Source organism: Streptomyces sp. NBC_00096 (genome assembly GCF_045041305.1).
In the GTDB taxonomy this organism is placed as follows: domain Bacteria; phylum Actinomycetota; class Actinomycetes; order Streptomycetales; family Streptomycetaceae; genus Streptomyces.
The window spans coordinates 2,009,496-2,064,975 of the sequence record NZ_CP108221.1 but is presented as its reverse complement, the minus strand read 5'-3'; the positions used below and the strand labels follow the sequence as shown (position 1 = coordinate 2,064,975).

Sequence of the window (55,480 nt, the reverse complement as noted above, 5' to 3'; positions counted from 1 at the left end):
AGCGGCGGCGGTCGGCGGCCGTCTCCAGGCGGTCCAGCTTCTCGACCTCGTTGATCCACTTGAAGCAGAACTGCGCCTTCTCGCGGATCGACGGGATCTCCTCGACCGCGTCGAACGCGGCCGCGCGGTCGTCCGGGTCGGGCAGGTAGGTGTCGAGCAGCGTCAGGTAGAACTGGACGTGCACGGCCTCCTCGAAGAGCTGGCGCGACAGGTACAGGCGCGCCTCCGGGGAGTTGATGTGCTTGTACAGGGTCAGGACGAGGTTGTTCGAGACGATCGAGTCACCCGTCGCGAAGAACGCGACCAGGCGGCCGATCATGTGCTGCTCGGACGGCGTCAGCTTCGCGAGGTCCGCGACGTCCGAGTGGAGGTCGACCTCCTCGACGGTCCAGGTGTTCTTGATCGCGTCCCGGTAGCGCTCGTAGAAGTCCGGGTAGCGCATGGGGCGCAGCGTCAGTTCGAAGCCCGGGTCCAGGAGGTTCTTCGTCTTGTCGGTGGAACTCATTACTGGCAGGCCTCGCAGGACTCGGGGTTTTCAAGGGAGCAGGCGAGCGCTTCCGCGGCGGCGGCTTCCGCGGCGGCTTCCGCGGCGGCGTCGGCGTCGACCAGGGGGAGCGCCGCCGCGGGGGCGGCCTGCGCGGCGCGGGCGATCTTCGTCGCGGGGCGCGAGCGCAGGTAGTACGTGGTCTTCAGGCCCTGCTTCCAGGCGTACGCGTACATCGAGGACAGCTTCCCGATGGTCGGCGTCTCCAGGAACAGGTTCAGCGACTGCGACTGGTCGAGGAACGGCGTACGGGCGGCCGCCATGTCGATCAGGCCGCGCTGCGGGATCTCCCACGCGGTGCGGTAGAGCTCGCGGACCTCGGCGGGGATCCAGCCGAAGCCCTGGACGGAGCCGCTGGACTCGCGCAGCGCCTCGCGGGTCTGGGCGTCCCAGACGCCGAGCCGCTTGAGCTCCTGCACCAGGTAGCCGTTGACCTGGAGGAACTCGCCGCTGAGGGTCTCGCGCTTGAAGAGGTTGGAGACCTGCGGCTCGATGCACTCGTACACGCCCGCGATGGAGGCGATGGTCGCCGTCGGCGCGATGGCGAGGAGCAGGGAGTTGCGCATGCCGGTCTTCGCGACGCGGGCGCGCAGCGCGTCCCAGCGCTCCGGCCAGTTCAGTTCCACGTCGTAGTGGTCGGGGTGCAGGACCCCGCGGGCGGTACGGGTCTGCTCCCAGGCGGGGAGCGGGCCGCTGCGCTCGGCCAGGTCGCACGAGGCCTCGTACGCCGCGAGCATGATGCGCTCGGAGAGCTTCGTGGACAGCGCCTTCGCCTCGGGGGAGTCGAAGGGGAGCTTCAGCTGGAAGAAGACGTCCTGCAGGCCCATCGCGCCCAGGCCCACCGGGCGCCAGCGCGCGTTGGAGCGGCCGGCCTGCTCGGTCGGGTAGAAGTTGATGTCCACGACGCGGTCGAGGAAGGTGACCGCGGTGCGGACGGTCTCGTCCAGGCGCTCCCAGTCGATCTCGCCGTCCACGACGAAGGCGCCGAGGTTGACCGAGCCGAGGTTGCAGACGGCCGTCTCGCCGTCGTTGGTGACCTCGATGATCTCGGTGCAGAGGTTCGAGGAGTGGACGACGCTGCCCGGCTCCGCGGTCTGGTTCGCCGTGCGGTTCGAGGCGTCCTTGAAGGTCATCCAGCCCTGGCCGGTCTGCGCGAGGGTGCGCATCATCCGGCCGTACAGGTCGCGGGCGGGCATGGTCTTGCGGGCCAGTCCGGCCGCCTCGGCCTTGCGGTACGCGGCGTCGAACTCGTCGCCCCACAGGTCCACCAGCTCGGGGACCTCGGCCGGGGAGAACAGCGACCAGTCGGCGTCGGCGTTCACGCGGCGCATGAACTCGTCCGGCACCCAGTGCGCCAGGTTCAGGTTGTGGGTGCGGCGCTGGTCCTCACCGGTGTTGTCGCGGAGCTCCAGGAACTCCTCGATGTCCGCGTGCCAGGTCTCCAGGTAGACGGCGGCGGCGCCCTTGCGGCGGCCGCCCTGGTTCACGGCGGCGACGGAGGCGTCGAGGGTCTTGAGGAACGGCACGATGCCGTTGGAGTGGCCGTTCGTGCCGCGGATCAGGGAGCCGCGGGCGCGGATGCGGGAGTACGAGAGGCCGATGCCGCCGGCGTGCTTGGACAGCCGCGCGACCTGGTGGTAGCGGTCGTAGATCGAGTCCAGCTCGTCCAGCGGGGAGTCCAGCAGGTAGCAGGAGGACATCTGCGGGTGCCGGGTGCCGGAGTTGAAGAGCGTGGGGGAGGAGGGCAGGTAGTCGAGGCGGCTCATCAGCCGGTACAGCGAGGCCACTTCCTCGACTGCCTGGACGCTCTCGTCGGCGGCGAGGCCGCAGGCCACGCGCAGCATGAAGTACTGGGGGGTCTCGATGACCTGGCGGGTGATCGGGTGGCGCAGCAGGTAGCGGCTGTGCAGGGTGCGCAGGCCGAAGAAGCCGAAGCGGTCGTCGGCGCCCTCGGTGAGTGCGTGTCCGACCAGCGCGTCGAGCCGGCTCGCGTGGATCCGTACGAACTCCGCGGTGCGGTCCGCGATCAGGCCCTCGTGGTGGCCGACGGCGACGGAGGCGGAGAAGGAGGTGGAGCCCTGGCCGGCGGCCTCCTCGCGGACGGCCAGCGTCAGCAGGCGGGCGGCGAGGCGGGAGTACGCCGGGTCCTCGGAGATCAGCCCGGCGGCGGCCTCGGTGGCGAGCGTGCGCAGCTCCGCCTCGTCCGCGGCGGCGCTGCGGCCGCGCAGGGCGGCGGCGGCGACCCGGCCGGGGTCGGTGTCGGGCAGGTCGGCGGTCAGCTCGGTGAGCGTGCGCAGGAGTGTGGCCCCCGGGCCCTCGGTGTTGTCGCCAGTAATGGACTCGGCGCGCGGTGCGGAAGGCGCGATGGTCACGGCGGGAGCTCTCCCTCGCTCGGCCCGGTCTTCGGCGGGCGGGCGCGGGGAGGCGCGTGCGGGCGTGGCAGGAACGCGTACACCGCACGGCGTCCACCGGCCCAACCTCGAGGCCCGGACGTATCGGCACCCGGTTCGGTCGACCCGGGTGCGCTGCCGGCAGGTCCTCGGACTTTTCATACCGTTGCGGGACAGTTCCGGATTCACACCGGATTTCCCTGCGGCGACAGCAGCCATGAGCATACATGTGGGGGCGACCTGATGCGGTAGCCCCCACATGTTGTGTCGTTCACTGAAGTCGGCGCACGGTTACAGCTCGATACGGTAGGTGAGCAGGGGCAGTCCGGGCACCGGGTACCAGTCCCGGTCCGGGGTCCGTACGAAGCCCAGCCGCTCGTAGATCCGGTGCGCCCCCAGCATCTTCTCGGTGGTCGAGAGCACCAGATGGGTCACGCCCTCCAGGGACCGGGCCCGGCTCAGGCAGGCCCGTACGAGGGCCTCGCCGGCGCCGCGTCCGCGGGCCTCGCGGGAGACGGCCAGCATCCGGAACTCCGCCTCGCCGGGGCCGGCGATGTCACAGAGCGGGCTGCCGGGAGGGGCGAAGGTCACACAGCCGAGCAGGGTGCCTTCGTGCTCCGCGACGAGCACCTCCCCGTCGGGGGCGCGGCCGGCGACGTCGCGCAGCCTGCTCAGGTAGGGGTCCTCCTCGGCGAAGTCGAGCAGTCCGTCCTCGAGGTAGGCCCGCGCGGTGATCTCGCCGAGCTCTTCGTGTTCGGCGGCCGCTGCCACCCTGATGACGATGTCCATGGACCGAGTGTGCGACAGGGCACGGGGAAGGGCCGCCACGTTTTCGCCGGTTCGGCATGGACGTGACGGCCCTTCGTGCCCGCGGGTTCAGCAGCAGCGGAAGCCTTCGCGCGGGTCGGCCTCGCGGGCGTCCGTGCGGGCCCGTTCGAAGGCCCGGCGGGTCTGGACCTCCGCGTCCGGGTCGTGCGTACGGGCGTGGGCGACGTAGCGCTCGTAGGCCGCCTCGCCCGAGAACTCCCGGACGAAGTACCGGGCCCGGCCCAGTACGTGGCGCAGGCCGCTCACGCGGGTTCCTGTACGGGTTCCTTCACGCGGCCCCCGCCCGAGTCGAGGCCGGCGGCGGCGAGCTCCGCCCGCTCCTCGGCGGTCGGGATCAGCCCGGCCGGGGCGACGAGCCTGGACTCGGTCCACGGGACCTCGGCCAGGGTGACGGACTCCGGCTTGCGGACGGCGTTGAAGCAGGTCCGGGCCGCGTCCAGCAGCACGATGATGATCAGAGCCGCGAAGAACACCGACAGGACGCCGTCGACCGTGGCGTTGGTGACCACGGTGTGCATCTCGTCCATGTTCTTGGCGGGCTTGAGGATCTTGCCCGCGTCGATGCCGTCCTGGTAGACGTCGCGCTGCGCGAAGAAGCCGATCTTCGGGTTGTCGGAGAAGATCTTCTGGTAGCTCGCGGTGAGCGTGACGGCCACGTCCCAGGCCAGCGGAACGCCCGTCACCCAGGCCCACTTGAGCCGGCCCGACTTGATCAGCAGGGTGGTGCAGACGGCCAGGGCGACCGCCGCGAGCAGCTGGTTCGCGATGCCGAACAGCGGGAAGAGCTGGTTGATGCCGCCCAGCGGGTCCTTGACGCCGACCCACAGGAAGTAGCCCCAGCCGCCGACGACGACCGCGCTCGCGAGCCAGACGCCCGGCTTCCAGCTGATGTCCTTGAAGGACTTGTGCACGTTGCCGAGGGTGTCCTGGAGCATGAAGCGGCCCACGCGGGTGCCCGCGTCGACCGTGGTCAGGATGAACAGGGCCTCGAACATGATCGCGAAGTGGTACCAGAACGCCTTCATGGCGGTGCCGCCGATGACGGAGGAGAAGATCTCCGACATTCCGAGTGCGAAGGTCGGCGCGCCGCCCGTACGGGACAGCAGGCTGGTCTCCTCCACGTCCTTCGCCGCCTGGGCGAGGGCGTCGGGGGAGATCGCGAAGCCGAAGTTCGTCACCGCCTCCGAGGCGGTCTGGACCGTCGCGCCGACGACTCCGGCGGGGGAGTTGACCGCGAAGTACAGGCCCGGGTCGATGATGCAGGCCGCGATGATCGCCATGACGGCGACGAAGGACTCGGTCAGCATGGCGCCGTAGCCGATGACCTTGACCTGGGTCTCCTTCTGGATCATCTTCGGGGTGGTGCCCGAGGAGACCAGCGAGTGGAAGCCCGAGAGCGCTCCGCAGGCGATGGTGATGAAGACGAACGGGAACATCGAGCCCGCGAAGACCGGGCCGTCACCGCGCGAGGCGAAGTCGGTGACCGAGGGCATCTTCAGCACCGGCATGGCCACGACCACGCCCACGGCCAGCAGCCCGATGGTGCCGACCTTCATGAATGTGGAGAGGTAGTCGCGCGGGGCGAGCAGCATCCACACCGGCAGCACGGACGCCACGAAGCCGTAGACGACCATCCAGATGACCAGCGTCTCCTTCTCCAGGGTGAAGGTGCCCGCCAGGGAGGAGTCCGCGACCCAGCCGCCCGCGACGATGGCGAGCAGCAGCAGGGCGACACCGACGACGGAGACCTCGGTGACCCGGCCGGGGCGCAGGACGCGCAGGTAGAAGCCCATGAAGAGGGCGATCGGGATGGTCATGCCGATGGAGAAGACGCCCCAGGGCGAGTGCGCCAGGGCGTTGACGATGACCAGGGCCAGCACCGCCAGCAGGATGATCATGATGGCGAACACGCCGACCAGTGCGGCGGCGCCGCCCACCGGGCCGATCTCGTCCCGGGCCATCTGGCCGAGCGAGCGGCCGTTGCGGCGGGTGGAGAAGAAGAGCGTGACCATGTCCTGGACCGCGCCCGCGAAGATCACGCCCGCGACGATCCAGATGGTGCCGGGCAGGTAGCCCATCTGCGAGGCGAGCACGGGACCCACGAGCGGTCCGGCACCGGCGATGGCGGCGAAGTGGTGGCCGAAAAGCACCCGTCGGTCGGTCGGGTGGAAGTCGACGCCGTTGTCGAGGCGTTCGGCGGGGGTGGCGCGGGTCTTGTCCACCTTCAGGACCCGGTTCGCGATGAAACGCGCGTAGAAGCGGTAGCCGATCGCGTACGAGCCCAGCGCGGCGGCGAGCAGCCAGGCGGCCGAGATCTCCTCACCGCGCGAGAGCGCCAGCACGCCCCAGCCGAGGGCCCCCACGAGCCCGACGAGCACCCACAGGGCCACGGCCTTGGGGGACATGCCCCCCAGCGTGCCGGGAACGCCCTCCGGGCCCCCTGATGGAGAAGGCGAGCCCGGCGTGGTGCCCGGACTCGCCGCGTTCCGTTCCGCTCGTGTCGCTTCCGGCTCTGGTTCCGTCATGATCCGTCGTCCCCTCGTTGATCATCTGCGTAAGCGCAGGGAATCTACGGGGGCCCGCCCGGTGGACGTAAGCCCCCGTCCGTATAGCGGAACGAGAGTCAACTACGAATCAGACGGCGGGGCGCTGGAGTCGGGCGACGAACTTGTAACGATCGCCTCGGTAGACGGAGCGCACCCACTCGACGGGCTCTCCGTCGGCGTCCAGCGAATGGCGCGAAAGCATCAGCATCGGCAGTCCGACGTCCGTGCCGAGCAGTCCGGCCTCCCGCGGGGTGGCCAGCGAGGTCTCGATGGTCTCCTCGGCCTCGGCGAGGCGTACGTCGTACACCTCGGCGAGGGCGGTGTAGAGGGAGGTGTACTTGGCCAGCGAACGGCGCAGCGCGGGGAAGCGCTTGGCGGAGAGGTGCGTGGTCTCGATGGCCATCGGCTCGCCGCTCGCCAGCCGGAGCCGTTCGATGCGCAGGACCCGGCCGCCGGTGGAGATCTTGAGCAGGCCGGCGAGGGTGTCGTCGGCCGTCACGTAGCCGATGTCCAGGAGCTGGGAGGTGGGTTCCAGTCCCTGGGCCCTCATGTCCTCGGTGTACGAGGAGAGTTGGAGCGGCTGGGAGACCTTCGGTTTGGCGACGAAGGTTCCCTTGCCCTGGATCCGTTCCAGCCGCCCCTCGACGACGAGCTCCTGGAGGGCCTGTCGCACGGTGGTGCGGGAGGTGTCGAATTCGGCCGCGAGCGTGCGCTCGGGCGGCACCGGTGTGCCGGGGGGCAGTGTTTCGGTCATGTCGAGCAAGTGCCGCTTGAGTCGGTAGTACTTGGGCACGCGTGCCGTGCGGGTGGCCGCCCCGCCATCCGGCTCCGTGGTCGCCCCTTCGGTGGCCATCGCCGCCCGCCTTCCCGACTCCAGTTTCGTTGCCGTCACCGGCTCCTCCGATATGTGCGGTCACATCGTGACACGGGAGGGAGGGCAGGCCTCCTCCCTCCCCCAGGTGTCGGTCCGATAACGGACCGAGCACCCGCTCATTAGACCCTTGACACCCCTAAAGGTCTAGGCCAAGCTCCAGCTACTGGTCTACACCAATATGGATCAGATCCCGGCCCCACGGGCAGTACTTGACGCTTTTGAGTCACCGCGGCGGGCGAGGGAAGTTGCAGGCAGCATCCCTGAGGAGGGTGGCGTGAAGCGCAAGCTCATCGCGGCGGTCAGTGTCGCGGGCATGATGGTCGGAGTCGCGGCGTGCGGCAACGGCGACGACAAGCCGAAGGCCGACGCGGGTGGCGCCAAGGAGATCACTGTCTGGGTGATGGACGGCTCCGCACCGAAGGCATGGATAGACGCGGTCAACGCGGAGTTCTCGGCCAAGCACCCCGGTGTCACGGTCAAGGTCGAGGAGCAGAAGTGGAAGGGCATCCAGGAGAAGGTCACCACGGCCCTCTCCGAGAACACCCCTCCGGACGTCCTGGAGCTCGGTAACACCCAGACGGCCGGTTACGCCGTCACCGGCGGCCTCGCCGACCTGACCAAGGACAAGGCCAAGCTCGGCGCGGACGCCTGGTCGAAGGGCATGACCGCCTCGTCCGAGATCGACGGCAAGCTCTACTCCGCTCCGTGGTACGCGGCCAACCGCGTCGTCGTCTACGACAAGAAGGCGTACGCCAAGGCCGGCGTGACCCCGCCGACCACCCGCGACGAGTGGATCGCCGGCCTGGAGAAGCTGAAGGCGGCCGACCCGGCCTCGCAGCCGATCTACCTGCCCGGCCAGAGCTGGTACGTCCTCGCGGGCTTCGTCTGGGACGAGGGCGGCGACCTCGCCGTCAAGGACGGCGCCAAGTGGAAGGGTGGCCTCGCCACCCCCCAGGCCGCCTCCGCGATCGACTTCTACAAGAAGCTCCAGTCCTTCTCCACCGCTCCGAAGGACAAGGACGAGGCCACCCCGCAGCAGTCCACCGACATCGTTCCCAAGGGCGGCGTCTCGTCCTGGATCGGTCTCGGCTGGGAGGCCGGCGGTGCCGAGAAGGCCCTGAAGGACGCGGGCAAGGAAGCCGACTTCGGTTACTTCCCGATCCCGGGCAAGACCGCGGACAAGCCGGGCACCGTCTTCCTCGGCGGCTCGAACCTCGCGATCTCCGAGCGCTCCAAGAACAAGGAGCTCGCCAAGGAGTGGCTGGCCCTCGCCGCAGGCAAGGACCAGATGACCAAGTACGCCGCCGAGACCAAGGGCGCGCTGCTCCCGAACCAGCCGGGCGCGAACTTCACCCCGCCGGCGGGCTCCTTCGCCGAGGCCATGGCCAAGGCCGGCGCCAACGGCAAGATCACCCCGGTGACCCCGGGCTGGGCGAACGTCGAGACCGAGCCCAACCCGATCAAGGAGTTCATGACCAAGGTCCTGAACGGCGGCGACGCGGCCAAGGCCGGTGCGGAAGCGGACGCGGAGATCGCGAAGCGCATCAACAAGTAACACCCGGCGCCACCCGAAGTACCCGCGCCACCCGAAGTACCCGCAGTACGCGCAGTACCCGCACCACCTGAAGTACCCGCAGTACCAGCAGTGATCGCACCGGGGGGTGCGGCGGTCGCCCAGGAGCGCCCGCCGTGCCCCCGGTCGCGCATTGACAGACGTAAGCGCCGCCCGTTCCTCCGCCGAGTCGAGCCGAGCCGGGGAAGCGGGTGCGAGTCGCCACAGTCAACCGCGAGGAAGCCAGACATGACCGTGCACTCCCAGGGAGCGGCGACCTCCGCTCCACAGGACGCACCACAGAAGTCCGCCGGGGTGGCCAAGACGCCGCCGCCCACCGGAGCCAAGGCAGCGCCCAAGTCTCCTCGCGGGGGCAGGAAGTCGCTCCCTTCAGGGTGGTGGCCCTACCTCCTGATCGGGCCGGCCGTGCTCAGCATGGCGACCCTGCTGCTGTATCCGCTGATCAAGAACATCATCCTGTCGTTCCAGAAGGTCGACAAGATCGAGTTCATCCAGCGGAAGTCGCCGTTCACCGGCGTGGACAACTACACCCAGCTGCTGGGTGACTCGCAGTTCTGGACCGTCGGCGTCCGCAGCTTCGTCTTCACCGCGGCCAACGTCGTACTGATCATGGTCCTCGGCAGCCTCATCGGCATCCTGCTGAACAGGCTCGGCAAGTGGATGCGCCTGGTCCTGTCCGTGGCACTGGTGATGGCCTGGGCCATGCCCATCGTCGCCTCCGTGACCGTCTTCCAGTGGCTGTTCGACGAGCAGTTCGGCGTGATGAACTGGCTGATGCGTACGCTCGGCTTCTCCGGGTACGACCAGCACAACTGGTTCGAGACGGGCTTCTCCACCCTCGTGATCGTCACGGTCCTGGTGGTCTGGGGCTCGATCCCCTTCGTCGCCCTCAACATGTACGCCGGTCTGACCACCGTCAGCGGCGAGCTGTACGAGGCGGCCCGGATGGACGGCGCCAACGGCTGGCAGACCTTCTGGAAGGTCGTCTTCCCGAACCTCAAGTCGTTCTTCCTCGTCACCACGTTCCTCGAGGTGATCTGGGTCTTCAAGGCCTTCACCCAGGTCTACGCGATGAAGGCGGGCGGGCCCGACCGGGCCTCCGAGATCCTGCCCGTCTTCGCCTACGTCGAGGGCCAGAGCCAGTTCCACTACGGTCTGGCCGCGGCGATCTCCGTCCTGACGATCGTGATGCTCGTGATCGTCATGTCCTTCTACTTCCGTCTGATCCTGAAGCAGGAGGAGGAGCAGTGAGCACCACCACCGCCCCGAAGCCCGCGCCGCCGGCCGGGCCCCAGCAGCTGCGCAACCGCAGGCCGGTGCGCCCCGCGGCCGTCGCCAAGAACGTCGGCGCCCTGCTCCTGGCAGTCCTCTTCGTCTTCCCCGTCTACTGGATGTTCTCCTCGGCGCTCAAGCCGTCCAGCGAGATCCTCTCCAAGGACCCCGTCTTCGTCTTCACCCCGACGCTGGACAACTTCACCAAGGCCACCGGCGTCGACATGTTCTGGACGTACGTCACGAACAGCCTGCTCGTCACCGTCGGGGCCGTCCTGCTGGCGCTGGTCGTGGCCCTCGCCGCGAGCTTCGCCATCGCCCGCATGAAGTTCAAGGGCCGCAAGGGCCTCGTGCTCGCCGTGATGCTCGCCCAGATGGCCCCCTGGGAGGTCATGGTCATCGCGATGTACATGATCGTCCGCGAGGCCGACCTGCTGAACAACCTCGCCGTGCTGACCGCGATCTACTTCGTGATGGTCCTCCCCTTCACCATCTGGACCCTGCGCGGCTTCATCGCCGCCGTCCCGGTGACACTGGAGGAGGCCGCCCAGATCGACGGCTGCACCCGTGGCCAGGCCTTCCGCAAGGTGATCTTCCCGCTGCTGGCCCCCGGCCTGATGTCCACCTCGCTCTTCGGCTTCATCACGGCCTGGAACGAGTTCGCGATGGTCCTGATCCTGAACAAGGACAAGTCCGCGCAGACCCTGCCGCTGTGGCTGACCCAGTTCCAGACGGCCTTCGGCAACGACTGGGGCGCCACCATGGCCGCGTCCTCGCTCTTCGCGGTCCCGGTGCTGCTCATCTTCGTCTTCCTCCAGCGCAAGGCCGTCGGCGGCATGACCGCCGGCGCCGTGAAGGGATAACGGCCCATGACTGTCCTTGCGCACCGCTCGACCGTGCCCAATCCCAACGACGGCCTGGCCCGGGACGCGCTCGCGGTCCTCCAGCCCGGCTTCGAGGGCACCACCGCCCCCGCCTGGCTGCTGCGGCAGGTCTCCGAGGGCCTCACCGCCGTCGGCCTCTTCGGCCGCAACATCACCTCGCCCGAGCAGCTCGCCGGGCTGACCGCGCAGCTGCGCACCGAGCGGGACGACGTCCTCGTCGCCATCGACGAGGAGGGCGGCGACGTCACCCGCCTGGAGGTCCGGGGCGGCTCCTCCTTCCCCGGCAACCTGGCGCTCGGCGCCGTGGACGACGCGGACCTGACCCGCGACGTCGCCCGCGAGCTGGGCCGGCGCCTCGCCGAGTGCGGGGTCAACCTCAACTGGGCCCCGTCCGCGGACGTCAACTCCAACCCGGACAACCCGGTCATCGGCGTACGGTCCTTCGGCGCCGACACCCACCTCGCCGCCCGGCACACCGCCGCGTACGTCGAGGGCCTGCAGGCCGCCGGCGTCGCCGCCTGCACCAAGCACTTCCCGGGCCACGGCGACACCAACGTCGACTCGCACCACGCGCTGCCCCGCATCGACGTGGACCTCGACACCCTGGCCGCGCGCGAACTCGTACCGTTCCGCGCGGCGATCGAGGCCGGCACCAAGGCGGTCATGAGCGCGCACATCCTGGTGCCCGCCCTGGACCCGACCCGCCCGGCCACCCTCAGCCCGCAGATCCTGACCGGTCTGCTGCGCAAGGAGCTCGGCTACGAGGGCCTCATCGTCACCGACGGCATGGAGATGAACGCCATCGCCGGGACGTACGGCATCGAGCGCGGCTCGGTACTGGCCATCGCGGCGGGCGCCGACGCGATCTGCGTCGGCGGCGGGCTCGCCGACGAGGCCACCGTCCTGAACCTGCGCGACGCGCTGGTCCAGGCCGTACGGGACGGCTCGCTGCCGGAGGAGCGGCTCGCGGAGGCCGCCGCCCGGGTCCGCTCACTGGCCGAGTGGACCCGTACCGTCCGCCCGGGCGCGCGGCCGGAGGGGAGCAGCGCGCCCGGCATCGGACTGGCCGCGGCCCGCCGCGCGGTGGTCGTGACGGGTTCGCGCGCCGCGGCCGCCCCGGTGAACGCCCCGTACGTCGCCACGCTCACCCCGGTCGCGAACATCGCGGTGGGCGACGAGACCCCGTGGGGAGTGGCCGGGGAACTGTCCGCGCTGATCCCGGGCACCGAGTCGGGCGTGTACCCGCAGGGTTCGGCCGCGGCCGGCATCCTGGCGGCCGCGGGCAATCGCACGGTCGTCGCGGTGGTCCGCGACGCGCACCGGCACCCGTGGATGACCGAGGCCCTGGACGCGCTGGTCGCGGCGCGGCCGGAGACGATCGTGGTCGAGATGGGCCTGCCGCGGGCCGAGCCGCGGGGTGCGCTGCACATCGCCACGCACGGGGCGGCCCGGGTGTGCGGGCGCGCTGCCGCCGAGATCATCGCGGGGGTCTAGCGGCCGCTGCCGGGGCTCCGCCCCCGGACCCCGCACCCCAAACGCCGGCGGGGCTGGACGAATCCAGCCCCGCCGGCGTTTCGTTGCCCACCGGTACCGCTTACAGCCCCTGCCACGCGGGCTTGTTGGCGAAGGTGTGGCGGAAGTAGTCCGCGAGCTTCAGCTTGGACGCGGCGGCCTCGTCCACGACCACCGTGGCGTGGCGGTGCAGCTGGAGCGCGGAGGCCGGTACGAGGGCGGACAGCGGGCCCTCGACGGTCTGCGCGACGGCCTCGGCCTTGCCCTCGCCGGTGGCCAGCAGGACCAGGTGGCGGGCGTCGAGGATGGTGCCGATGCCCTGGGTGATGACGTGGTGGGGCACCTGCTCTATGTCGTCGTCGAAGAAGCGCGCGTTGTCCACGCGGGTCTGCTCCGTCAGCGTCTTGATGCGGGTGCGGGAGGCGAGCGAGGAGCACGGCTCGTTGAAGCCGATGTGTCCGTCGGTGCCGATGCCGAGCAGCTGGAGGTCGACGCCGCCGGCCTCGGCGAGCGCCCGGTCGTAGGCGTCGCACGCGCCGACGATGTCGGCGGCGCTGCCGTCGGGGCCCATGAAGGAGGCCTCGGACAGACCCAGCGGCTCGACGACCTCGCGCAGGACGACCGCGCGGTAGGACTCGGGGTGCCCGGCCGGCAGCCCGACGTACTCGTCGAGCTGGCAGATGCGGGCCCGTCCCACGTCGACCTTGCCGGCCTTGACCCGGGCGGCGAGGGCCTCGTAGATGGGAAGCGGGGTAGAGCCGGTCGCCACGCCGAGCAGGGCCTCGGGCTTGCGGCGGACCAGGGCGGCCATGGCCTCCGCGATGAGCTCGCCGCCTGCCTTGGCGTCCGGGACGATGACAACTTCCACGCGGGGCCTGCCGATCTGGAGTGTGACGATGTGGTATAGACCAATCTAGCAGAGGTGACGGCCCGTCGCCGGGTCTTCGCACCATCCCATGGTGGGCGAAGACCCGGCGTCCGGCCTCCTGGGGACCGGGGCGGCTACAGCAGCGCGAGCTGGAGCCCGCCCGTCACGGAAAGGTGCTGGCCGGTGACCCAGCGGGAGTCCGGGGAGGCGAGGAAGGCGACCACGTCCGCGACCTCCTCCGGAGTGCCGACGCGGTCGAAGACCGAGCGGGAGGCGGCGTGCGCGCGGGCCGCCGGATCCGCGAGCCAGGCGGCGTTCAGGTCGGTCTCGGTGATCCCCGGGCCCACCGAGTTCACCGTGATGTTCCGCGGCGCCAGCTCGGCGGCCAGCGAGACCGTCAGCGCGTTCACCGCGCCCTTGGCGGCGATCGTGGCGAGGATCGCCGGCAGGGCGATGCCGGGGGTGCCGGTCACGTTCACGATCCGGCCGCCGTCCCGCAGCCGTGCGAGGCCGTGCTTGATCACGAAGAACGGCGCCTTCGCGTTGAGCGCGTGCACCCGGTCGTACGTCTCCTCGTCCGTCTCGGCAATGCCGGCGAAGGTGGCCGCGCCCGCGTTGTTCACCAGGATGTCGACCCCCTCGGTGGCCAGCGGATGGGCCGCGTACGCCGCCCAGAGCGCCTCCGCGTCACCCGGGACGCCGAGCTCCGCGCCCACCGCGAAGGCGCGGCCCCCGGCCGCCTCCACGGCGCCCACGACCTCCTCGGCCGCCGCGCGGTTCTTCCCGTAGGCGACCGCGACCAGCGCCCCGTCCCGCGCCAGGCGCTCCGCCACGGCCCGTCCGATGCCCCGGCTGCCGCCCGTGACCAGTGCCGTCTTCCCCTTGAGCACGCCCATGGCGCACCCCCCTTTCAATAGTGGTCGCTACAGAAAGGGACCGTACCAGATTCCGTAGCGCCCGCTATAGAATGACCCCATGGTGACCGGACAGCGCGGCAGGCCCCGCTCCTTCGACCGCGACGCGGCCCTCGGCAAGGCGATGCTGGCCTTCTGGGAGCACGGGTACGAGGCCACGTCCATCTCCGAGCTGACCGCCTCGCTCGGCATCGGCGCGCCGAGCCTCTACGCCGCGTTCGGCGACAAGCGCAAGCTCTTCGACGAGGTCGTGGTGGTCTACGGCGACCGGTACGCGGAGTTCGCGGCCGTGGCGCTGGCCGAGGAGCCCACCGCCCGCGCGGCCGTGGGGCGGGTCCTGCGCGAGGCGGCCGAGATCTACACCGACCCGGCCCACCCGCCGGGCTGCATGGTGATCAGCGCGGCCGTCAACACCACCTCGGAGGAGGTGGCGGAGGCGCTGCGGGTGCGGCGCGAGGCCAATCTGGTGGCGTTCGAGAGCCGGATCCGGGCCGATGTCGCCGCGGGCGTGCTGCCGGCCGGTACGGACACGTGGGCGCTGGCCCGCCATGCCATGGCCGTGCTCGTGGGAATGTCCCAGCAGTCGCGCGACGGCGCGGGCCGTAAGGAGCTGGAGGCGGTGGCGGGGCTCGCGATGCGGGGCTGGCCGGAGCAGACCGGCCGTCCGGGGCGGGAGTGACTCTCCGGGCCGCGGCGGTCCTCTGGGCCACGGTGCCGAACGGGACCCTCGGCCCGCCCGGCACCGTAGCCCGGAGTACTCACGGCCGACGGGTGTGCGGTGCCCGTCAGCCGGTGGGAGGTGACGCGCGGTCAGGGCAGAGCGCGCGGCTTACCTCGATCCGTCCTCCTGTGCGGGGAGGGCGGAAGCATTGATGCAATTGTGGACTAGACCAATCTGTTCTGTCCATCCAATGACGCAACCCGGGTTACCGTCACTTCCTCCAAGCCTACGCGGAACAGGGGCCTCCTGGATACTCCGGAGTATCGCGCTGCGGAAAGTCGTGGCCCGTACCCGGGGTACGCTCGCCACGTGCCCTCCATGAACGACCTCGTACGCCAGCACACCGCTCTCAGTGAAACCGACCTGGAGTGGCTCCACCTGCTGGTCTCGGAGTGGCAGCTGCTCTCCGACCTCTCCTTCGCCGACCTCGTGCTGTGGGTTCCCACCCTCGACGGCAGCCGTTACGTCTCGGTCGCGCAGATGCGCCCGAACACCGGCCCCACCTCCTACCAGGACGACATGGTCGGCCACCTGGTCCCGCGCGGCCGCCGCCCGCTGCTCGACGCCGCGCTCGACGAGGGCCGCATCGTGCGCGAGGGGGACCCGGAGTGGCGCGAGGAGGTGCCGGTCCGCGTCGAGTCGATCCCCGTGCGCCGCGAGGGCCGGGTGCTCGGAGTGATCGCGCGCAACACCAACCTGCTCACTGTGCGTACACCCAGCCGGCTGGAGCTCACCTACCTCCAGTCCGCCTCGGACCTGGCCCAGATGATCGCGGCCGGCTCCTTCCCCTTCCCCGGCCAGCAGGTGGACATGGACGCCTCCCCGCGCGTCGGGGACGGCCTGATCCGGCTCGACGCCGAGGGCGTGGTGACGTACGCGTCCCCCAACGCGCTCTCCGCCTACCACCGGCTCGGCCTCGCCTCCGACCTGGTCGGCCAGCACCTGGGCTCCATCACCTCCGAACTCGCCCCCTCCCGCGGTCCGGTGGACGAGGCGCTGGTCAAACTCGCCAGCGGCTGGGCCCCGCGCGAGACCGAGGCCGAGGGCAGCGGCGGGGTCATCCAACTGCGCGCCATCCCGCTCAAGCCCAAGGGGACCCGCATCGGCTCCCTCGTCCTGTGCCGCGACGTCACGGAACTGCGCCGTCGCGAACGTGAATTGATCACCAAGGACGCGACCATCCGGGAGATCCACCACCGGGTCAAGAACAACCTGCAGACCGTGGCGGCGCTCTTGCGCCTACAGGCCCGTCGAATGGATTCGCCGCAGGGGCGCGAGGCGCTGAACGAAGCCGTCCGACGGGTCGGTTCGATCGCGATCGTGCACGAGACGCTGTCTCAGAACCTGGACGAGCGGGTCGAGTTCGACGAGATCGCCGACCGCGTGATCGCGATGGTCGCCGAGATCTCCCCGGGCAAGGTCGCCTGCCGGCGCACCGGCCGCTTCGGAATCCTGGACGCGGAGGTCGCCACTCCGCTGTCGATGGTGCTGACGGAGATCCTCCAGAACGCCCTGGAACACGCCTTCACCCAGGGGGAGGGCGGCACCGTGGAGGTGTCCGCGTCCCGCTCGGGCACCGGCCGCGGCGATGCCCGGCTGCTGATCTCGGTGGTCGACGACGGGTGCGGTCTGCCCGAGGGGTTCGACCCGCAGCGGGCCGGCAACCTCGGGCTGCAGATCGTACGGACTCTGGTGGAGGGCGAACTCGGCGGCACCTTCGACATGGTCGCCTCCGAGCCGCGCGGCACCAGGGTCGTCCTCGACATACCGGCGAGCCCGCAGAAATAGGGCGGCGCGGTCACTCAACGTGACGTCTGGGGGTCCGGACAGCACTGAACCCCGTACCGAATGGTTTTCGGTACGGGGTTCAAGAGCACGTTGCTGAGCGCTGATATGGGGTACTACGCGCTGCGGCTCGAGGCTCGAAAGTCGAAATCAGGCGCTGGCGTTGCGCGCCCGGTTGCGAGCGGCGCGGCGCTTCATTGCGCGGCGCTCGTCCTCGCTGAGACCGCCCCAGACACCGGAGTCCTGACCGGACTCGAGCGCCCACTGCAGGCACTGCTCCATGACGGGGCAACGGCGGCAGACGGCCTTGGCTTCCTCGATCTGCAGCAGCGCAGGACCGGTGTTGCCGATGGGGAAGAAGAGTTCCGGGTCTTCCTCACGACAAACGGCGTTGTGACGCCAGTCCATGGCTGCTCCATCTCCTTGTATTGCGGGCAGGTTGCTTGTGAATGTGAACGCTTTCACGAATCCCTTCGCGACGGAAGGGAGACCGCCCAGTTTGGGGAAAAACTCGCCCTGGGTTGCCGGAGATTCGTGGAGGGGTTCTGGCGGTCTGTATGGGTGCCGGATTCTGCGGGCTGTCCCGATCGCCATGTAGAGATTCGCAAACCTCGGACGGGGATACAACCCCTTCCGGAAAGTTTTTTTTGATTCGTCGGTGTCTACTAGGTCACAGCCCTACTTCGTGGGGGTGGACCGGCGTGTAAACGTTCGAGTGAAAGGACTTTGGGCCCTTCCACTCACACAATCACACGCAGTGCACGGCGTACGCCTGTGAACCGAACGCTGGTGCGCAGACCGAGGTGGTCTCCGTCCATCTGGAACGGAAGGGGGACCTTCGAATGCAAGGTGAAGTCCGTCAGATCGTGCAGAGACACCGCGTGCTTGCCGTGCGGACCGCGCTCAGGAGTCGAGGTCAGGAGCTGTGTCGCGTAGCGAGCGACCGCCGGAGTTGACAAACGGTCCAGTGCCAATACGTCAAGTGCGGTATCGAACGACGCTTCGGGAGAGGCGTAGAGCGGCCGGTTGCCCAGATATGTCCAGGGTGACGTGTTGCACACTATCGACAGCACCAGGTCCGTCACCGGATCCGCGCCGGGCCGCTCCAGCGTCATGGCGCCGTGCCGGCGGTTGGGCTCTTCCCAGAACTGGCGCATCAGCTGTCGTACATAGAGGGCGTGCGTCGAACGCTTGCCCCGTTCGCGCTGCTGTTCGACCCGGCCCACCACGCCCGCGTCGAAGCCGAAGCCCGCGCAGAAGGTGAACCAGCGCGCCGGAACCGACTCGTCCTCGGTGCCCGGCGTACCGGCCGCGAGCCCCAGGCCGACCGTCCGCTCGCGCCGCTCCCGCAGCGCGTCGAGCAGGGCGCCGGTCGCCTCCACCGCGTCGTTGGGCAGGCCGAGCGCGCGGGCGAAGACATTGGTGGAGCCGCCGGGCACCACCGCGAGACCGGGCAGCCGGTCCGGATCGGGGCCCTCGTGCAGCAGCCCGTTGACCACTTCGTTGACGGTGCCGTCACCGCCCAGCGCCACCACCAGGTCGATACCGGTCTCGGCGGCCCTGCGGCCCAGGTCCCGGGCGTGCCCGCGGTACTCGGTGGTGATCGCCTCCAGCTTCATCTCGCTGGCCAGGGCGTGGGTCAGGACGTCACGCGTGCGCGCACTGGTGGTCGTCGCTGCTGGGTTGGCCACGAGAAGTGCACGCATGGTCGCCAGCCTACCGACCCGTAGGGACGCCGCCCATACTGCCCGTCCCCTACGGGGTCCGGGGCGCGCGGATACCCTGCTGGGGTGAGTACGAAGCCCACCCCCACCGAGTCCGCCGTCCCCGCCCCGCTGCCCCGTCGGCTGACCGCGGCCGCCGCGCTCACCGCGCTGGAGGGACTGGCACTGGCCTGCCTCGGCATCCGGATGCTGTACGTGGGCATCGCCGGTGCCCACGACTCCGCCTGGCAGGCCGAAACCGGCGGGATCACGGTGCTCGTGCTCGCCGCGCTGCCGCTGATCGCGGCGCGCGGACTGCACCTGGGCCGCCGGTGGAGCCGCGGCCCGGCCCTGATCACCCAGCTGATGGCGCTGCCGGTGGCCTGGACCCTGTGGACCACGGGCGGCGCGATGGCCGTCGCCGCGGTGTCCCTGGCCCTGGCCGCGGTGGCCGTCGTGGCGCTCCTGGTGAATCCGACGGCCACGCAGGCACTGGGCATCGGGCCCGCGGAACAGGCCCGATAGCCCGTACGGGCCCCTCTCCCCTCTCCTACTCCTCGACCAGGAGCTTCTCGCGGAGCTGGGCCAGGGTGCGGGCCAGCAGACGGGAGACGTGCATCTGGGAGATGCCGACCTCCTGCGCGATCTGCGACTGGGTCATGTTGCCGAAGAACCGCAGCAGCAGGATCCGCTTCTCCCGCGGCGGCAGCCCCTCCAGCAGCGGCTTGAGGGACTCGCGGTACTCGACGCCCTCCAGCGCCTCGTCCTCCGAGCCCAGGGTGTCCGCGACCGCCGGCGACTCGTCGTCGGTGTCCGGGACGTCCAGCGAGAGCGTGCTGTAGGCATTGGCCGATTCCAGCCCCTCCAGCACCTCCTCCTCGGAGATCCCCAGCCGCTCGGCCAGTTCGTGCACCGTGGGGGAGCGGCCGTGCTGCTGGGACAGTTCCGCCGTCGCCGTGGTCAGCGAGAGCCGCAGCTCCTGAAGGCGCCGCGGGACCCGTACCGCCCAGCCCTTGTCGCGGAAATGCCGTTTGATCTCGCCGACCACGGTGGGCGTGGCGTACGTGGAGAACTCGACCCCGCGGTCCGGGTCGAAGCGGTCCACCGACTTGATCAGGCCGATGGTGGCGACCTGGGTCAGGTCGTCCAGCGGCTCACCGCGGTTGCGGAAGCGCCGGGCCAGGTGTTCCACCAGCGGCAGGTGCATCCGTACGAGCCGGTTGCGCAGCTCCGCCTTCTCCGGCGAGCCGTCGGGCAGCGCCCGGAGCTCGATGAACAGGGCCCGCGCGCCACTTCGGTCGCGCGGATCCGGAAGCGGCGCCGGCGCGGTGAACACCGGGGCCGGCAGGACCCCGGGGGTGTCCACTGCTGGTGCGTCCGCCGCCGGTGGGGTGTCCGCGGCCGGGGCCACCGGGGCCGTGGCAGCGGCCCCCGGTGGCTGGACCGGCAGTGTTTGGTCGTGCTGGTTCTCGCTCACAGGGCCCGCCCGTCGCTCCGCCGAGTCCAAAAAGCCGTTTTCCGCATCCGTGTCAGCCGGGTGCGGCCGGGCGTGCTGCTGCTCCGGAATGCCGCCGTCGACCTCGTGTCGTGCCCGGGGCCGATCCCCGCCCCGCACCGGGACCTCCCCGCCGCTCACGCCGGGCCTGGTCCCGCGCCGCGCTGTTTGTAGAGGCTGATGCTCACCGTCTTGTTCTCCTCGACCGTGGCCTCGACCTTCCCGGCCAGTGCCGAGAGGACCGTCCACGCGAACGTGTCGCGCTCCGGGGCCCGGCCGTCGGTGGTCGGGGCGGACACGGTCACCTCCAGCGAATCCTCCACCAAACGGAAGACGCAGCTGAGGACGGAGCCGGGCACGGCCTGCTGGAGCAGGATCGCGCAGGCCTCGTCCACCGCGATGCGGAGGTCCTCGATCTCGTCGAGAGTGAAGTCCAAACGTGCCGCGAGGCCGGCCGTGGCCGTCCGCAGCACGGACAGGTAGGCACCCGCAGCGGGCAGCCGGACTTCCACGAAGTCCTGGGTCCCGGGCTCGCCTGCGATCTGGGACACCCTCACCTCCAAGGTGGTACGAGCTCTGTTCGCCGGTGACGCTATCGCGATCCGGGCGATCGTGTCGCGGTACCCCTGACGGAGCGCGCGGACCCCGTCGAACATAGCTGGCCGAAGGGCCGTGCCTGCGACCAGTGACTGATGGTAAGCCCATGGGGACGCACAGTGGCTAGGGGTCTGCGGGCCCAAATCAGGGGAACCGGCGGAGGGTTGATCTACCCCGCCTCACACGATCGAACCGTCGACAAAACACCAACGCCAGGTCTCGCCCGGTTCGAAGCTGCGCATCACCGGATGACCGGTCTCCCGGTGGTGCGCCGTGGCGTGCCGGTGGGGCGAGGAGTCGCAGCAGGCGACGTGTCCGCACCACAGGCACATGCGCAACTGGACGGGGTGACTGCCGAGCGCCAGACATTCGGGGCAGGTCTGGGCAAGCGGGGCGGGCTCGGGGCGCGGCAGTTCGGGAACGTGGGTGCACTCGCTCATGATGGCCAGCGTACTGAGGTACGGGCGCCCGGGGACGACACGACCAAGCGAGGATGATCTTCGATGGAGGTATTGCCGCTGGTGGCCCTGGTCGCCGGCTGTGCGGTCGTCGCGGGCCTGGCCCGCCGCACCCCGGTGCCGGCGCCACTGCTGCTGGTCGCCGCCGGGCTGGCCGCGGCCTACGTGCCGGGCGTGCCGGCGTACGGCCTGGACCCGCACATCGTGCTGCCGCTGCTGCTCCCGCCGCTGCTGTACACGGCCGCGGTCGACAGCTCGTACCTGGACCTGCGGGCGAACCTGCGGCCGGTGGCACTGCTCTCGGTGGGCTACGTGCTCTTCGCGACCCTCGTCGTCGGGTACGTGGCGTACCTGGTGGTGCCCGCTCTCTCGCTGCCGGTGGCGCTGGTGCTGGGGGCGGTCATCGCCCCGCCCGACGCGGTGGCGGCGACCGCCATCGCCCGCAAGCTCGGGCTGCCGAACCGCATCACGACCATCCTGCAGGGTGAGTCCCTCGTCAACGACGCGACCGCGATCACCGCGTACAAGGTCGCGCTGGCGGCGGCGGTCGGGGCGAGCTCCGGCTGGGCGGGCGGGATCGCGGAGTTCCTGCTGGCCTCGGTGGGCGGGGTCGGGGTCGGCCTGCTGCTGATGGTCCCGATCCACGTGCTGCGCAGGCGGCTGCGGGACTCGCTGCTGCAGAACACGCTGTCGCTGCTGATCCCGTTCGTGGCCTACGCGGCGGCCGAACGGGTGCACGCTTCGGGTGTCCTCGCGGTCGTGGTGGTCGCGCTGTACCTGGGGCACCGCAACTGGCAGGTCGACTTCGCGACCCGGCTCCAGGAGGAGGCGGTCTGGAAGGTGGTCGCCTTCATCCTCGAATCGGTGGTCTTCGCGCTGATCGGGCTCCAGCTGCCGGTGGTGCTGAAGGGGCTGGGGGAGTACGAGGGCGTGGCCGCGGCGGGCTACGCGCTGGTCGTGTTCGCCGTCGTGGTGGCGGCCCGCTTCGCATGGGTGTTCCCGGCGACCTTCCTGCCGCGGCTCGCCGCGCGGATCCGCGACCGGGAGCCGGAGACGAACTGGAAGGCGCCGGTCATCGTGGGCTGGGCCGGGATGCGGGGGGTGGTCTCGCTGGCGATCGCCTTCTCCGTGCCGGTCGGCGTGCCGCACCGGAACCTGATCCTGTTCCTGACCTTCACCACCGTGATCGGCACGCTGGTGGTGCAGGGCCTGACGCTGCCGCCGCTGATCCGGCTCCTCAAGCTGCCCGCCCGGGACCTGCACGCGGAGACCCTGGCGGAGGCCCAGGCCCAGAGCGAGGCCTCGCGGGCGGCGGAGGACCTGCTCACGGAGCTGCTGGCCTCCCCGGCGAACGCCCTCCCGCCCCCGCTCGCGGACCGGCTGCGGACGGTGCTGGAGCGCAGGCGCAACGCGGTCTGGGAGCGGCTCGGCGAGGTCAACGCGGTGACCGGCGAGTCCGCGGACGACGTCTACCGCCGCCTGGCGGGGGAGATGATCGCGGCGGAACGCGAGGTCTTCGTCTCCCTGCGCGACGCCCGCCGCATCGACGACGAAATGCTCCGCGCCCTGCTGCGCCGCCTGGACCTGGAGGAAGCGGCGGCCTACCGGGAGGAAACGGCGTAGCGGGGGCGGCGGGGCCGCCGGGCTACGGGCGGCCCGTGACCACCGCCGTCAGGGTGGTGCCCCGGGGGAAGGCTCCGGCGCCGGTCAGGTCGAGCAGGGCCCACAGGAGCTTCGCCACGTAGATCCGCTCCACCGGCAGGCCGTGGCGGGACCCGAAGTCCGCCGCGAAGGCCGCCAGCTCGCGGGGGACCCGGGCGTAGCCGCCGTGGGCGTAGCCCTCGGCCAGGGACCAGTCGCCCGCGGGCCCGCCGAAGGCCGCCGCCTGGAGGGAACGTATCTCCGCCTCCAGGAAGCCGCCGCCGACCACGGGTACGCCCACCGCCCGCTGGTCCGGGGCCAGTCCCGCCGCCAGCCCGGCCAGCGTGCCCCCGGTGCCGCAGGCCACCGCGACCACGTCGCAGCCGCCGCGAAGCTCGCGCCCCAGCTCGGCGCAGCCGTGCAGCGCGAGCGCGTTGCTGCCGCCCTCCGGGACCACGTACGCGTCCCCCGCACCGGCCCGCGCCGGCAGTTCCGTCTTGTCCCGGTAGGCCGACCGGGTCACGAAGTGCAGCCGCATGCCGTCCGCCGCGCACCGGGCCAGCGACTCGTTCAGCGGCTGCCCCGCGAGCTCGTCCCCCCGGACGATCCCGACGGTCTCCAGCCCCAGCAGCCGGCCGGCCGCGGCGGTGGCCCGCAGGTGGTTCGAGTACGCCCCGCCGAAGGTCACGAGCCCCGGGTACCCACCCGCGAGGGCGGCCCGCAGATTCGGCGCGAGCTTGCGCCACTTGTTCCCGGGAAGCTCCGGGTGCACCAGGTCGTCCCGCTTCAGCAGCAGCCGCACGCCGTGCCGATCGAACCGCTCGTCGCGGACCTCCTGGAGCGGCGAGGGCGGCCGGGGCCGCAGGACCGGATCGGGGTCGGAGTCGGGGTCGGGGTCGGAGTCGGGGTCGGGGTCGGCTGGACGTTCCACCTGCCCATTGTGTGCCGCGCCCGCCGGCGCCACGTTCCGGGGGTGCCGTCGGGTCGAGGCCTACTTCAGGCGTTCCTCGACGCGGGTGCGCATCGAGTCCATCGTGAAGCCCTTCGGGTCGATCTTGCCCGGTTGCCATTCGAGGTGGCCGATGACCGAGCGGGAGGTCCAGCCGTGGACCCGGCACAGGGCGGCCGAGGCGCGGGCCATCGCGTCGAGCTGGGCCGGCGGCCAGGGGTCTTCACCGTCGCCGAGGTTCTCGCACTCGAAGCCGTAGAAGTGGCGGTTGCCGTCGGTGTCGGCCTGGCGGTCCGGGGGGAGGCGCTTCTCCGCCACGACCGCCGCCAGGACGTCCGAGTCGCCCGCGCCCGCGTGGTTGGCGCGGCCGTAGCCGACCAGGTGGACCCGCCCGTCCTTGGTGATCACGCCGTGGCAGAGGGGGCCGGGCAGGGCCGCGTCGCCGTCGCGGCAGAGCTGGACGGTGTACGCGGTCCCCTGCGTGACGGTGTGGTGGATCATCACCCCGTTCACCGGGCCCCAGGGCCCCTTGTGGTTGCGGTTGTGGGTGCGCCAGGCGCCCACCTCGACGACCGTCAGGCCCTCGGCCCGCAGGGCCCCGATGAACCGGTCCGCGGACATGGGTGCGGACATGGCCGCCTCCTTCACGTTGGGTGACTGGTTGATTACCAAACGTGTAGTGGAGGTGGCCATTCCGCCGCAAGGGCGCAGGGGGAGCAGGGCGGGGCGCAGGGGGTTACGCCGAGGCGAGCCACAGGTCGGGGCCGAAGACCTCGTAGTGGATGTCGGCGGGGGTGATGCCCTTGGTGATGAGTTGTTCGCGTGCGGCGCGCATGAAGGGGAGGGGGCCGCAGAGGTAGGCGTGGGTGCCGGGGGCGACGGGGATGTCCGTCAGGTCCAGGCGGCCCTCCCGGTCGCCGGGTTCGGTGTTGGTTTCGTACCAGAAGTGGGCGGTGGCGTCGGGGAGTTTGTGGGTGAGGGCGCGGTGGTCGGTGCGCAGGGGGTGGTCGGCGGGGGAGCGGTCGGCGTGCAGGACGGTGACGGGGGCGGTGTGTGCGGTGTCGGCGAGGTGTTCCAGCATGGAGAGGATGGGGGTGCAGCCGATGCCGGCGGAGGCGAGGATGAGGGGCGCGGTGGTGTCCTGGAGGGTCAGGTCGCCGTAGGGGGTGGAGACGTTGAGGGTGTCGCCGGTGCGGACTTCGGTGTGGAGGTGGTTGGAGACTTCGCCGTCGGGGCCGGTGGCGGCGGGGCCGTGGACGCGTTTGACGGTGATGGAGCGGATGGGGGAGCCGGGGGCGCTGGAGAGGCTGTACTGGCGGATCTGGCGGGCGCCGTCGGGGAGTTCGACCTGGACGGAGACGTACTGGCCGGGCTTGAAGGCGGGCATGGGGGAGCCGTCGGCGGGGGTGAGGTGGAAGGTGGTGCAGTCCGCGGTCTCCTCCACGCGGGCGGCGACCGTCCAGGGGCGCCAGACGTCTGCGGCCGTGACCTGCTGCTCGGCGTAGAGGCGTTCCTCGATGGTGGTGAGGGCGCCCGCCATCAGCCAGTAGACCTCGTCCCAGGCTTCGGCGACCTCGGGGGTGAGGGCGTCGCCGAGGATCTCCGCGATGGCTTCGAAGAGGTACTTGTGGACGATCGGGTACTGCTCGCGGGTGACGCCGAGGGAGGCGTGTTTGTGGGCGATGCGGCCCAGCATCACGTCGGGGCGGGTGTCGGGGTGCGTGACCAGGTGGGTCGCGAAGGCGGCGATGGAGCCGGCGAGGGCCTGCTTCTGCAGGCCGGCGTTCTGGTTGCCGCGGTTGAACAGGTCCCGGATCAGCTCGGGGTGGGCCGTGAACAGCTTCCCGTAGAAGAGCTCCGTGATGTCACCGATCGCCGCGCCCACGGCGGGCAGGGTGGCTCGAACGGTCGCGGTCGACTTCTCGGAAAGCATCGGGGGGACTCCTCGCGTAGGGGTGGCTCGTAAAACTGGCATGTGAGATACATGTTTTTAATGACGGGCGTGCAGGGGTCCGCCGCGGTGCGGACTTCTGTTCGAAGGCCCCGTCCGGATCAGGCTATGCGGGCCGGCCGCCGGTGCGAACCGGCCATCCGGCCCCCGTCGTCAGGGTCTTCCGGCCCCCGGTGACCCGCCCGAAATGCCCAGCAGGAGCGGCCCGGTCGGCGCTGCGACCAGGTCGTTCACCGTCAGGGGGTCGAGCGAGGCGAAGAAGGCCTCCTGGGCCCGGCGCAGCGCCCCGCGCAGGACGCACGCGCCGCGCAGCGGGCACGGGACGGCGCCGTCGCAGTCCACGACGTCACCGGCGCCCTCCAGCTCGCGGATCAGTCCGCCCACCGAGGCGCCGCGCCCGGCGGCGGTCAGGGTGAGCCCGCCCCCGCGTCCGCGGCGGGCCTCGACCAGGCCGAGATGCTGCAGCTTGGCGACCACTTTGGCGGTGTGCGTGTACGGGACCTCCATGGTCGCCGCCACGTCGCGCGTGGTGGGGAGGTCCGTCTCCTCGACGGCTAGGCGCATCAGGACGCGCAGCGCCAGGTCGGTGAATCGGGTCAGCCGCATGGGTCCACCGTAGAAAACTTGCATGTTCCGTGCAAATTTAAAGACCCGGCGTGGCGCCTCGTGGCTGAAAGAGGTGGGGTTCGGGTCACGTCCTGAGAAAGGAGTGACTCTGAAGGGTGCCCACTCACGGACGGAGTAGTCCCACCCTTTTGTGTAATGGTCTCACCACGCTCCGTACTGGAAGGCTTCCATCCCGCAGATTCATGGAGTGATCGAAGGGGAAGCACATGTCGGTCCAGGCAGGTTCCGGATCCGAGACCCAGGCACCGCAGCGCAGTCTGGGGACTTCGGCCGCGCGGAACTTGGCAACCACGACCAAGTCCGCGCCGCAGATGCAGGAGATCACCTCGCGGTGGCTCCTGAAGATGCTCCCGTGGGTGTCCGTCCAGGGCGGTACGTACCGGGTCAACCGGCGGCTCAGCTACTCGGTCGGCGACGGACGCGTGGAGTTCATCAAGACCGGCACGCAGGTGCAGGTGATCCCGGCGGAGCTGGGTGAGCTCCCGCTGCTGCGCGACTACGACGACATCGAGGTCCTGACCGAACTCGCCGCCCGCTGCCACCAGGTCGACTTCGAAGCGGGCCAGGAGCTCACCTCCTTCGGCAACCCCGCCGACAAGGTGTTCCTGCTCGCCCACGGGCGCATCGACCAGATCGGCACCGGCCCGTACGGTGACGACGCCGTCCTGCAGACCGTCGCGGACGGTGCCTACTTCGGCGAGGACTCCCTCGTCAACGAGGAGGCCATCTGGGAGTACACCGCCCGCGCCGCCACCGCCGGCACCGCACTCGTCCTCTCCCGCCAGGACTTCCAGATCCTCGCCGACCGGGTCGAATCGCTGCGGGCCCACGTGAACTCCCTACGGGACCTGCCCGAGCAGCACACCAACAAGTACGGCGAGGCGGCGATCGAGCTCTCCGCCGGCCACCAGGGCGAGGCCGTACTGCCGGGCACCTTCGTGGACTACGAGGCCCGCCCGCGCGAGTACGAACTCTCCATCGCGCAAACGGTTCTGCGCGTCCACACCCGCGTCGCCGACCTGTACAACCAGCCGATGAACCAGACCGAGCAGCAGTTGCGGCTCACGGTCGAGGCGCTGCGCGAGCGCCAGGAGCACGAGATGCTCAACAACCGCGACTTCGGGCTCCTGCACAACGCCGACTACGACCAGCGCATCCAGCCCCACGACGGCGCGCCCAGCCCCGACGACATGGACCAGCTGCTGAGCATGCGGCGCGGTTCCAAGTTCTTCCTCGCGCACCCCAAGGCCATCGCCGCCTTCGGCCGCGAGTGCAACAAGCGCGGGCTGTACCCGGAGTCGGTCGAGATCGGCGGGCACCGCGTGCCGTCCTGGCGCGGGGTCCCGATGTTCCCGTCCAACAAGATCCCGATCAGTGACGCCCGTACGACCTCCATCCTCTGCATGCGCACCGGCGAGGACGAGTCGGGCGTGATCGGCCTGCACCAGCCCGGGATCCCCGACGAGATCGAGCCGAGCACCTCGGTGCGGTTCATGGGGATCAGCGAGCAGGCGATCATCTCGTACCTGGTCACCGCCTACTTCTCCGCCGCCGTACTGGTGCCGGACGCGCTCGGTGTCCTGGAGAACGTCGAGATCGCCCGCTGGCGCTGAGCCGGTCGTACCAGAGCACCGGGCACGGGACAGGACAGGACGGGACGGACGGACACGCCATGTCGACCACTGAGGCGATCACCACCAGCGAGGGGCAGGAGGCCGCGGCCCTGCTGGAACGGACAAGAGAAACGGTCAACCCGGAACTGCGCCGGACCGTCGAGAGCCTGCCCGGCTCGATGCGGCGCGTGGCGATGTACCACTTCGGATGGGAGCAGGAGGACGGCAGCCCGGCGGCGGGCAGCACCGGGAAGGCCATCCGGCCCGCCCTGGTGCTCGCCGCCGCACAGGCCCTGCGGGGGAACGGCGCGACGGGGGACGCCGTACGGCCGGCGGTGGCCGTGGAGCTGGCGCACAACTTCACGCTGCTGCACGACGACGTCATCGACAAGGACGTGCGCAGGCGCGGACGGCCCACGGCCTGGACGGTCTTCGGGATACCGGACGCGATCATCACCGGCGACGCCATGATGGCGCTCGCGCTGCGGCTGCTCGCCGAGGACCCGCACCCGGCCTCGGCGGCGGCCTCGGCCCGGCTCGCGGCCTGCATCGTCGAGCTGTGCGCGGGCCAGCAGGCGGACTGCGCCTTCGAGCAGCGGCCGTACGTCCCGCTCGACGAGTGCCTGACCATGGCCACGGCCAAGACCGGGGCCCTGCTGGGCTGCGCGTGCGCGCTCGGTGCGCTGTACGCGGGGGCCGGCCCGGACGAGGTGGACGCCATGGACGCCTTCGGGCGGGAGGCCGGGCTGGCCTTCCAGCTCATCGACGACCTGATCGGCATCTGGGGGGACCCCGGCCACACCGGGAAGCCCGCCGGGGCCGATCTGCTCGCCCGCAAGAAGTCCCTCCCGGTCGTGGCCGCCCTCACCTCGGGCACCGCGGCGGGGAAGGAGCTGGCCGAGCTGTACGCGGGCCCCATGACCGGGGACGACGTGCGCAGGGCGGCCGCCGCGGTGGAGCGGGCCGGCGGGCGGGACTGGGCGCAGGCCCATGCCGCCGACCGGATGGGGCGGGCGGTCCAGCAGCTGGCGCGGGCCGTTCCGGACCTCGGGGCGGCGGGCGGGCTGCTGGCGCTGGCGGAGTTCGTGACGCGCCGGACGATGTGACCCCGTAGCGCGGGGTGCGCAAGGCCTGTTCCGGCATCGGCATGGTGCCGGAACGGGCCTTTCCGCCGTAGTGGCCCAACTCTAGGATCGCTCGGGGTTGTTGACGACCGAGCGAAGGGTGTGACCAGTGGGACTGGAGATACGTCAGGCGGACCAGTCGGACCGGGACGCGGTGGCGCGGCTGCTCGACGAGGCCTTCCGTACGGATCCGGTGAGCAGCTGGGTCTTCCCGGATCCGGGGCACCGGGCCGCGGTGCACGGGAAGTTCCTGGGCGTCTTCGTGGACGTCGCCCTGGCCGAGGGCCGGATCGACTACGCGGTGGACGGCTCGGCGGCGGCGCTGTGGCTGCGGATCCCGGCGGGCGAGCCGGAGGGCGAGGACGAGGTCCCGGCGAAGATGCGGGCCGTCGCCGACCCCGACAACGAGCGGTGCGAGCTGGTGGGCCGGCTCACGGGTGAGGTGCACCCGACGGCGGAGGAGCACGAGTACCTGCTGATGATCGCGGTCGCCCCGGGCCGGCAGGGCGAGGGGCTGGGCACCGAGCTGATCCGGCCGGTGCTGGAGCGGTGTGACCGCGAGGGGGTGCCGGCGTACCTGGAGGCGAGCAGCGAGCGGAGCAAGGGGCTGTACGAGCGGCTGGGCTGGGAGTTCACGGGCGAGGCGGTGCGGCTGCCGGACGGGCCGCTGATGTGGCCGATGTGGCGCAAGGCGCGGTGATCCTTCGGCGTCGGTGATCCCCCGGAAGGCCCGTGATCCTTGCCGTGCCGATGTCGCGCGCAGGCTTCGGGGTGCGCCCCCTGGAACCCACCGGGGTCAAGGCCCTCGGCGGCGGTCAGGTCGTCACCTCGTACGCCGTCACGTGCTGACCCCGCCGAAGCGGCGAAACCGGCCTACCGTGGAGGTATGGCCGGTGAACAGCGGGAACGACGCGAGCAAGCGACGGTCGCCCCGCGGGCCGGGCACGAGCAGCGCTCGTGCCCGGCCTGCGGGAGCCCCGTCGACACGATGGTCGGACGGCGCAAGTCCCTGGGGATCTTCGTTCCGGAGTGGACTGCGGGTCCCTGCCGGAACCCGGAGTGCCCGGAGGGCGTCCCCCGGGAGGCCTAGCCCTTCGCGTCCAGCCCCGACGCGACGAGGCCGTTGGCCCACAGCTGGTTCACGCGCGCCCGCTCGGCGGAGTTCGGGTTGGTGTTCTGGCAGGAGGTGCCGGGGCCGCCGCCCGACATCAGCTCGCTGCACGGACCCGAGTAGTGGTCCGGCAGGCCCAGCACGTGGCCGGTCTCGTGCGCCGTCACGCGGGTGGAGTTGTACTGCTGGTTCTGCTGGTAGTCGAGGAAGATGTAGCCGCGGCCGTGGCCGTCCGTGCTCGCGTAGGAACCGCGCGAGTCGCTGCCCTCGTAGTACGAGAAGTTCCCGCCCGAGGACACCTCCTGCAGTTTGACGCTGGTCACCGAGCTGTTCCAGATCTGTGTGGAGCGGGATATCTGGCTGCGGAAGCTCGGCGCGTTGCGGGTGTTGTACGTGACGGTCACGGCGGCCAGGCCCGGGTTGGCGGCGCGCTGCTCGGCGACCGAGCGCTGTACGGCCTCGAAGAAGGCGCGGTTGGCGGCCTGGTTCTCCTGCGAGCGCTCGTACGCGGCGTACGTGCCCGGGTTGCCGGCGGCGGGCGCGGCGGAGGCGCTCGTGCCGGGGACGACGGCGCCGAGAACGGCGGCGACGCCGAGGCCGAAGGCGGACAGGGTGGTGGTCCTGCGGGAGTGACGCATGTGGGGAACTCCTGCTCGTCCGGTGCGGTGGGGGGGGATCGTTCGGTACCGGAGTCTGCGGGAGCGGGAGCGGCCGGCGGATGATGTCAGGACCCGATAACGCCGGGCTATCGGGGGGTTTTCGGAAGGCCGACTCCCGTGAGAATGGCGGGATTCGATGGGATACCTGTTACTGGTGTGTTCAGCTCGGCCCGGCCTACCCTCTGGGGCATGGAGCTTGAGGTCAGGCACCTGCGCGCCCTGTGCGCCATCGCCGACGCCGGAAGCCTGCACAAGGCGGCCCGGCAGCTCGGCGTGAGCCAGCCCTCGCTCACGACCCAGCTGCGGCGCATCGAACGCGCCCTGGACGGGGAGCTGTTCCTGCGCGAACGGACCGGATGTCGACCGACTCCTTTCGGCCGCACGGTGCTCGGCCGGGCGCGCCCGCTCCTGGCCGAGATGGCCGCCCTCGTCGCGGAGGCGCGGGCGCTGTCCCACGGGCCCCGGCTGCGGATCGGCTCGACGGCCAGCCGCGCCCTGCCCGGCTGGCTGCGGCGGCTGCACCGGCGGCTGCCCGACACGGAGACGGACCTGGTGGTCGACGTCTCCGCCAACGCGCTGCTGCGGATGACGGCTTCGGGCCAGCTCGACGTGGCGTTCGTGCACGAGGTGGAGGGCAGTCCGCTGCGGGTGCCGGCCGGTCTGGAGTTACGCGTGCTGATGGAGCGGGAGCCGCAGTTCGTGTCCATGTCCCGGGACCATCCGGCGGCGGCGCGGCCCGTGGTCGAGCTGCGGGACCTGGCCGCCGACCGGTGGACCGTGGACCCCTCGGTGGACGGCGAATGGGACGGCCTGCGCAGGGTGTTCGCGGTCGCCGGGCTGGACCCGCCCCTGCTGCACGCCGATTACCACACGGCGACCTCGCTGATCGTCTCCGGTGAGGCCGTCGCCCCCTGTCAGCCCACCTCCGGGCCGCGCGAGGACATGGCCATCAGGCCGCTCTCGGGGGACCCGCTCGCCGTACGCCTCCTCCTCGCGACCCGGCCGTCGACGCACGCGCGGTCCCACGAGGGGCTGTACGAGGACCTCCGCGCGGCCTACCGCGAAGCGGCGCTGCGGACCCCGCCGTACCGGGCCTGGCTGCACCGCCACGCGAGCCCGCTGCTGGCGGCGTAGCTCCGGCTCCGGCCGGACGGCCTACTCGCCCCGGCGGGCCCGGTCGTAGGCCAGGGCGGCCGCGCCGTGGGCCACCAGGAGGGTGCCGGCGGCCAGCCAGCCCGGGCTGCGGCGGCGGGCCGCCCACAGCATCAGGGGGGCTCCGGCCGCCAGTTGGGCCGCGCCCGCGAGGCGCGCCTTGGGGCCCCGGAGCCATGGGCCCAGGGGGCTGTCCTCGACCACCGCGAGCTCCGCCCGCACCGTGTCGCGCCAGCCCGACCACTCCACCGGCTCCGCCCCCGGCGCGACCCGGGCCGCCTCCCGCAGCCGGTCGGCCGGTTCACCCGGGGTCAGGCCGGAGGGCAGCGCCAGGCCCGCGCGGGCCAGCAGTGCGACGACGCCGAGCAGCCGGGAGTCCCCGTCCGCCGCTTCGTCGGGGCGGGTGAGGCGTTCCAGTTCCTCCAGGTCCAGTACGGGGTCCAGCCCGAGCCGCGCCGCCAGCACCCGCATGGCAGCGGGGTCCGGCCCGCCGTGCGGTCGGCCCGCCGCGTCCCACTCGTAGGCGGCCGAGCGGCGGAAACCCGAGGAGAGGACGAAGCCGGTCCGGCCGTCCTCCCACCACAGGCTCAGCACCGGCCAGTTGGAGCTCAGCGCGACCGCAGAGCCCCATCCCGCCAGGACTTCGGCCACGGTTTCCCCGTGCCTCAGCCAGGGCTTGGCCTCGGGTACCAGCACGCTCCACTCACCGGCCGGGGCCAGCAGCAGGCGTTCGCGCAGGATGTGCGCGGCGGGGCGGGCGTCGGCGGGCCCGGCGTGGCAGAGCAGCAGTCCGCCCGCCGTGGTCTGGGAGATCGGCATGCCCACACGCTAAGCCAAATCGTCCCAAACGGAGGATTTGGGATCTTCCTAACGCCCTTGACTTCCCACAACCGCGATATATCGTGTTCTGAGAAGACGCGATATGTTGCGTGCACGTACGCCGAGGAGGGTCAGCACCATGGCAGAGGCAGCGCAGAAGACGTGGTCGGTCGCCGGACCGCAGAAGCTCACCTTCGAGGAGCCGGTGACCGAGGTCCGCGTGCGCGTGGCCGGCGGCACGGTCAATGTCGTCGCCGCCGACGACGGCCCGGCCCGCCTCGAGGTGTCCGAGGTCGACGGACCGCCCCTGCACGTGGTGCAGGAGGGCGGCACCCTCACGGTCTCCTACGAGGACCTTCCCTGGAACGGCTCCCAGGGGTTCAAGAAGTGGTTCGAGGGCAAGCCCTGGAAGGCCTGGTCCGCCTCCGACTCCGGCCGCAAGGCATGGGAGCGCAGCGCGAGCGTGACCCTCACCGTCCCCGCCGCCACCCACGTGCAGCTGGCCAGCGTCAGCGCCGCCGTCTTCGTCTCCGGCATCGGCGGCGGCACCGACATCCACGGGGTCTCCGGCGACGCCACGCTCGTCGGCCTCTCCGGCAGGGTCAAGGCGCACACGGTCTCCGGCGCCGTCGAGGCCCAGTCCGTGACCGGGGAGCTCGGCTTCCACTCCGTTTCCGGCGGCCTGACGGTGGTCGACGGCGCGGTCGGCAACGTCCGGGCCGACTCCGTCAGCGGCGACATGCTCATCGACCTGGCCCTGGACGAGCGGCCCGAGCCGCGCCCGGTCGACATCTTCCTCAACTCCGTCTCCGGGCAGGTAGCCATCCGCCTCCCGCACCCGGCCGATGCCCGCGTCGAGGCCAACACCGCCACCGGCGGCGTCTCCAACGCCTTCGAGGACCTGCGGGTCTCGGGCCAGCTGGGCGCGAAGCGGATCACCGGCACCCTGGGCGCCGGCACCGGTACGCTGCGCGCCACCACCGTCTCGGGGTCCATCGCGCTGCTGCGCCGCCCGGCCGCGGACCCGGCAGCCGCCCCTGCCGCCCCCCTCGCGCTCGACAAGAAGGTGCTCTGACATGCCGCCCGTCTTCGCCCACGGCCGCCTCCGGCTCTACCTCCTCAAGCTGCTCGACGAGGCCCCGCGCCACGGGTACGAGGTGATCCGGCTGCTGGAGGAGCGTTTCCAGGGGCTGTACGCGCCCTCCGCGGGCACCGTCTACCCCCGCCTCGCCAAGCTGGAGAGCGAGGGCCTGGTCACGTACGCGACCGAAGGCGGGCGCAAGGTGTACTCGATCACCGAGGCGGGCCGCGCCGAACTGGCCGACCGCGGCGGCGAACTGGCCGACCTGGAGCTGGAGATCCGCGACTCGGTCTCCGAGCTGGCCGCCGAGATCCGCGCCGACGTGAGCGGCGCTGCGGGTGATCTGCGGCGCGAACTGCGGGCCGCGGCCAGTGCGTCGGCCACGCAGGTGGAGGACGAGGGCTGGAAGGCCGCCAAGGAGGAGCTCCGCAAGGCCAAGGCCGAGTGGAAGGAACAGGCGCGCCGGGCGAAGGACGAGAGCCGCCGGGCCCGTGAAGAGGCCCAGCAGGCGCGCCGCCAGGCCAAGGAGGCGCAGGAGCGGGCCCGCGAGGAGGTCCAGCGGATCGCCGGGCAGCTCCAGGAGCAGTTCGCGAAGTCCGGCGGAGTCCTGGGCAGCCTGGCCGGGGCCTGGCTCGGCGGCTCCACCGCGACCCCGTCCTCCGCCTCCGCCCCCTCCGCCCCGTCGTCCGACGCGGCTCCGGCGCCCGATCCGGACTGGGCGCGGGACGTGCCCGCGACGGGCGACCCGGCCCGTGATCTGGACCGGCTGCTGGACCGCTTCCGTGACGACATCCGCGACGCGGCCCGCGACCGGGGCGTCACCGCGGCCCAGCTGTCGCAGGCCCGTGCGCACCTGGCGGCCGCGGCCTCCCGCATCGCCACGGACCTCGACCCCCGGGGCTAGGCCGTACGGCCGTATGTACGTACGGCCTCCGGGTACGTACGGGCATCCGGCCGGGCACGCCGCAGAACCCCCACGCCCTTCGCGCGGGGGTTCGGTGTTTCTCAGGCGGCGGCGGCCAGGGCCGCCTCGGCCGCGGCGTAGGTCACCCCGTGCTCGGCGAGGACCTCGGCGGGCGTGCCGGGGCGGGAGAGGAGGGCCAGGAGGAGGTGGAGGGTGGAGATGTGGCGGTCCTTGCGGCCCACCGCGATGCGCAGGGACTGTTCCAGGACCTTCTTCGCGCCCGGGGTGAAGCGGGTGCGGCCGGCACGGCGGCCGGGGGAGGGGGCCGGGGCCGCCATGGCGCCCTCGCCGTGGGTCTCCTCGATGCGGGAGACGATCTCCGTGAGGTCGATGCCGAGGTCCGCGAGGGCCTCCTCGTCCGCCTTGGACATGCCTCCCCGGCGGCGGGCCGTCTCCAGACCGGCGGCGATCGCGCTCCGGTCCACGCCCAGGGGGTCGAGGACGCCCAGCGCGAGCAGAGCGAGGAGCAGGTGCTCCTCGGTTACCACCGCGGCCCCGGCTCGCTGGGACTCGGCGACCGCGCCGGACACGGTGGAGCGGGCGTCCCGGGTGAAGCGTTCGAACATCAGAGCCTCCCGTGCTTCTTGTGTACGGCCTGCCGGCTGACGCCCAGCTCGGCCGCGATGTCCTGCCAGGACCAGCCCTGCGCGCGGGCGCCGCGTACCTGCACGGCCTCCAGCTGCTCCAGCAGCCGCCGGAGGGCGGCCACGGCACGCAGCCCCACGCGCGGGTCCCGGTCACCGGCCCGCTCGGCGAGATCGGTAGCTTCCGTCATGGGTGTCAATATAGGTTGACGCCCGGGAGGTTGTCAACTGTGGTTGACGGTTGACGGTCGGTGGGCTGAGAGGCGAGGGCTGCGCCGTGGCGGCTACGTCGTGAGGACGATCTTGCCGAACACGTCGCCCGACTCCAGCTTCGCGAATCCTTCACGGGCCCGGTCCAGCGGCAGCGTCTCGTCGATCACCGGACGGAGCCCGGTCGCCGCGCAGAAGGACAGCAGGTCCTCCAGCTCGTCCTTCGAGCCCATGGTCGAGCCGACCACCTTGAGCTCGAGGAAGAAGATCCGGGTCAGCTCGGCGTGCGCCGGGCGGTCGCCGCTGGTGGCACCGGAGATGACCAGGGTGCCGCCGGGGCGCAGGGACTTGACGGAGTGCGACCAGGTGGCCGCGCCGACCGTCTCGATGACGGCGTCGACCCGCTGGGGGAGCCGCGCGCCGGGCTCGTAGGCCTCCACGGCGCCCAGTTCGACCGCGCGCTTGCGCTTGGCCTCGTCCCGGCTGGTCGCGAAGACCCGCAGGCCCGCCGCCTTGCCGAGGGCGATGGCGGCGGTGGCGACTCCGCCGCCGGCGCCCTGGACCAGGACGGAGTCGCCGGGGCGGACCCCGGCGTTGGTGAAGAGCATGCGGTAGGCGGTGAGCCACGCGGTGGGCAGGCAGGCGGCCTGCTCGAAGGAGAGCTCGGGGGGCTTGCGCAGGACGTTCCAGGCGGGGACGGTGACCTGCTCGGCGAAGGTCCCCTGGTAGCGCTCGGTCAGGATCGAGCGGGGCTCGTCGGGTCCGACCCCGTGGCCGGTCTGGCCGATGACGGAGTGCAGGACGACCTCATTGCCGTCCTGGTCGATCCCGGCGGCGTCGCAGCCGAGGATCATGGGGAGTTTCTCCTCGCCGAGGCCGACTCCGCGCAATGACCACAGGTCGTGGTGGTTGAGGGAGGCGGCCTTGACGTTCACGGTCACCCAGCCGGGGCGGGCCTGCGGGGCGGGGCGGTCGCCCAGCTCGAGGCCGCTCAGCGGCTGGTCACGGTCGATTCGGGCGGCGTAGGCAGCGAACATGGCCGCGACGCTACCGCTCGGTAGCCCTGGGATCCAGGCCTTGCCGCGGCCCGGCGGCCCGGGGGCGGGTGTCCGGATGCCCGGCCCAGCGGGCGGCCGTACGGGCGCGTTGCGGGGTCGGGCCCTGCGGGGGCTGCCCCCTACCCGCCCTTCCACCGTTCCCCGGGGCTCCGCCCCGGACCCCGCGCCTCAAACGCCGGCGGGGCTGGATGGTGCCGCCGGCGGGGCTGGGAAGGCAGCGGGGCCCGGCCGGAATGGTTCCGGCCGGGCCCCGCTGTCGTATCGATCCGCGCGGCGGCTACGCCAGGCGGGCCACTCCGTCGGCCTTCGCCGCCGCGGCGACCGCGGCCGTGACGGCCTCGGCGACGCGCGTGTCGAACGGCGACGGGATCACGTACTCGGCGGTGAGCTCGTCGTCCGCGACGACACCGGCGATGGCGTCGGCGGCCGCGATCTTCATGTTCTCCGTGATCCGGGAGGCCCGGACCTTGAAGGCACCCGCGAAGATGCCCGGGAACGCCAGCACGTTGTTGATCTGGTTCGGGAAGTCCGAGCGGCCCGTGGCCACGACCGCCGCGTACTTGTGCGCGACGTCGGGGTGGACCTCCGGGTTCGGGTTGGCCATGGCGAAGACGAAGCAGTCCTTCGCCATCGTCGCCACCGCGGCCTCGGGGACCGTACCGCCGGAGACGCCGATGAAGACGTCCGCGCCCGCGAGGGCGTTCTCCAGGGAACCGGTCTGGCCGGTCTTGTTCGTCAGGCCCGCGATCTCCGCCTTGACGTCCGTCAGGTCCGAGCGGTCGGCGGAGACGACGCCCTTGCGGTCGGTGACGCACACGTCGCCGATGCCCGCGTCCACGAGGATCTTGGCGATCGCGATGCCCGCCGCGCCCGCGCCCGAGATCACGGCACGGAGGTCGGCGAGGGTGCGACCGGTGAGCTTCGCGGCGTTGCGCATGGCGGCCAGCGTCACGATGGCCGTGCCGTGCTGGTCGTCGTGGAAGATCGGGATGTCCAGGGCTTCCTGGAGGCGCCGCTCGATCTCGAAGCAGCGGGGGGCGGAGATGTCCTCCAGGTTCACCCCGCCGAAGGACGGCGCGAGGCGGATCACGGTCTCGATGATCTCGTCCGTGTCCTTGGTGGCGAGCGCGATCGGAACCGCGTCGACGCCACCGAACTGCTTGAAGAGAATGGCCTTGCCCTCCATCACGGGGAGGGAGGCTTCCGGCCCGATGTCACCGAGTCCGAGCACGGCCGTACCGTCGGTGACGACGGCGACCACGTTGGACTTCCAGGTGTACTCGTTCACGAGCTCGGGCTGCTCGGCAATGGCGCTGCAGACCTTCGCAACGCCGGGCGTGTACGCCAGGGACAGGTCGTCCTTGTTGTGGACCGGCACGGTGGCCACGATGGCCATCTTGCCGCCCCGGTGCAGTGCGAACACCGCATCGGGGTTGTTGTCCGTCACGCTGTCGCTGCGAGGATTGACGATCTCCGCTGCCACTGTCTTAACCCCTTAAGTCTTTGAATCGTTGAGGGTGGCCACTCCTGGTTAAGGGGTGGGCGGGCACCGCGTCCGTACTCCGCGTCGACGGTTTGGCCCGTCGCCGCGAAGTGGGAGGTTTCGTACGCGCGGGCGCGCCGCACGCGCGCCCTGAGCCCCGGATGAGGGGTGTAAGGATCTGTTCTACCCGAAGAACGCTCACCCAGACGAGTCGATTCCCCTTCGACCATAGGTTGCTTGCCCCGGTTTTGGCGAAAAGTCCAAACCTTCGCGTCCGATAGGCGAGACGCGCCGCAAAAACTACGGTGAAAACGCCTGGTCGCAGCGTTTAGTGCGGCCTTGAAGGCCCTTCCCCGCAGGGCTGTTGGGTGCCGGGGGGTGTCCGTTATCCGATTTTGACCTGACGGGCACCCTGAATGTCTCAGTCCGAATGGCAAGATGCCGTAATCACACAAGGTCGCGACACTCGATGGTGCGTGCTCGACCGCTCTCGGACGCGTTTTTCCCCACTGCCGGAGGAATCAGCTCATGACCGCAAGCACCACCCGTCGTACGACCGCCACCCGGTCCCGGATCGCCGCGGTCGGCGCCATCGCGGTCGCCGGCGCCCTGGTCCTCACCGGTTGTGGTGACCAGACCAAGAAGAACGACGGCGGCAGCTCGAAGACCAACAGCGCCCCGCTCTTCTCGGCCCTGCCGAAGAAGATCCAGGACGCGGGCGTCGTCAAGGTCGGCACGGACGCGGCGTACGCCCCGATGGAGTTCACCGAGGGCGGCAAGATCGTCGGCGTCGACCCCGACATCGCCGATGCGCTGGGCAAGCAGCTCGGTGTGAAGTTCGAGTTCACCGCGGGTGCCTTCGACGGCCTGATCACCTCGATCTACACCGGCCGCCAGGACGCGATCATGTCCTCGGTCACCGACAACGAGAAGCGCCAGAAGGGCCTGGACGACTCGGGCAAGCAGATCGGCAAGGGGATCGACTTCGTCGACTACTTCTCCTCCGGCGTCTCGCTCCTCGTCAAGAAGGGCAACCCCGAGGGCATCAAGTCCCTGGACGACCTGTGTGGCAAGACCGTCGCCGTCCAGCGCGGCACGATCTACGAGGACACCTTCAAGGCGCAGGCCACGAAGTGCGGTGACAAGAAGCTCACCATCGAGGCCTTCGACACCGACGCCGAGGCCCAGACCCGCGTCAAGGCCGGCGGCGCCGTGGCCGACCTGAACGACTTCCCGGTCGCCGCGTACATCGCGAAGACCTCGGGCGGCGGCAACGACTTCGAGGTCGGCGGCGCGCAGAGCGACGTCGGTCTCTTCGGCATCGGCGTCAGCAAGGAGAACACCCAGCTGCGCGACGCCCTGAAGCAGGCGCTCGACGCGATCATCAAGGACGGCTCCTACGCCAAGGTCCTGGAGAAGTGGAATGTCAAGGACAGCGCGGTCACGGCCGCCACGGTCAACGCAGGCAAGTGACCCTAGGAGACGTCCGGGCCCCTCGCGGCCCGGTGTTCCCGGTCCTGAGCTCCACTGAAGGGCAGTCATCGTGACTGACAAGATCGACAAGGGTCCGGCCGACAACCCGCCGGCCGGACCCGGCGCCCCGGGCACCCCGTACGAGCCCATCAAGGCGATCCCCGTCCGGCACTACGGCCGCTGGATCAGCGGTGTGGTGGTCGTCGGACTGCTCGCCTGGCTCGTCTACGCGTTCTCGCAGGGCAACATCATCTGGAAGACGGTCGGAGACAAGCTCTTCGACCCGTCGATCATCAGCGGCCTCGGCAACACGGTGATCATCAGCGTCTCCGCCATGGCCCTGGGTCTGATCCTCGGCATCCTCTTCGCGGTGATGCGGCTCTCCAAGAACCCGGTGACCAACTCCGTCGCCTGGCTCTACATCTGGTTCTTCCGCGGCACTCCGGTGTACGTGCAGCTGCTGGTGTGGTTCAACCTCTCGCTGATCTTCCAGTACATCGACCTCGGGCCGATCTACAAGCAAGAGACCGTCGTCCTCATGACCCCCTTCATGGTCGCCCTGCTGGGCCTCGGCCTGAACGAGGGCGCGTACATGGCGGAGATCGTGCGAGCGGGCATCCAGTCCGTGGACGAGGGCCAGGCGGAGGCCTCGCACGCGCTGGGCATGACGCAGACGCAGACCATGCGCCGGGTGATCCTCCCGCAGGCGATGCGCGTGATCATCCCGCCGTCGGGCAACGAGTTCATCAACATGCTGAAGACCTCGTCCCTGGTGTCCGCGGTCCAGTACACGGAGCTGCTGCGCGCCTCCTCGAACATCGGGTCCACGGCCGGCGCCATCATGGAGATGCTGTTCGTGGCCTCCATCTGGTACCTGGCCCTGACCAGCGTGTTCAGCGTCGGCCAGTACTACCTGGAACGCCGCTACGCGCGCGGTTCGCTGCGCTCCCTGCCGCCCACGCCGCTCCAGCGGCTGAAGGCGAACCTGAACATGTTCCGCCGTACGGAGGTGGCGAAGTGACCGCCCAGCCGATGGTCAAGGCCGAGGCCGTCCACAAGTCGTACGGCCCCGCCCACATCCTCCGGGGCATCGATCTCGAAGTCGCCCCGCGCGAGGTGTTCTGCCTGGTCGGCCCGTCCGGCTCCGGCAAGTCCACCTTCCTGCGCTGCATCAACCACCTGGAGCGGATCAACTCCGGGCGGCTCTCGGTGGACGGCCAGCTGGTGGGCTACCGCCAGAAGGGCGACAAGCTCTACGAGCTGAAGGACAGCGAGGTCGCGGCCCAGCGCCGGGACATCGGCATGGTCTTCCAGCGGTTCAACCTGTTCCCGCACATGACGGCCATCGAGAACGTCATGGAAGCCCCGGTCATGGTCAAGGGCGAGAGCAAGGCGGTCGCGCGGGCGCGCGCCGTCAAGCTCCTGGACCGGGTGGGCCTCGGAGACAAGGCCGGGAACTACCCGACCCAGCTCTCCGGTGGCCAGCAGCAGCGCGTGGCCATCGCCCGCGCGCTGGCCATGGAACCGAAGCTGATGCTCTTCGACGAGCCCACCTCGGCGCTCGACCCCGAGCTCGTCGGCGACGTCCTCGACGTCATGCGGGACCTCGCCGAATCGGGCATGACCATGATCGTGGTCACCCACGAGATGGGCTTCGCCCGCGAGGTCGGCGACAACCTCGTCTTCATGGACGGCGGTGTCGTGGTCGAGTCCGGCCACCCGCGCGAGGTCCTGGGCAACCCCCAGCACGACCGCACCAAGGCCTTCCTGTCCAAGGTGCTGTAGCTGCGGCTGTAGCTGCGAGGGGCGGTACGGATTCCCGTACCGCCCCTCGCGCGTTCTCCGGCGGGCCCTACTTCAGGCCCAGCACCAGCCCGTCCGACGGCGAGCGCCAGACCGTACGGGCCTCCGCGAAGCCGGCGGCGCGCAGCGTGGCCGCGTGCCAGGAGTCCGGCGGGGTGTCGCCGTCGGCGTGCTCCCCGTAGATCTCGAAGCGGGCCCTCGTCGGCTCGGCGAGCACCGGGTCGGCGGCCGCGAGCTGCCACCATTCGCGCCAGTCGAGCGCGCCGGCCTCCTTCGCCCGGTCCATGCCGCCGTGCCGGTGGGCGCGCTCGGCGGCGTTGATCCGGGGGGTGGCGGGGTCGGGCATGTGGTCGGCGTTCATGAACACCCCGCCGGTGCGCAGCAGCGGCGCGAGCTGCCCGTACAGGACGGCGAGCTCCTCGCTGGGCAGCCAGTGGAGCGCGGTGGCCGTCAGGATCGCGTCGTAGGAGTCGTGGGGGAGGGCCGCGCGCCAGTCGGGGTCCTTGAGGTCAGCGGTCACGAAGGTGACGCGGGGGTCGCCCGCGAAGTGGCCGCGGGCGATCGTCAACAACGCGGGGTCGAGATCGACGCCCGTACTGGTGGATTGCGGGAACCTCTTGAAGACGCGGTCCGTGATACTTCCAGTACCGCATGCGAGATCCAGCACCCGGGGGGCGGTGCCGACCAGTGCCTCCACCATGTCCAGCATCACCCGGAACCGCTCCTCGCGGTCGGGCATGTACCACTCCTGCTGCCGGTCCCAGCTGTCCTGCCATGCCTGCCAGTCGGCCGGTGCCGTGTCAGAGCGCGCCGTATCCGCCACGAAATCCTCCATGCGTAATACCCTCGAACCTGTCTCAGCCGCTACCGGAGACAATAATCCGCAGCCGTAAGGACTACAAGTGGAACTGGCCCATTACTCGGACTACGCCGTGCGCCTGGTCAACACCGAGGAGCCGGCCCGCAACAAGGACTTGCTGACTTCCGTGGACGCGGTCCGCGCGCTCTTCGGCACCAGCGTGCAGATGGCCCGCCGCGTCACGGACGGTGACGTCACCCGCTTCCGCAACGTCCGCGGCCGGCTCCGCGGCGTCTTCGAGGCCGCCGACGGCGGCGACCACGTCCTCGCCGTCGACCTGCTGAACTCCCTGCTGATGGAGTTCCCGGTCAGCCCGCAGGTCTCCGGCCACGAGACCATCGGCGAGCACGGCGGCCCCAACTGGCACATCCACCTGGCCGACCACCCCTCCAACGCCTCCGCCGGCTACGCCGCGATCGCGTGTTTCGGGCTGGCCTTCCACCTCACCGAGCACGGCCCTGGCCGGCTGGGCCTGTGCCAGGCGTCGCCCTGCCGCAACGCCTTCCTCGACACCTCCACCAACCGCTCCCGGCGCTACTGCTCCGACCGGTGCGCCACCCGCGCCAACGTCGCCGCCTACCGCGCCCGCAAGCGGCTGGAGGCCGAGGAGTCCGCCCGCAGCGGCCGCAGCGCCGAGGAGACCCAGGAGAGCCACGCCCTCAGCGAGCGGTGATCCTCCGTCGCGTGCTCCGGCCGCGGGCGCGGCCGGAAGCGCACCAGCGCGGTCGCCAGCACGAGCTCGTCGGGGACCGCCCCGTAGTCCGTGCTGTCGCCCGTCTCGTTGTACGGGTTGTCACCCAGCACCCACCAGCCGCCCGGCCGCCGCTCCGCCGCCCGCTTCACGACCAGCAGGTCCTGCTGGAACGGATGGCGCAGCACCACCACGTGGCCCGGCCGCACGGCGGCCCCGTAACGGACCAGCAGCTGGTCCCCGTTCTCCAGCGTCGGCGCCATCGAGGGGCCCGTCACCTCGACGGTTCCGATCCGCTTCAACGGCGACGTCCACTCCCGCGTCCGGCCGCGCGAGCGCGTGCTCCCCGCCATCCGTGACCTCCTCGCCCGGGCTCAGCCGGGTCCTCGTCCCACCCCGCATGCTGCCGCACTCTCCCGTACATTCGCTCACCGCCCCGGGCGCGGCACTGGACTTTTGTCCCAAGCCCACGGGGGCGCCCGCGAAATCACCTTTCTCACCGAGTAATCTCCCCCTTGAGAAGACGATCACGAGGAGGACAAACTCCATGCTTTCCCGCCTCTTCGCCCCCAAGGCGAAGGTCTCCGCCCACTGCGATCTTCCGTGCGGCGTGTACGACCCTGCCCAGGCCCGCATCGAGGCCGAGTCCGTCAAGGCCGTGCAGGAGAAGTACCAGGCCAACGACGACGCCGACTTCCGCGCGCGCGCCATCACCATCAAGGAGCAGCGCGCCGAGCTCGCGAAGCACCACGTCTCCGTGCTGTGGAGCGACTACTTCAAGCCGCCGCACTTCGAGAAGTACCCGCAGCTGCACACCCTGGTCAACGACACCCTGAAGGCCCTCTCGGCCGCCAAGGCGTCGAACGACCCGGCGACCGGCGCCAAGGCGCTGGAGCTCATCGCCGAGATCGACCGCATCTTCTGGGAGACCAAGGCCGCCTGATCCGGCTCTTCCAGCCTGATCGGCCTTGTCCCGAGGGACGATGACGAAGGGGCCCGGCCGCACCTGCGGCCGGGCCCCTTCGTCATCGCACCGGGCGTGCGGGGCGTCCTGCGAGTCCTAGGCGTCCTCGTCGTCGTCCTCGTCGTCCAGGCGGGCCAGCCAGGTGGCGAGGCGCTCCACCGGGACCTCGAAGTCCGGGTTCAGGTCGACGAAGGTGCGCAGCTGCTCGGCGAGCCACTCGAAGGTGACCTCCTCCTGGCCGCGCCGCTTCTCCAGCTCCTCGATGCCGCGATCGGTGAAGTACAAGTCGGGCTCCGTGCGGTGGTCGGGTGATCGGGTGTGCCCCGCCAGGATAATCCGCCCGGCGGGCACGGCCGGACTTGACCGCTTTCCGCCGTTCGCGGAGCTCGTCCCCCGGGCAGGGATGGAGCGTCCGCGGCGGGAGGAATGCATGGATCACCCGGAGCCGAGCGACGGCGTGCTGCGGGCGCTCGGTTCCACCGAGCCGTCCGCCGAGGGGACCGCGCTGGTGCGCGGCGTACGCAGGGCACGGCGGCTGGGGCTGCTGCGCGAACTGCGGGAGCTGCCCGGCCGCGCCCGCACCGGGGAGGCCGCCGAGCACTGGGCGCTGCTGGAGGAGGCCGGGCGCCGCGACCCCGGCGCGGTGGGCGACGTACTGCACTATCCGGCCACCGGTGTGTGGGCCGAGGAGACGCTGGACCGGCTGCGCGCGCGCCACGGACCGCCCGCCGACCTGGAACACCTCGGGGCGATCGCCGCCGCCGCGGCGCTGCGGGCCGGGATCGGCTTCAAGCTCACGCTGCGGCCCGCGCACGGACGCCTCGTACTGCCCACCCTCGGACTGCTGCGCCCCGACCGGTCCGGACCGCTGGCCCTGACCGAGGACTCCTGGGACCCCGGGAACCCGGTCGCGCTGGCCCTGCACGCCCTGCCCGACGGGCGGACCGCGCTCGACGACCTCGATCCGTACCGCGCCTCCGGGGCCGTGCACGCCGCCCGCCGGCTCACCCACAAGGGCCACAAGCGCTGGGACACCCAGTGGTCCGGCGCCCTCACGCTGCTGCGGCGCTACGACACCGCCCGCGCGGAGGAGGCCGGCTGCCTGCTGCGCTGCGTGGTCCCGCTGTCCGGCAGCTCCCGGGCCTTCGGCGGGACGCTCCCCGCGGCGGCCGGCTCCGTACTGGCCCGGACCCAGCCGCCGCCCGCGCTGGCCGCGACCCTCGTGCACGAGGTGCAGCACGGGAAACTGGCGGCCCTGGCGCAGGCCATCCCCCTGCACACCGCAGACCGCTCCGCGCGGTACTGGGCCCCCTGGCGGGCCGATCCACGGCCACTGGAGGGGCTCCTGCGGGGCGCGTACGCGCATCTGGCGCTGGCGGGCTACTGGCAGCGCGCGGCGCTCTACGGGGCCCGGGGGGCGTGGGCGCAGCACGCGCGGATCCGGGCGCAGGTGGCGGTCGCCCTGCCGGTGCTCCAGGGGTGCGCGGAACTCACCGCCGGGGGGCGGGTGTTCGTGGACGCGATGGTGTCGGCCGAGCGGGACATGGACGCGGTACCGCCGCCGGGGGGTCAGCACGCGGTGGCCCGGGCCGGGGTGGAGCGGGACCGCGCGGCGTGGTGCGCGGCGCACCCGAACCTGGCCCCGTACGCGGGCGGCTGACGGGCCGGCGTGCCTGCGGGGTCCGGGCCGGAGCCCCGGGAACGGAGCGGGCAGCCGGAAGGCCCGGCCCCACGAGGGGCCGGGCCTTCCGCCGTTCGAGCCGGCGCCGTGCTTACGCCTCGAAGACCTCCGTCAGGAGGAGCTGCTGCTCCGCCTGGTGGCGCTTGGCCGAGCCGACCGCCGGGGACGAGCCGTGCGGACGGGAGATCCGCCGCAGGCGCTCGCCGGCCGGGATGTCCGCGCCGACCGCCAGGTCGAGGTGGTCGATCAGGTTCAGCGCGATGAACGGCCACGCACCCTGGTTCGCCGGCTCCTCCTGGGCCCAGATGTACTTCGCCGCGTTCGGGAACTTGGCGATCTCCGCCTGGAGCTCCGCACCCGGCAGCGGGTACAGCCGCTCGATGCGGATGATCGCGGTGTCCGTGATGCCGCGCTTCTCCCGCTCGGCCTCCAGGTCGTAGTAGACCTTGCCCGCGCAGAACACGACCTTGCGGACCGCGTTCGGGTCCACGGTGGAGTCACCGATGACCGGACGGAACGAACCGGTCGTGAACTCCTCCGCCTTGGACGCCGCCGCCTTCAGACGCAGCATCGACTTCGGGGTGAAGACGATGAGCGGCTTGTGGTGCGGGTTGTGGACCTGCCACCGCAGGAGGTGGAAGTAGTTCGACGGGAGGGTCGGCATCGCGACCGTCATGTTGTCCTGCGCGCACATCTGCAGGAAGCGCTCGGGACGCGCGGACGAGTGGTCCGGGCCCTGGCCCTCGTAGCCGTGCGGCAGCAGGAGCGTGACGCCGGACGTCTGGCCCCACTTCTGCTCGGCCGAGGAGATGAACTCGTCGACGACGGTCTGGGCGCCGTTGACGAAGTCACCGAACTGGGCCTCCCAGAGGACCAGCGCGTCCGGGCGGGCCAGCGAGTAGCCGTACTCGAAGCCCATGGCCGCGTACTCGGAGAGCAGCGAGTCGTAGACGTTGTAGCGGGCCTGGTCGTCCGAGAGGTAGAGCAGCGGGGTGTAGTCCTCGCCCGTCTCCCGGTCGATGAGGACCGCGTGGCGCTGGCCGAACGTGCCGCGGCGGGAGTCCTGGCCGGACAGCCGGACCGGGGTGCCCTCCATCAGCAGCGAACCGAAGGCCAGGGTCTCGCCCATGCCCCAGTCGATGGTGCCGTCGTCGATCATCGCCGCGCGGCGCTGCAGCTGCGGCAGCAGACGCGGGTGGACGGTGACGTTGTCCGGGATGTTGACCTGGGCCTCGGCGATCCGCTTGACGACCTCCTGGGAGATCGCGGTGTTCACGAAGACCGGGAACTCCTGCGCGACCTGGGCGGGCGCCACCGGGGCGACCGCGGGCTGCGTGGCGGCCTCGCGGACCTCCGCGAAGACCTTCTCCAGCTGGCCCTGGAAGTCCTGGAGCGCCTGCTCCGCCTCTTCCAGGGTGATGTCGCCGCGACCGATGAGGGACTCGGTGTACAGCTTGCGCACCGAGCGCTTCTTGTCGATCAGGTCGTACATCAGCGGCTGGGTGAACGCCGGGTTGTCGGACTCGTTGTGCCCGCGGCGGCGGTAGCAGATGAGGTCGATGACCACGTCCTTGTTGAACGCCTGACGGAACTCGAAGGCGAGCCGCGCGATGCGGACCACGGCCTCCGGGTCGTCGCCGTTCACGTGGAAGATCGGCGCCTCGATCATGCGGGCCACGTCGGTCGCGTACATCGACGAACGCGAGGACTCCGGGGCGGCGGTGAAGCCGACCTGGTTGTTGATGACCACGTGCACGGTGCCACCGGTGCGGTAGCCGCGCAGCTGCGACATGTTCAGCGTCTCGGCGACCACACCCTGGCCGGCGAAGGCCGCGTCACCGTGCAGGGCGACGGGCAGGACCGTGAAGTCCGTGCCGCCCTTGTTGATGATGTCCTGCTTGGCGCGGACCACGCCCTCCAGGACCGGGTCCACCGCCTCCAGGTGCGAGGGGTTGGCGACGAGCGAGACCTTGATCTGCTCGCCGTCCAGGCCGGTGAAGGTGCCGTTGGCGCCCAGGTGGTACTTGACGTCGCCGGAGCCGTGCATGGACTTCGGGTCGAGGTTGCCCTCGAACTCGCGGAAGATCTGCGCGTACGACTTGCCGACGATGTTCGCGAGCACGTTCAGCCGGCCGCGGTGGGCCATGCCGATCGCGACCTCTTCGAGGCGGGCCTCGGCGGCCGAGTCGATGACGGCGTCGAGCAGCGGGATGACGGACTCGCCGCCCTCCAGGGAGAAGCGCTTCTGGCCGACGTACTTCGTCTGCAGGAAGGTCTCGAAGGCCTCCGCCGCGTTGAGGCGGCGCAGGATCCGCAGCTGCTCCTCGCGCTCCGGCTTGGAGTGCGGGCGCTCGATGCGGTCCTGGATCCAGCGGCGCTGCTTCGGGTCCTGGATGTGCATGAACTCGACGCCGGTGGTGCGGCAGTACGAGTCGCGCAGCACGCCGAGGATGTCGCGCAGCTTCATCATCGACTTGCCGGAGAAGCCGCCGACCGCGAACTCGCGCTCCAGGTCCCACAGGGTGAGGCCGTGCTCGGTGATGTCGAGGTCGGGGTGCTTGCGCTGCTTGTACTCCAGCGGGTCGGTGTCGGCCATGACGTGGCCGCGGACCCGGTAGGAGTGGATCAGCTCGAAGACGCGGGCGGCCTTCGTGACGTCGTCGTCGTGCGAGGCGTCGATGTCCCGGAGCCAGCGGACCGGCTCGTACGGGATGCGCAGCGCCTCGAAGACGTCGTCGTAGAAGCCGCTCTCGCCGAGCAGCATGTTCGCGACGACGCGCAGGAACTCGCCGGAGGCCGCGCCCTGGATGACCCGGTGGTCGTAGGTCGAGGTCAGGGTCATGACCTTGGAGATGCCCAGCTTGTTCAGGGTGTCCTGCGAGGTGCCCTGGAACTCGGCCGGGTAGTCCATGGAGCCGACGCCCATGATGACCGACTGTCCGGGCATCAGGCGGGGCACGGAGTGGACGGTGCCCAGGCCGCCGGGGTTGGTCAGCGAGACGGTGACGCCGGTGAAGTCGTCCATCGTCAGCTTGCCGATGCGGGCCCGGCGGACGATGTCCTCGTAGGCCTGCCAGAACTCGAAGAAGTTGAGGGTCTCGGCCTTCTTGATGCCGGCGACGACGAGCTGGCGGTCGCCGTTGGGCTTCACCAGGTCGATCGCGAGGCCGAAGTTGATGTGCTCCGGCTTGACCAGGGTGGGCTTGCCGTCCTTCTCCGCGAAGGAGTAGTTCATCGACGGCATGGCCTTGATGGCCTGCACCATCGCGAAGCCGATGAGGTGGGTGAAGGAGATCTTCCCGCCCCGGGCACGCTTCAGGTGGTTGTTGATGACGATGCGGTTGTCGAACAGCAGCTTCACGGGGACGGCGCGGACGGACGTGGCCGTCGGCACTTCCAGCGAGGCGTTCATGTTCTTGACCACGGCAGCCGCCGGGCCGCGGAGCGTCACCAGTTCGGGGCCCGTGGGGGCCTCGGTGGCGGGCGCGGCCTTCTGGGGGGCTACGGAGGCGGAGGAGGGGGCGGCGGCCTGAGCCGGGGCCTGGGAGGCGGGGGCAGCCGGTGCGGCGGCGGCCGGGGCCTGGGAGGTGACAGTCACAGCAGGGGCACCAGAGGGGGTGGCAGGTACAGGGGCAGGAGCTGACACGGGCGTCGTGGGTGCGGCGACCGGGGTGGCGGGCGTGGCGCCCGCCGCCCCCGTGGCGGCGGCGTCGGAAGCCCGCGGAGCCACGGCGGTGACGGGGGCGGCGGCCTGTGCGGAGGCGCCGTCCGTCGTCGTCGTGGCGGGGGTGGTGGGCCGGTCCGTGGGCTTATCCGCCTTCACCGGAGCGACAGCGCCACCCGGCTTGTAGTCGGCGAAGAAGTCCCACCAGGCCCGGTCGACCGAGTTCGGGTCCTGGAGGTACTGCTGATAGATCTCGTCGACGAGCCACTCATTGGCGCCGAAGCCTGGGGCGGGGTTCTTCCCGCCTCCTCCTGCTTCGGTCGTGGTGCTCGAGTTACTGGGGGACTGTGGCGACACGGCGGCAACCGCCCTCTTCCGCTTCACAAGGTATGGACAGCGGGAATAAAGGCTACGCCTCCCGGGCCGTGAGATGCAGACCGGGCGGGACTTACGTCGCGTAGGTCACATCGAACGGCGGGTTTCACCACCTGGAATGGCGGGAAACAAGCGTGGTTCGGGCAGGAGGCACCGCGGTTGCGGCCCCCTTGGCTTCGCACCCCTGACGGACCACGGCCCCTGTGGCCGAGATCATGTCCTTCCCACTCGAACCCTACGTCAACCGGGCGCCTGCGAGCTGCCCGGAAGTGTGACGAGGATGCGGCAGCCCCGAGACGATTCGGCCACACCGATGTGCCCGCCGTGCAGCCCGACGGCCCAGCGGGCGATGGCCAGGCCCAGTCCCGTACCGCCGTCGCCGCCCCGCGCGCTGCCCCGGTTGAACCGCTCGAAGACCCGGCGGCGCTCCGCCTCCGGAATTCCGGGACCTTCGTCCCGCACTTCCAGCTCCAGGCTCCCGGGCGCGTCGCCCGCCCGGGCACTGACCGTGACCCGGCCGTGCGGGGGGCTGTGCTTGACCGCGTTGTCGATCAGGTTCGCCACCACCTGGTGCAGCCGCTCGGCGTCCGCGTACGCCGCCAGCTCCGGCGGGAACACGTCCAGGTGGAGGTGGACGTCGTTGCGGGTGTGCCCGCCCGAGCCCGAGGTCAGCCCCGGCCGGCCGGCCGCCGCCAGCCCCGACTCCTTCAGCACCCCCGACAGGTACGGCCACACCTCGAAGCGGCGGGCCCGCAGCGGCACCACCCCGTTGTCGACGCGGGACAGGTCCAGCAGCGTCTCCACCAGCCGCCCGAGCCGCTCGGTCTGCTTCAGGGCCGTGCGCATGGTCTCGGGATCGGCGGCCGAGACCCCGTCCACCACGTTCTCCAGTACCGCCCGCAGGGCCGCGATCGGAGTGCGCAGCTCGTGCGAGACGTTGGCGACGAGCTCCTTGCGGTGCCGGTCCACCGCCTCCAGGTCGTCCGCCATCAGATTGATGGTGGAGGCCAGGTCGCCCAGCTCGTCGCGGCGGCCCGCCCCGCGCACCCGGCGCGTGTAGTCCCCGTGGGATATCGCCCGCGCCACCGTGGTCATGTCGTCCAGCGGCGCCGTCAGGCTGTGCGCCACGAACTGCGTGATCAGCATCGAGGCGATCACCGAGAACACGGTGATGAAGCGGACCTCCGTGGCGGTGCGCATCGCCACCATCAGCAGGCCCGTGGTGATGAAGACCGACACCACGACGAGCGTGCCGAGCTTCGTCTTGATCGAGAACGGCGAGAAGGGCCGCAGCACCCCGGGAGGCCGGTGCCCGGGCGACCGGTGGCCGCTCACGGCTGCGCCGGGGTCTCCAGGGCGTACCCGACGCCGTGGACCGTACGGATCCGCTCGGCGCCGATCTTCCGCCGCAGCGCCTTGATGTGGCTGTCGACCGTACGGGTCCCGGACGCGTCGGCCCAGTCCCACACCTCGGCGAGCAGCTGCTCCCGGGAGAGCACCGCCCGCGGGGTGCCGGCCAGGCACACCAGCAGGTCGAACTCGGTCGGCGTCAGGTGCACGTCCTCGCCGTGCACCCGGACCCGGCGCTGCGCGTGGTCGATCTCCAGATCGCCCAGGCGCAGGGTGGCCCCGCGCGGGGCGTGCGCGGCCACGTTGGCCCGCTCCACCCGGCGCAGGAGCACGTGGACCCGCGCGGCCAGCTCGCGCATCGAGAAGGGCTTCGTCATGTAGTCGTCGGCGCCGACCCCGAGGCCGACGAGCATGTCGGTCTCGTCGTCCCGGGCGGTCAGCATCAGCACCGGAACCGGCCGCTGCGCCTGGACCCGGCGGCAGACCTCCAGGCCGTCGAAGCCGGGCAGCATCACGTCCAGCACGAGCAGCTCCGGCAGCCAGCCCTCGGCGGCGGCGACGGCCGCCGGACCGTCCGCGGCCGTCTGCACCTGGAAGCCTTCGGCGCGCAGCCGGGCCGCGATCGCCTCGGCGATGGTGTGGTCGTCCTCGACGACGAGCACCCGGCGCTGCGCGCCGGGGGTGGCCGCGGCGCCGTTGTGGGTGGTGGTGTGCGTCTGTTCCATGTCCCGCCCCTGAAGATCCCGCGTGGTAGGGGTGCAGCGTAGAGGAGCGGCCGGCCCCCGGCTATGACGGGTTCACCGTGCGGGCCCCGGGCGCAGCCCGGGGCCACCGTGCGGGGTTACGCGGGAAGGGTCAGGCCGTGGCCGTGCGGGAAGACGGGGTCGGCGGTGTCGTTCGGCACGTCCGGGCGGGACGCGGCGACGGCCGCCATCGAGCGCGGGAGCTCGAAGGGCAGCCGCCCCCCGGCGACGGCCCGGCCGAAGGCCACGTCCAGGAGGGCGGCGTCCGAGGCCCCGTAGTCCGCGACCAGCGCGCCCGCGTGCTCCGCGATCTCGGGGATCACCGCGGCCCGCTCCAGGTTGATGCAGACCAGGGTGGGGACGGTGGAGAGCAGCGCCAGGATCTCCGCGAGCTCCGGCTCCGGGAAGGCCAGCGAGCCCGAGTGGAAGAAGGACTCGAAGACGTTGCTCCGGGGCTCGTGCGGCGTGCGCAGCCGCAGCACCGCCAGATCTGCCCCGGCCGGGTCGGACACCAGTTCTCCGTACTCGGCGGCGACGGCCTCGTCCACGCCCTTGACGTACAGCTTCGGCCTGCCGGAGAGGGGGAGGAGGCCGGCGGGGTTCGTGAGCACCGTCAGGGAGCGCCGCTGGGCCGCTGCCCCGGCCGCCGCGAAGTCGGCCCGGCCGACCGTCTCCGCAGCCGCGTCCGGGTCCACGTACGGGTTCTCGAACAGGCCCAGGACGAACTTCTCGCGCAGCAGGCGGCGTACCGACTCGTCGATGCGGGATTCCGGGATCCGGCCCGAGCGGACCAGCTCCACGATGACCTCGGGGCACTGCTCGCCGCCGAACTGGTCGGAGCCCGCCTCCAGCGAGCGGGCCGCCCGCTCGGCGGTGCTCAGGTGCTCCAGGCCCCAGGCGCGGGCCGGGTGCGCCTCACCGAAGATCACCGAGTCCGTGAGCAGGCCCCAGTCGGTGCAGACGATGCCCTGGAAGCCGAGCTCCTCGCGGAGCAGGCCGGTGACGACGCCCTTGTTGAAGCCGAAGCCGACCTCTTCCCAGTCGGTGCCGATGGGCTGGCCGTAGTACGGCATCATCTGCGCGCAGCCGGCCGCGATGGCCGCCTTGAACGGCTCCAGGTGGTGCTCGCGCATCCCGCCCGGGTAGACCTGCTCCTTGCCGTGCGCGAAGTGCGGGTCCTCGCCGTCCTTCTGCGGGCCGCCGCCCGGGAAGTGCTTGACCATCGCGGAGACCGAGCCCGCGCCGGGCGTTTCGCCCTGCAGGCCGCGCACGTAGGCCTGGACGAGCTCGCCCGTCAGTTTCGCGTCCGAGCCGAAGGTGCCCGACTGGCGCGCCCAGCGCGGCTCGCTGGCCAGGTCGATCTGCGGGTGCAGGGCGACGCGGAAGCCGACGGAGAGGTACTCGCGCCGGACGGTGTCGGCGAACTCGAAGACCAGCTCCGGGTCGCCGATCGCGGCGAGGCCGATGGCCTCGGGCCAGGCGGAGAAGGCACCGGCGTTGAAGGAGGCGCCGACGTTGTCGGTGAAGGAGTGCCGGGGGTCGGTGGACAGGGTCACCGGGATGCCGAGGCGGGTGCCGGCGGCCATCTTCTGGACGGTGTTCTGCCACGTGGCCATCTCGCGGGCGCCGTAGCTGCCGAGGAGGTTGAAGTGGGTGAGGGAGCGGCCCTCGATCAGCTCGGGGGTGGTGAACGGGAGGATCGAGCCGTCGGTCTCGGTGACCGGGGTGCCGTCCGGATTCATCATCAGCATGGAGTGGAAGAGCTGGCCGGCCTTCTCCTCCAGGGTCATCCGGGAGAGCAGGTCCTCGACGCGGTCGTCGACGGGGAGGGCGGCGTCCTTGTACGGGAGGGGGCGGGCGGCGGGGGTCGCGGTCATTGCCGGGCTCCTGGGAGGGGTGGGGCGGGCGTGGGCGTGGGCGAGGGCGAGGGGGTGGGGGTGCGGGTGGGTACGGGCGATCGCGCGGCGGTGTCAGGTGCCAGGTGCGGGGTTGCGCGAAGGGCCGCCCGGGCGGGCACCGACGGGCGGACCGGCTGGACGGGGGTGTCGTCGGTCGCCGCGGTGGTAGGGGTGGGGAGGTGGGGGTGCCGTTGTGGTTCCGGCTCGGGGGGACCGGTTGGTCGGGGGTGTCGTCGGTCGCCGGGGTGGTGGGGCTGGGGAAGTGGAGGCGCTTTGTCGCTCCCGCTGTGGTCGGCCCCGTAGGCGCCCCGGTGGGCGTCCCGCTCCGCTGGTGGCGATGTCGCGGGCGTCGGGACGAGTGGCTGTGGAAGCGGTCGGGAGAGCCGGTGGGGGAGCAAGCGGGCAGAGGGCGGCGGCGAGGTTCAGGGGCGCCCGTGTCCCGATTGCCCTCGTGTCGCTGACCGCGGTCTCCGGGCGGGCGATCAGCCCGGCGGGGGTGGGGACTGCGGGGTGCCGGCGGGGGTGGTGCCGGCGGTGGTGCCCGTGGGCCGGGTCGGGGCGGTGGCCCGATCCGGTCGGTCCGGGGCGTCGCGTACGCCTCCGGCGTCCTGCGTGAGCTGCATGGGGGACTCCAGCGTCTCCGGGGCGACCTCGTCGCCGACCCGGCGTTTTCACCGTAGGGGTGAAAACCATGCACCCACTAGGTTTTCGTCGAGTGACCTGGGTCACCCCTTGCGGGTGGCCGGAAACGGGCGGAAACGGACTGCGCCCGGCCGTCTCCTCCACGTCCTGTCGGCCGAGCCCGCGGTGCCCGCCTTGCCGCGCACGCCAAGGCGGAGGGGCACGCCGGCCCACTGGACGTAATCGGGCGCCCCGGCGGCGCGGCCGGGTGCGGTGCCGGGCGCCGCGGGCCCGGCAAGATCGGAAAGGGACGGCCTAGGGTGGGCGCCATGGCACAGGACAAGGGCCGCACGGCCCCCAGGGCAGCCGCCGGCCGGGGCACGTACGCGGTGGGCGACGCCCGTCGCCAGAAGATCCTCGACACCGCCGTCGAGCACTTCGCGCAGTGGGGCTTCAACGCCTCCTCGCTGTCCCGGATCGCCACCGACTGCGGGATCACCCAGGGCGGGCTGCTCCACCACTTCCGCGGCAAGGAGGACCTGCTGCTGTCGGTCCTGGCGCAGAGCGAGCAGCACGACGTGGAGCGGCTCTTCAGCAGGCCCGCCGAGGAGGTCCCCTCGGTCGCCGCGCACTTCGCCGCCGTCGTCGCCCTCGCCGCGGACAATGCCCGCAGGCCCGGCCTCGTGCGGATGTACAACACGCTGGTCGGGGAGTCCGGGAACCAGGGCCACCCCGCGCACGACTACTTCCGGCAGCGCTACGCCCGGGTCCTCGGCTACAGCGTCGACCTGCTGAGGGCGGGGGTCGCGCGCGGCGAGGTACGGGTGGGGACGGACTGCGAGGCCGTCGGCCGCGAGATCCTCGCCGTGATGGACGGATTCCAGATCCAGTGGGTCCTGGACCCGGAGGGCGTGGACATGGCGGTCCTGCTGCGCGCGTACCTGGACCGGAGGCTACGGGAGATCACGGTGGCGGGGACGGGACTGTAGGGGGGACCGGGCGGACCGGGCGGACCGGGCGGACAGGGCGGACCGGGCAGGGCGGGCCCGCCGGCTCCGGAGGCGACGCCTGCCGGCGCGGTCGGCGTCGGGGCCGGCGGCCCGTGCGCGGTCGCGGGACCCGGGCCGGTTCGGTGGCACCAGGGCCGGGGCCGCTGTCGGGGTGGTCGGGAGCGGTCGGGAGCGGTCGGGGTGGTCGCTCAGCGGGGTTCGAAGGGCGGCAGGGCGGCCAGGACCTTTTGCAGTGGCTGCGGCAGCGTGGTCTGGTCGGCCGCGACCTCGTAGCCGGCGTGGCGGAAGGCGTACGTGAACGCGTCGATGGCGGGCCGGTCGGGCTTCGAGATCCGGGGCAGATGGGGGAAGTCCGCCT

Annotated in this window: 53 protein-coding genes and 1 riboswitch (2 of these 54 only partly in view); of the genes, 21 read left to right on the top strand and 32 right to left on the bottom strand. The window is 71.2% G+C overall.

Going from position 1 to position 55,480, the window contains the following annotated elements; all coding sequences use genetic code 11:
• The 6 genes from OG904_RS08645 to OG904_RS08620 all read right to left on the bottom strand — a co-directional run.
• A protein-coding gene (locus OG904_RS08645) for a ribonucleotide-diphosphate reductase subunit beta (protein WP_405488993.1) crosses the window boundary here: on the bottom strand, positions 1-505 show its 5' portion. 515 nt of this gene lie to the left of the window's left edge; 505 of the gene's 1,020 nt are visible here — the first part of the coding sequence; its start codon is at positions 503-505; its stop codon lies off the left edge, out of view.
• Entirely contained in the window at positions 505-2,916 is a 2,412-nt protein-coding gene (locus OG904_RS08640; RefSeq protein WP_405488991.1) for a ribonucleoside-diphosphate reductase subunit alpha, read from the bottom strand. The genes OG904_RS08645 and OG904_RS08640 overlap by 1 nt, the downstream gene beginning before the upstream one ends.
• 140 nt (positions 2,917-3,056) lie before the next feature.
• Positions 3,057-3,169: riboswitch (cobalamin riboswitch) on the bottom strand.
• Positions 3,170-3,225: 56 nt separating this feature from the next.
• Positions 3,226-3,723 carry a GNAT family N-acetyltransferase gene (locus OG904_RS08635; RefSeq protein WP_405488989.1) on the bottom strand — a complete coding sequence of 166 codons (498 nt, stop codon included), beginning with the start codon at positions 3,721-3,723 and terminating at the stop codon, positions 3,226-3,228.
• A gap of 87 nt (positions 3,724-3,810) precedes the next feature.
• Positions 3,811-4,008, bottom strand: a complete 198-nt coding sequence (locus tag OG904_RS08630) for a CstA-like transporter-associated (seleno)protein (protein ID WP_405488987.1) — start codon at positions 4,006-4,008, stop codon at positions 3,811-3,813.
• The gene (locus OG904_RS08625) at positions 4,005-6,167 is read right to left on the bottom strand and encodes a carbon starvation CstA family protein (RefSeq protein WP_405488985.1); all 2,163 of its coding nucleotides are present in this window, start codon (positions 6,165-6,167) and stop codon (positions 4,005-4,007) included. Before OG904_RS08625 ends, OG904_RS08630 begins: the two co-directional genes overlap by 4 nt.
• Positions 6,168-6,396: 229 nt before the next feature.
• The gene (locus OG904_RS08620; protein ID WP_405488983.1) at positions 6,397-7,161 is read right to left on the bottom strand and encodes a GntR family transcriptional regulator; all 765 of its coding nucleotides are present in this window, start codon (positions 7,159-7,161) and stop codon (positions 6,397-6,399) included.
• Between the two features lie 295 nt (positions 7,162-7,456).
• Here OG904_RS08620 and OG904_RS08615 point away from each other — a divergent pair, with 295 nt between their 5' ends.
• The 4 genes from OG904_RS08615 to OG904_RS08600 all read left to right on the top strand — a co-directional run bounded on the left by OG904_RS08615 (position 7,457) and on the right by OG904_RS08600 (position 12,405).
• Positions 7,457-8,737 (top strand): extracellular solute-binding protein, encoded by a 1,281-nt coding sequence (locus tag OG904_RS08615; RefSeq protein ID WP_405488980.1) that lies wholly within the window; start codon positions 7,457-7,459, stop codon positions 8,735-8,737.
• A 246-nt stretch (positions 8,738-8,983) separates the two neighbouring features.
• On the top strand, positions 8,984-10,006 hold the full coding sequence (locus OG904_RS08610) for a carbohydrate ABC transporter permease (RefSeq protein ID WP_405488978.1): 1,023 nt from the start codon (positions 8,984-8,986) through the stop codon (positions 10,004-10,006).
• Positions 10,007-10,053: 47 nt separating this feature from the next.
• Positions 10,054-10,890, top strand: coding sequence for a carbohydrate ABC transporter permease (locus tag OG904_RS08605; RefSeq protein ID WP_405497877.1), 837 nt, complete (start codon positions 10,054-10,056; stop codon positions 10,888-10,890).
• 6 nt (positions 10,891-10,896) lie between these two features.
• Positions 10,897-12,405, top strand: a complete 1,509-nt coding sequence (locus OG904_RS08600) for a glycoside hydrolase family 3 protein (protein ID WP_405488976.1) — start codon at positions 10,897-10,899, stop codon at positions 12,403-12,405.
• Between the two features lie 100 nt (positions 12,406-12,505).
• On the opposite strand, the gene nagB is transcribed toward OG904_RS08600, so the two are convergent.
• Complete coding sequence (gene nagB / locus OG904_RS08595) at positions 12,506-13,291, bottom strand: glucosamine-6-phosphate deaminase (protein ID WP_405488974.1); 786 nt, start codon at positions 13,289-13,291, stop codon at positions 12,506-12,508.
• Between the two features lie 134 nt (positions 13,292-13,425).
• On the bottom strand, positions 13,426-14,187 hold the full coding sequence (locus OG904_RS08590) for an SDR family oxidoreductase (RefSeq protein WP_405488972.1): 762 nt from the start codon (positions 14,185-14,187) through the stop codon (positions 13,426-13,428).
• A 79-nt stretch (positions 14,188-14,266) separates the two neighbouring features.
• On the opposite strand from OG904_RS08590, the gene OG904_RS08585 reads away from it, so the two are divergent.
• Together OG904_RS08585 and OG904_RS08580 are read left to right on the top strand one after the other, a co-directional pair.
• The gene (locus OG904_RS08585; protein ID WP_405488970.1) at positions 14,267-14,884 is read left to right on the top strand and encodes a TetR/AcrR family transcriptional regulator; all 618 of its coding nucleotides are present in this window, start codon (positions 14,267-14,269) and stop codon (positions 14,882-14,884) included.
• 360 nt (positions 14,885-15,244) lie between these two features.
• Entirely contained in the window at positions 15,245-16,714 is a 1,470-nt protein-coding gene (locus OG904_RS08580) for a sensor histidine kinase (RefSeq protein WP_405497875.1), read from the top strand.
• A 147-nt stretch (positions 16,715-16,861) separates the two neighbouring features.
• Here the strand turns inward: OG904_RS08580 and OG904_RS08575 are convergent, their stop codons facing one another.
• Both OG904_RS08575 and OG904_RS08570 read right to left on the bottom strand, forming a co-directional pair.
• Positions 16,862-17,119 carry a WhiB family transcriptional regulator gene (locus tag OG904_RS08575; protein WP_003953983.1) on the bottom strand — a complete coding sequence of 86 codons (258 nt, stop codon included), beginning with the start codon at positions 17,117-17,119 and terminating at the stop codon, positions 16,862-16,864.
• A gap of 332 nt (positions 17,120-17,451) precedes the next feature.
• Positions 17,452-18,417 carry a diacylglycerol/lipid kinase family protein gene (locus OG904_RS08570; protein WP_405488968.1) on the bottom strand — a complete coding sequence of 322 codons (966 nt, stop codon included), beginning with the start codon at positions 18,415-18,417 and terminating at the stop codon, positions 17,452-17,454.
• A gap of 84 nt (positions 18,418-18,501) precedes the next feature.
• Here OG904_RS08570 and OG904_RS08565 point away from each other — a divergent pair, with 84 nt between their 5' ends.
• Positions 18,502-18,939: a hypothetical protein gene (locus tag OG904_RS08565; protein WP_405488967.1), complete on the top strand. Its 438-nt coding sequence runs from the start codon at positions 18,502-18,504 to the stop codon at positions 18,937-18,939.
• 25 nt (positions 18,940-18,964) lie between these two features.
• Here the strand turns inward: OG904_RS08565 and OG904_RS08560 are convergent, their stop codons facing one another.
• The 3 genes from OG904_RS08560 to OG904_RS08550 all read right to left on the bottom strand — a co-directional run bounded on the left by OG904_RS08560 (position 18,965) and on the right by OG904_RS08550 (position 20,946).
• A complete protein-coding gene (locus OG904_RS08560; protein ID WP_405488965.1) occupies positions 18,965-20,050 on the bottom strand; it encodes an RNA polymerase sigma factor SigF in 1,086 nt (361 codons plus the stop codon).
• Positions 20,047-20,460 (bottom strand): anti-sigma regulatory factor, encoded by a 414-nt coding sequence (locus OG904_RS08555; protein ID WP_405488963.1) that lies wholly within the window; start codon positions 20,458-20,460, stop codon positions 20,047-20,049. The genes OG904_RS08560 and OG904_RS08555 overlap by 4 nt, the downstream gene beginning before the upstream one ends.
• A gap of 225 nt (positions 20,461-20,685) precedes the next feature.
• Positions 20,686-20,946, bottom strand: a complete 261-nt coding sequence (locus OG904_RS08550) for a UBP-type zinc finger domain-containing protein (RefSeq protein WP_405488961.1) — start codon at positions 20,944-20,946, stop codon at positions 20,686-20,688.
• Between the two features lie 63 nt (positions 20,947-21,009).
• Between OG904_RS08550 and OG904_RS08545 the strand changes: the two genes are divergently transcribed.
• Positions 21,010-22,587 carry a Na+/H+ antiporter gene (locus OG904_RS08545; RefSeq protein ID WP_405488959.1) on the top strand — a complete coding sequence of 526 codons (1,578 nt, stop codon included), beginning with the start codon at positions 21,010-21,012 and terminating at the stop codon, positions 22,585-22,587.
• Positions 22,588-22,609: 22 nt separating this feature from the next.
• Here the strand turns inward: OG904_RS08545 and OG904_RS08540 are convergent, their stop codons facing one another.
• The 4 genes from OG904_RS08540 to OG904_RS08525 all read right to left on the bottom strand — a co-directional run bounded on the left by OG904_RS08540 (position 22,610) and on the right by OG904_RS08525 (position 26,111).
• A complete protein-coding gene (locus tag OG904_RS08540; protein WP_405488957.1) occupies positions 22,610-23,536 on the bottom strand; it encodes a 1-aminocyclopropane-1-carboxylate deaminase/D-cysteine desulfhydrase in 927 nt (308 codons plus the stop codon).
• 60 nt (positions 23,537-23,596) lie between these two features.
• On the bottom strand, positions 23,597-24,187 hold the full coding sequence (locus OG904_RS08535; RefSeq protein WP_405488955.1) for an N-acetylmuramoyl-L-alanine amidase: 591 nt from the start codon (positions 24,185-24,187) through the stop codon (positions 23,597-23,599).
• A 103-nt stretch (positions 24,188-24,290) separates the two neighbouring features.
• Positions 24,291-25,487, bottom strand: a complete 1,197-nt coding sequence (locus OG904_RS08530) for a globin domain-containing protein (RefSeq protein ID WP_405488953.1) — start codon at positions 25,485-25,487, stop codon at positions 24,291-24,293.
• Positions 25,488-25,658: 171 nt separating this feature from the next.
• A complete protein-coding gene (locus OG904_RS08525) occupies positions 25,659-26,111 on the bottom strand; it encodes an RrF2 family transcriptional regulator (protein ID WP_405488951.1) in 453 nt (150 codons plus the stop codon).
• Positions 26,112-26,338: 227 nt separating this feature from the next.
• Between OG904_RS08525 and OG904_RS08520 the strand changes: the two genes are divergently transcribed.
• The 3 genes from OG904_RS08520 to OG904_RS08510 all read left to right on the top strand — a co-directional run bounded on the left by OG904_RS08520 (position 26,339) and on the right by OG904_RS08510 (position 29,569).
• On the top strand, positions 26,339-27,745 hold the full coding sequence (locus tag OG904_RS08520; RefSeq protein WP_405488949.1) for a family 2B encapsulin nanocompartment shell protein: 1,407 nt from the start codon (positions 26,339-26,341) through the stop codon (positions 27,743-27,745).
• Positions 27,746-27,804: 59 nt separating this feature from the next.
• Entirely contained in the window at positions 27,805-28,851 is a 1,047-nt protein-coding gene (locus tag OG904_RS08515; RefSeq protein WP_405488947.1) for a family 2 encapsulin nanocompartment cargo protein polyprenyl transferase, read from the top strand.
• Between the two features lie 127 nt (positions 28,852-28,978).
• Complete coding sequence (locus OG904_RS08510) at positions 28,979-29,569, top strand: GNAT family N-acetyltransferase (protein ID WP_405488945.1); 591 nt, start codon at positions 28,979-28,981, stop codon at positions 29,567-29,569.
• Positions 29,570-29,955: 386 nt separating this feature from the next.
• Here the strand turns inward: OG904_RS08510 and snpA are convergent, their stop codons facing one another.
• Positions 29,956-30,618, bottom strand: coding sequence for a snapalysin (snpA, locus tag OG904_RS08505; RefSeq protein WP_405488943.1), 663 nt, complete (start codon positions 30,616-30,618; stop codon positions 29,956-29,958).
• A gap of 210 nt (positions 30,619-30,828) precedes the next feature.
• On the opposite strand from snpA, the gene OG904_RS08500 reads away from it, so the two are divergent.
• A complete protein-coding gene (locus OG904_RS08500) occupies positions 30,829-31,773 on the top strand; it encodes a LysR family transcriptional regulator (protein ID WP_405488941.1) in 945 nt (314 codons plus the stop codon).
• Between the two features lie 21 nt (positions 31,774-31,794).
• On the opposite strand, the gene OG904_RS08495 is transcribed toward OG904_RS08500, so the two are convergent.
• Positions 31,795-32,604, bottom strand: coding sequence for a hypothetical protein (locus OG904_RS08495; protein WP_405497873.1), 810 nt, complete (start codon positions 32,602-32,604; stop codon positions 31,795-31,797).
• A 145-nt stretch (positions 32,605-32,749) separates the two neighbouring features.
• Here OG904_RS08495 and OG904_RS08490 point away from each other — a divergent pair, with 145 nt between their 5' ends.
• Both OG904_RS08490 and OG904_RS08485 read left to right on the top strand, forming a co-directional pair.
• Entirely contained in the window at positions 32,750-33,685 is a 936-nt protein-coding gene (locus OG904_RS08490; RefSeq protein WP_405488939.1) for a DUF4097 family beta strand repeat-containing protein, read from the top strand.
• Between the two features lies 1 nt (position 33,686).
• Complete coding sequence (locus OG904_RS08485) at positions 33,687-34,595, top strand: helix-turn-helix transcriptional regulator (RefSeq protein ID WP_405488937.1); 909 nt, start codon at positions 33,687-33,689, stop codon at positions 34,593-34,595.
• A 101-nt stretch (positions 34,596-34,696) separates the two neighbouring features.
• On the opposite strand, the gene OG904_RS08480 is transcribed toward OG904_RS08485, so the two are convergent.
• The 4 genes from OG904_RS08480 to OG904_RS08465 form a co-directional block, all read right to left on the bottom strand.
• Positions 34,697-35,221 carry a Clp protease N-terminal domain-containing protein gene (locus OG904_RS08480; protein ID WP_405488935.1) on the bottom strand — a complete coding sequence of 175 codons (525 nt, stop codon included), beginning with the start codon at positions 35,219-35,221 and terminating at the stop codon, positions 34,697-34,699.
• Positions 35,221-35,430, bottom strand: a complete 210-nt coding sequence (locus tag OG904_RS08475) for a helix-turn-helix domain-containing protein (protein ID WP_267752007.1) — start codon at positions 35,428-35,430, stop codon at positions 35,221-35,223. The genes OG904_RS08480 and OG904_RS08475 overlap by 1 nt, the downstream gene beginning before the upstream one ends.
• Before the next feature lie 93 nt (positions 35,431-35,523).
• Positions 35,524-36,486 carry a zinc-binding dehydrogenase gene (locus OG904_RS08470; RefSeq protein ID WP_405488933.1) on the bottom strand — a complete coding sequence of 321 codons (963 nt, stop codon included), beginning with the start codon at positions 36,484-36,486 and terminating at the stop codon, positions 35,524-35,526.
• 298 nt (positions 36,487-36,784) lie between these two features.
• Positions 36,785-37,990: an NADP-dependent malic enzyme gene (locus OG904_RS08465; RefSeq protein WP_405488931.1), complete on the bottom strand. Its 1,206-nt coding sequence runs from the start codon at positions 37,988-37,990 to the stop codon at positions 36,785-36,787.
• A gap of 528 nt (positions 37,991-38,518) precedes the next feature.
• On the opposite strand from OG904_RS08465, the gene OG904_RS08460 reads away from it, so the two are divergent.
• From OG904_RS08460 to OG904_RS08450, 3 genes are all read left to right on the top strand, one after another.
• Positions 38,519-39,463: an ABC transporter substrate-binding protein gene (locus OG904_RS08460; protein ID WP_405488929.1), complete on the top strand. Its 945-nt coding sequence runs from the start codon at positions 38,519-38,521 to the stop codon at positions 39,461-39,463.
• A 70-nt stretch (positions 39,464-39,533) separates the two neighbouring features.
• Positions 39,534-40,484, top strand: a complete 951-nt coding sequence (locus tag OG904_RS08455; RefSeq protein ID WP_405488927.1) for an amino acid ABC transporter permease — start codon at positions 39,534-39,536, stop codon at positions 40,482-40,484.
• A gap of 11 nt (positions 40,485-40,495) precedes the next feature.
• Positions 40,496-41,248, top strand: coding sequence for an amino acid ABC transporter ATP-binding protein (locus OG904_RS08450; protein WP_384662888.1), 753 nt, complete (start codon positions 40,496-40,498; stop codon positions 41,246-41,248).
• 67 nt (positions 41,249-41,315) lie between these two features.
• On the opposite strand, the gene OG904_RS08445 is transcribed toward OG904_RS08450, so the two are convergent.
• On the bottom strand, positions 41,316-42,005 hold the full coding sequence (locus OG904_RS08445; RefSeq protein ID WP_405497870.1) for a class I SAM-dependent methyltransferase: 690 nt from the start codon (positions 42,003-42,005) through the stop codon (positions 41,316-41,318).
• Positions 42,006-42,168: 163 nt separating this feature from the next.
• Here OG904_RS08445 and OG904_RS08440 point away from each other — a divergent pair, with 163 nt between their 5' ends.
• On the top strand, positions 42,169-42,798 hold the full coding sequence (locus OG904_RS08440) for a CGNR zinc finger domain-containing protein (protein WP_405488925.1): 630 nt from the start codon (positions 42,169-42,171) through the stop codon (positions 42,796-42,798).
• Here the strand turns inward: OG904_RS08440 and sodX are convergent.
• Positions 42,702-43,169 (bottom strand): nickel-type superoxide dismutase maturation protease, encoded by a 468-nt coding sequence (gene sodX / locus OG904_RS08435; protein ID WP_405488923.1) that lies wholly within the window; start codon positions 43,167-43,169, stop codon positions 42,702-42,704. The two genes, OG904_RS08440 and sodX, sit on opposite strands and share 97 nt — an antisense overlap.
• Positions 43,170-43,363: 194 nt before the next feature.
• Between sodX and sodN the strand changes: the two genes are divergently transcribed.
• The gene (gene sodN / locus OG904_RS08430) at positions 43,364-43,759 is read left to right on the top strand and encodes a superoxide dismutase, Ni (protein ID WP_030709803.1); all 396 of its coding nucleotides are present in this window, start codon (positions 43,364-43,366) and stop codon (positions 43,757-43,759) included.
• A 117-nt stretch (positions 43,760-43,876) separates the two neighbouring features.
• Here the strand turns inward: sodN and OG904_RS08425 are convergent, their stop codons facing one another.
• A complete protein-coding gene (locus tag OG904_RS08425) occupies positions 43,877-44,065 on the bottom strand; it encodes a DUF6104 family protein (RefSeq protein WP_405488921.1) in 189 nt (62 codons plus the stop codon).
• Between the two features lie 145 nt (positions 44,066-44,210).
• On the opposite strand from OG904_RS08425, the gene OG904_RS08420 reads away from it, so the two are divergent.
• On the top strand, positions 44,211-45,440 hold the full coding sequence (locus tag OG904_RS08420) for an aKG-HExxH-type peptide beta-hydroxylase (protein ID WP_405488919.1): 1,230 nt from the start codon (positions 44,211-44,213) through the stop codon (positions 45,438-45,440).
• A 112-nt stretch (positions 45,441-45,552) separates the two neighbouring features.
• Here the strand turns inward: OG904_RS08420 and OG904_RS08415 are convergent, their stop codons facing one another.
• The 5 genes from OG904_RS08415 to OG904_RS08395 all read right to left on the bottom strand — a co-directional run bounded on the left by OG904_RS08415 (position 45,553) and on the right by OG904_RS08395 (position 54,114).
• Positions 45,553-49,482 (bottom strand): multifunctional oxoglutarate decarboxylase/oxoglutarate dehydrogenase thiamine pyrophosphate-binding subunit/dihydrolipoyllysine-residue succinyltransferase subunit, encoded by a 3,930-nt coding sequence (locus OG904_RS08415; RefSeq protein WP_405488917.1) that lies wholly within the window; start codon positions 49,480-49,482, stop codon positions 45,553-45,555.
• A 258-nt stretch (positions 49,483-49,740) separates the two neighbouring features.
• Positions 49,741-50,796, bottom strand: coding sequence for an ATP-binding protein (locus tag OG904_RS08410; RefSeq protein WP_405497868.1), 1,056 nt, complete (start codon positions 50,794-50,796; stop codon positions 49,741-49,743).
• Between the two features lie 35 nt (positions 50,797-50,831).
• Positions 50,832-51,575 (bottom strand): response regulator transcription factor, encoded by a 744-nt coding sequence (locus OG904_RS08405; RefSeq protein ID WP_405488915.1) that lies wholly within the window; start codon positions 51,573-51,575, stop codon positions 50,832-50,834.
• A gap of 116 nt (positions 51,576-51,691) precedes the next feature.
• Complete coding sequence (locus OG904_RS08400; RefSeq protein ID WP_405488913.1) at positions 51,692-53,470, bottom strand: glycoside hydrolase family 3 protein; 1,779 nt, start codon at positions 53,468-53,470, stop codon at positions 51,692-51,694.
• 503 nt (positions 53,471-53,973) lie between these two features.
• Positions 53,974-54,114, bottom strand: coding sequence for a hypothetical protein (locus tag OG904_RS08395; protein WP_405488911.1), 141 nt, complete (start codon positions 54,112-54,114; stop codon positions 53,974-53,976).
• A 327-nt stretch (positions 54,115-54,441) separates the two neighbouring features.
• Between OG904_RS08395 and OG904_RS08390 the strand changes: the two genes are divergently transcribed.
• Positions 54,442-55,101, top strand: a complete 660-nt coding sequence (locus OG904_RS08390; RefSeq protein WP_405488909.1) for a TetR/AcrR family transcriptional regulator — start codon at positions 54,442-54,444, stop codon at positions 55,099-55,101.
• 209 nt (positions 55,102-55,310) lie between these two features.
• Here OG904_RS08390 and OG904_RS08385 read toward each other — a convergent pair whose 3' ends face one another.
• A protein-coding gene (locus OG904_RS08385; RefSeq protein ID WP_405488907.1) for a hypothetical protein crosses the window boundary here: on the bottom strand, positions 55,311-55,480 show its 3' portion. The gene runs 433 nt beyond the window's last position; the window shows 170 of its 603 coding nt (coding positions 434-603); its start codon lies off the right edge, out of view; its stop codon occupies positions 55,311-55,313.

Excerpts from the sequence above, each read along its gene's own strand:
- OG904_RS08600 (WP_405488976.1), top strand. The coding sequence starts at position 10,897 with ATGACTGTCCTTGCGCACCGCTCGACCGTGCCCAATCCCAACGACGGC.
- OG904_RS08500 (WP_405488941.1), top strand. The coding sequence starts at position 30,829 with ATGGAGCTTGAGGTCAGGCACCTGCGCGCCCTGTGCGCCATCGCCGAC.
- OG904_RS08450 (WP_384662888.1), top strand. The coding sequence starts at position 40,496 with ATGGTCAAGGCCGAGGCCGTCCACAAGTCGTACGGCCCCGCCCACATC.
- OG904_RS08530 (WP_405488953.1), bottom strand. The coding sequence starts at position 25,487 with ATGCTTTCCGAGAAGTCGACCGCGACCGTTCGAGCCACCCTGCCCGCC.
- OG904_RS08535 (WP_405488955.1), bottom strand. The coding sequence starts at position 24,187 with ATGTCCGCACCCATGTCCGCGGACCGGTTCATCGGGGCCCTGCGGGCC.
- OG904_RS08515 (WP_405488947.1), top strand. The coding sequence starts at position 27,805 with ATGTCGACCACTGAGGCGATCACCACCAGCGAGGGGCAGGAGGCCGCG.
- OG904_RS08545 (WP_405488959.1), top strand. The coding sequence starts at position 21,010 with ATGGAGGTATTGCCGCTGGTGGCCCTGGTCGCCGGCTGTGCGGTCGTC.
- OG904_RS08405 (WP_405488915.1), bottom strand. The coding sequence starts at position 51,575 with ATGGAACAGACGCACACCACCACCCACAACGGCGCCGCGGCCACCCCC.
- OG904_RS08575 (WP_003953983.1), bottom strand. The coding sequence starts at position 17,119 with ATGGACTGGCGTCACAACGCCGTTTGTCGTGAGGAAGACCCGGAACTC.
- OG904_RS08470 (WP_405488933.1), bottom strand. The coding sequence starts at position 36,486 with ATGTTCGCTGCCTACGCCGCCCGAATCGACCGTGACCAGCCGCTGAGC.
- sodX (WP_405488923.1), bottom strand. The coding sequence starts at position 43,169 with ATGGCGGGGAGCACGCGCTCGCGCGGCCGGACGCGGGAGTGGACGTCG.
- OG904_RS08590 (WP_405488972.1), bottom strand. The coding sequence starts at position 14,187 with ATGGGCGTGCTCAAGGGGAAGACGGCACTGGTCACGGGCGGCAGCCGG.
- snpA (WP_405488943.1), bottom strand. The coding sequence starts at position 30,618 with ATGCGTCACTCCCGCAGGACCACCACCCTGTCCGCCTTCGGCCTCGGC.
- OG904_RS08520 (WP_405488949.1), top strand. The coding sequence starts at position 26,339 with ATGTCGGTCCAGGCAGGTTCCGGATCCGAGACCCAGGCACCGCAGCGC.
- OG904_RS08475 (WP_267752007.1), bottom strand. The coding sequence starts at position 35,430 with ATGACGGAAGCTACCGATCTCGCCGAGCGGGCCGGTGACCGGGACCCG.
- OG904_RS08390 (WP_405488909.1), top strand. The coding sequence starts at position 54,442 with ATGGCACAGGACAAGGGCCGCACGGCCCCCAGGGCAGCCGCCGGCCGG.
- OG904_RS08570 (WP_405488968.1), bottom strand. The coding sequence starts at position 18,417 with ATGCGTGCACTTCTCGTGGCCAACCCAGCAGCGACGACCACCAGTGCG.
- OG904_RS08635 (WP_405488989.1), bottom strand. The coding sequence starts at position 3,723 with ATGGACATCGTCATCAGGGTGGCAGCGGCCGCCGAACACGAAGAGCTC.
- OG904_RS08525 (WP_405488951.1), bottom strand. The coding sequence starts at position 26,111 with ATGCGGCTGACCCGATTCACCGACCTGGCGCTGCGCGTCCTGATGCGC.
- OG904_RS08625 (WP_405488985.1), bottom strand. The coding sequence starts at position 6,167 with ATGTCCCCCAAGGCCGTGGCCCTGTGGGTGCTCGTCGGGCTCGTGGGG.
- OG904_RS08610 (WP_405488978.1), top strand. The coding sequence starts at position 8,984 with ATGACCGTGCACTCCCAGGGAGCGGCGACCTCCGCTCCACAGGACGCA.
- OG904_RS08490 (WP_405488939.1), top strand. The coding sequence starts at position 32,750 with ATGGCAGAGGCAGCGCAGAAGACGTGGTCGGTCGCCGGACCGCAGAAG.
- OG904_RS08580 (WP_405497875.1), top strand. The coding sequence starts at position 15,245 with ATGAACGACCTCGTACGCCAGCACACCGCTCTCAGTGAAACCGACCTG.
- OG904_RS08585 (WP_405488970.1), top strand. The coding sequence starts at position 14,267 with ATGGTGACCGGACAGCGCGGCAGGCCCCGCTCCTTCGACCGCGACGCG.
- OG904_RS08445 (WP_405497870.1), bottom strand. The coding sequence starts at position 42,005 with ATGCCCGACCGCGAGGAGCGGTTCCGGGTGATGCTGGACATGGTGGAG.
- OG904_RS08485 (WP_405488937.1), top strand. The coding sequence starts at position 33,687 with ATGCCGCCCGTCTTCGCCCACGGCCGCCTCCGGCTCTACCTCCTCAAG.
- OG904_RS08620 (WP_405488983.1), bottom strand. The coding sequence starts at position 7,161 with ATGGCCACCGAAGGGGCGACCACGGAGCCGGATGGCGGGGCGGCCACC.
- OG904_RS08460 (WP_405488929.1), top strand. The coding sequence starts at position 38,519 with ATGACCGCAAGCACCACCCGTCGTACGACCGCCACCCGGTCCCGGATC.
- sodN (WP_030709803.1), top strand. The coding sequence starts at position 43,364 with ATGCTTTCCCGCCTCTTCGCCCCCAAGGCGAAGGTCTCCGCCCACTGC.
- OG904_RS08395 (WP_405488911.1), bottom strand. The coding sequence starts at position 54,114 with ATGCAGCTCACGCAGGACGCCGGAGGCGTACGCGACGCCCCGGACCGA.
- OG904_RS08420 (WP_405488919.1), top strand. The coding sequence starts at position 44,211 with ATGGATCACCCGGAGCCGAGCGACGGCGTGCTGCGGGCGCTCGGTTCC.
- OG904_RS08400 (WP_405488913.1), bottom strand. The coding sequence starts at position 53,470 with ATGACCGCGACCCCCGCCGCCCGCCCCCTCCCGTACAAGGACGCCGCC.
- OG904_RS08480 (WP_405488935.1), bottom strand. The coding sequence starts at position 35,221 with ATGTTCGAACGCTTCACCCGGGACGCCCGCTCCACCGTGTCCGGCGCG.
- OG904_RS08550 (WP_405488961.1), bottom strand. The coding sequence starts at position 20,946 with ATGAGCGAGTGCACCCACGTTCCCGAACTGCCGCGCCCCGAGCCCGCC.